42 protein-coding genes and 1 CRISPR repeat array (1 of these 43 running past the window's edge) are annotated in these 57,671 nt (G+C 60.1%); of the genes, 31 read left to right on the top strand and 11 right to left on the bottom strand.

Annotated features, from left to right (window positions below; genetic code table 11):
- The 5 genes from I1M21_RS08245 to I1M21_RS08225 all read left to right on the top strand — a co-directional run.
- Positions 1 to 191, top strand: partial view of a [FeFe] hydrogenase, group A gene (locus tag I1M21_RS08245; RefSeq protein ID WP_229025704.1) — the final stretch only. The gene continues 1,621 nt to the left of window position 1, outside the view; only the last 191 of its 1,812 coding nucleotides appear in the window; its start codon lies off the left edge, out of view; the stop codon is at positions 189 to 191.
- Between the two features lie 2 nt (positions 192 to 193).
- Positions 194 to 1,249 carry an ABC transporter substrate-binding protein gene (locus tag I1M21_RS08240; protein WP_195193205.1) on the top strand — a complete coding sequence of 352 codons (1,056 nt, stop codon included), beginning with the start codon at positions 194 to 196 and terminating at the stop codon, positions 1,247 to 1,249.
- A gap of 3 nt (positions 1,250 to 1,252) precedes the next feature.
- Entirely contained in the window at positions 1,253 to 2,629 is a 1,377-nt protein-coding gene (locus tag I1M21_RS08235) for an ATP-binding cassette domain-containing protein (protein ID WP_271763266.1), read from the top strand.
- 214 nt (positions 2,630 to 2,843) lie between these two features.
- Entirely contained in the window at positions 2,844 to 3,065 is a 222-nt protein-coding gene (locus I1M21_RS08230) for a type II toxin-antitoxin system RelB/DinJ family antitoxin (protein WP_195193203.1), read from the top strand.
- Positions 3,066 to 3,088: 23 nt separating this feature from the next.
- Entirely contained in the window at positions 3,089 to 4,000 is a 912-nt protein-coding gene (locus tag I1M21_RS08225; protein WP_195193202.1) for a CPBP family intramembrane glutamic endopeptidase, read from the top strand.
- On the opposite strand, the gene I1M21_RS08220 is transcribed toward I1M21_RS08225, so the two are convergent.
- Positions 3,997 to 6,132: a YgiQ family radical SAM protein gene (locus I1M21_RS08220; RefSeq protein ID WP_271763263.1), complete on the bottom strand. Its 2,136-nt coding sequence runs from the start codon at positions 6,130 to 6,132 to the stop codon at positions 3,997 to 3,999. The genes I1M21_RS08225 and I1M21_RS08220 overlap by 4 nt on opposite strands.
- A gap of 253 nt (positions 6,133 to 6,385) precedes the next feature.
- On the opposite strand from I1M21_RS08220, the gene I1M21_RS08215 reads away from it, so the two are divergent.
- The 3 genes from I1M21_RS08215 to I1M21_RS08205 all read left to right on the top strand — a co-directional run bounded on the left by I1M21_RS08215 (position 6,386) and on the right by I1M21_RS08205 (position 10,146).
- Complete coding sequence (locus I1M21_RS08215) at positions 6,386 to 7,102, top strand: YoaK family protein (protein WP_195193201.1); 717 nt, start codon at positions 6,386 to 6,388, stop codon at positions 7,100 to 7,102.
- Positions 7,103 to 7,331: 229 nt separating this feature from the next.
- Positions 7,332 to 8,498: a lactaldehyde reductase gene (fucO, locus tag I1M21_RS08210; protein WP_195193200.1), complete on the top strand. Its 1,167-nt coding sequence runs from the start codon at positions 7,332 to 7,334 to the stop codon at positions 8,496 to 8,498.
- A gap of 604 nt (positions 8,499 to 9,102) precedes the next feature.
- Entirely contained in the window at positions 9,103 to 10,146 is a 1,044-nt protein-coding gene (locus I1M21_RS08205) for a M42 family metallopeptidase (protein ID WP_195193199.1), read from the top strand.
- A 136-nt stretch (positions 10,147 to 10,282) separates the two neighbouring features.
- Here the strand turns inward: I1M21_RS08205 and mnmA are convergent, their stop codons facing one another.
- On the bottom strand, positions 10,283 to 11,614 hold the full coding sequence (gene mnmA / locus I1M21_RS08200) for a tRNA 2-thiouridine(34) synthase MnmA (protein WP_267471401.1): 1,332 nt from the start codon (positions 11,612 to 11,614) through the stop codon (positions 10,283 to 10,285).
- Positions 11,565 to 12,503 (bottom strand): cysteine synthase A, encoded by a 939-nt coding sequence (gene cysK, locus I1M21_RS08195; protein WP_195193197.1) that lies wholly within the window; start codon positions 12,501 to 12,503, stop codon positions 11,565 to 11,567. Before cysK ends, mnmA begins: the two co-directional genes overlap by 50 nt.
- Before the next feature lie 253 nt (positions 12,504 to 12,756).
- On the opposite strand from cysK, the gene I1M21_RS08190 reads away from it, so the two are divergent.
- Positions 12,757 to 13,185 (top strand): RrF2 family transcriptional regulator, encoded by a 429-nt coding sequence (locus I1M21_RS08190; RefSeq protein WP_022094857.1) that lies wholly within the window; start codon positions 12,757 to 12,759, stop codon positions 13,183 to 13,185.
- A gap of 142 nt (positions 13,186 to 13,327) precedes the next feature.
- Here I1M21_RS08190 and I1M21_RS08185 read toward each other — a convergent pair whose 3' ends face one another.
- Complete coding sequence (locus tag I1M21_RS08185; RefSeq protein ID WP_195193196.1) at positions 13,328 to 13,693, bottom strand: phage holin family protein; 366 nt, start codon at positions 13,691 to 13,693, stop codon at positions 13,328 to 13,330.
- A 271-nt stretch (positions 13,694 to 13,964) separates the two neighbouring features.
- Between I1M21_RS08185 and I1M21_RS08180 the strand changes: the two genes are divergently transcribed.
- The 12 genes from I1M21_RS08180 (at position 13,965) to I1M21_RS08125 (ending at position 36,873) form a co-directional block, all read left to right on the top strand.
- Positions 13,965 to 14,264 carry a YerC/YecD family TrpR-related protein gene (locus I1M21_RS08180; protein ID WP_022094855.1) on the top strand — a complete coding sequence of 100 codons (300 nt, stop codon included), beginning with the start codon at positions 13,965 to 13,967 and terminating at the stop codon, positions 14,262 to 14,264.
- A 202-nt stretch (positions 14,265 to 14,466) separates the two neighbouring features.
- Positions 14,467 to 17,619: a PD-(D/E)XK nuclease family protein gene (locus tag I1M21_RS08175; protein WP_195193195.1), complete on the top strand. Its 3,153-nt coding sequence runs from the start codon at positions 14,467 to 14,469 to the stop codon at positions 17,617 to 17,619.
- Positions 17,620 to 17,622: 3 nt separating this feature from the next.
- Positions 17,623 to 21,294, top strand: a complete 3,672-nt coding sequence (locus I1M21_RS08170) for a UvrD-helicase domain-containing protein (protein ID WP_195193194.1) — start codon at positions 17,623 to 17,625, stop codon at positions 21,292 to 21,294.
- A 175-nt stretch (positions 21,295 to 21,469) separates the two neighbouring features.
- Positions 21,470 to 25,273 carry a DNA polymerase III subunit alpha gene (dnaE, locus tag I1M21_RS08165; protein ID WP_195193193.1) on the top strand — a complete coding sequence of 1,268 codons (3,804 nt, stop codon included), beginning with the start codon at positions 21,470 to 21,472 and terminating at the stop codon, positions 25,271 to 25,273.
- A gap of 164 nt (positions 25,274 to 25,437) precedes the next feature.
- Positions 25,438 to 28,902, top strand: a complete 3,465-nt coding sequence (locus tag I1M21_RS08160; RefSeq protein WP_195193192.1) for a DEAD/DEAH box helicase — start codon at positions 25,438 to 25,440, stop codon at positions 28,900 to 28,902.
- A gap of 165 nt (positions 28,903 to 29,067) precedes the next feature.
- Positions 29,068 to 29,430 (top strand): desulfoferrodoxin family protein, encoded by a 363-nt coding sequence (locus tag I1M21_RS08155; protein WP_055285739.1) that lies wholly within the window; start codon positions 29,068 to 29,070, stop codon positions 29,428 to 29,430.
- A 117-nt stretch (positions 29,431 to 29,547) separates the two neighbouring features.
- Positions 29,548 to 31,533 carry an NAD(+) synthetase gene (locus I1M21_RS08150; protein ID WP_195193191.1) on the top strand — a complete coding sequence of 662 codons (1,986 nt, stop codon included), beginning with the start codon at positions 29,548 to 29,550 and terminating at the stop codon, positions 31,531 to 31,533.
- 137 nt (positions 31,534 to 31,670) lie between these two features.
- Positions 31,671 to 32,192 carry a crossover junction endodeoxyribonuclease RuvC gene (gene ruvC / locus I1M21_RS08145; protein WP_118405685.1) on the top strand — a complete coding sequence of 174 codons (522 nt, stop codon included), beginning with the start codon at positions 31,671 to 31,673 and terminating at the stop codon, positions 32,190 to 32,192.
- Complete coding sequence (gene ruvA / locus I1M21_RS08140) at positions 32,192 to 32,812, top strand: Holliday junction branch migration protein RuvA (RefSeq protein ID WP_055310211.1); 621 nt, start codon at positions 32,192 to 32,194, stop codon at positions 32,810 to 32,812. Before ruvC ends, ruvA begins: the two co-directional genes overlap by 1 nt.
- Entirely contained in the window at positions 32,812 to 33,879 is a 1,068-nt protein-coding gene (ruvB, locus tag I1M21_RS08135) for a Holliday junction branch migration DNA helicase RuvB (protein WP_022095140.1), read from the top strand. The genes ruvA and ruvB overlap by 1 nt, the downstream gene beginning before the upstream one ends.
- A gap of 144 nt (positions 33,880 to 34,023) precedes the next feature.
- Positions 34,024 to 35,691 (top strand): formate--tetrahydrofolate ligase, encoded by a 1,668-nt coding sequence (locus I1M21_RS08130; RefSeq protein WP_195193190.1) that lies wholly within the window; start codon positions 34,024 to 34,026, stop codon positions 35,689 to 35,691.
- 177 nt (positions 35,692 to 35,868) lie between these two features.
- Positions 35,869 to 36,873, top strand: a complete 1,005-nt coding sequence (locus tag I1M21_RS08125; protein WP_195193189.1) for a hypothetical protein — start codon at positions 35,869 to 35,871, stop codon at positions 36,871 to 36,873.
- Positions 36,874 to 36,983: 110 nt separating this feature from the next.
- Here the strand turns inward: I1M21_RS08125 and I1M21_RS08120 are convergent, their stop codons facing one another.
- Positions 36,984 to 38,165 (bottom strand): cation diffusion facilitator family transporter, encoded by a 1,182-nt coding sequence (locus I1M21_RS08120; RefSeq protein ID WP_195193188.1) that lies wholly within the window; start codon positions 38,163 to 38,165, stop codon positions 36,984 to 36,986.
- Positions 38,166 to 38,427: 262 nt separating this feature from the next.
- Here I1M21_RS08120 and I1M21_RS08115 point away from each other — a divergent pair, with 262 nt between their 5' ends.
- The 7 genes from I1M21_RS08115 (at position 38,428) to I1M21_RS08085 (ending at position 49,023) form a co-directional block, all read left to right on the top strand.
- On the top strand, positions 38,428 to 39,765 hold the full coding sequence (locus I1M21_RS08115; RefSeq protein ID WP_195193187.1) for a TFIIB-type zinc ribbon-containing protein: 1,338 nt from the start codon (positions 38,428 to 38,430) through the stop codon (positions 39,763 to 39,765).
- 361 nt (positions 39,766 to 40,126) lie between these two features.
- The gene (gene cas9, locus I1M21_RS08110) at positions 40,127 to 44,317 is read left to right on the top strand and encodes a type II CRISPR RNA-guided endonuclease Cas9 (protein ID WP_195193186.1); all 4,191 of its coding nucleotides are present in this window, start codon (positions 40,127 to 40,129) and stop codon (positions 44,315 to 44,317) included.
- Complete coding sequence (gene cas1, locus I1M21_RS08105; protein WP_195193185.1) at positions 44,304 to 45,185, top strand: type II CRISPR-associated endonuclease Cas1; 882 nt, start codon at positions 44,304 to 44,306, stop codon at positions 45,183 to 45,185. The genes cas9 and cas1 overlap by 14 nt, the downstream gene beginning before the upstream one ends.
- Positions 45,186 to 45,208: 23 nt before the next feature.
- Positions 45,209 to 45,517 carry a CRISPR-associated endonuclease Cas2 gene (gene cas2 / locus I1M21_RS08100; protein WP_229025702.1) on the top strand — a complete coding sequence of 103 codons (309 nt, stop codon included), beginning with the start codon at positions 45,209 to 45,211 and terminating at the stop codon, positions 45,515 to 45,517.
- Positions 45,514 to 46,194: a type II-A CRISPR-associated protein Csn2 gene (gene csn2, locus I1M21_RS08095; protein ID WP_195193183.1), complete on the top strand. Its 681-nt coding sequence runs from the start codon at positions 45,514 to 45,516 to the stop codon at positions 46,192 to 46,194. The genes cas2 and csn2 overlap by 4 nt, the downstream gene beginning before the upstream one ends.
- A gap of 56 nt (positions 46,195 to 46,250) precedes the next feature.
- Positions 46,251 to 48,322: direct repeats of the CRISPR family, unit length 36 nt; unit sequence GTTTTGGAGCAGTGTCGATCTAACTGGTAATCAAAC.
- Between the two features lie 7 nt (positions 48,323 to 48,329).
- Positions 48,330 to 48,752: a hypothetical protein gene (locus I1M21_RS08090; RefSeq protein ID WP_195193182.1), complete on the top strand. Its 423-nt coding sequence runs from the start codon at positions 48,330 to 48,332 to the stop codon at positions 48,750 to 48,752.
- A 130-nt stretch (positions 48,753 to 48,882) separates the two neighbouring features.
- On the top strand, positions 48,883 to 49,023 hold the full coding sequence (locus tag I1M21_RS08085) for a hypothetical protein (protein ID WP_195193181.1): 141 nt from the start codon (positions 48,883 to 48,885) through the stop codon (positions 49,021 to 49,023).
- A gap of 584 nt (positions 49,024 to 49,607) precedes the next feature.
- Here the strand turns inward: I1M21_RS08085 and I1M21_RS08080 are convergent.
- From I1M21_RS08080 to I1M21_RS10025, 4 genes are all read right to left on the bottom strand, one after another.
- Complete coding sequence (locus tag I1M21_RS08080) at positions 49,608 to 49,829, bottom strand: hypothetical protein (protein WP_195193180.1); 222 nt, start codon at positions 49,827 to 49,829, stop codon at positions 49,608 to 49,610.
- 35 nt (positions 49,830 to 49,864) lie between these two features.
- A complete protein-coding gene (locus tag I1M21_RS08075; RefSeq protein ID WP_195193179.1) occupies positions 49,865 to 50,653 on the bottom strand; it encodes an ADP-ribosylglycohydrolase family protein in 789 nt (262 codons plus the stop codon).
- A gap of 254 nt (positions 50,654 to 50,907) precedes the next feature.
- Positions 50,908 to 51,360 carry a helix-turn-helix domain-containing protein gene (locus I1M21_RS08070; RefSeq protein WP_195193178.1) on the bottom strand — a complete coding sequence of 151 codons (453 nt, stop codon included), beginning with the start codon at positions 51,358 to 51,360 and terminating at the stop codon, positions 50,908 to 50,910.
- Positions 51,361 to 51,405: 45 nt separating this feature from the next.
- Positions 51,406 to 51,576, bottom strand: coding sequence for a type II toxin-antitoxin system HicA family toxin (locus I1M21_RS10025; RefSeq protein WP_084591772.1), 171 nt, complete (start codon positions 51,574 to 51,576; stop codon positions 51,406 to 51,408).
- Between the two features lie 243 nt (positions 51,577 to 51,819).
- On the opposite strand from I1M21_RS10025, the gene I1M21_RS08060 reads away from it, so the two are divergent.
- Positions 51,820 to 52,089 carry a hypothetical protein gene (locus I1M21_RS08060; protein WP_195193177.1) on the top strand — a complete coding sequence of 90 codons (270 nt, stop codon included), beginning with the start codon at positions 51,820 to 51,822 and terminating at the stop codon, positions 52,087 to 52,089.
- 170 nt (positions 52,090 to 52,259) lie between these two features.
- Here I1M21_RS08060 and I1M21_RS08055 read toward each other — a convergent pair whose 3' ends face one another.
- Complete coding sequence (locus I1M21_RS08055; protein ID WP_195193176.1) at positions 52,260 to 54,752, bottom strand: phosphatidylinositol-specific phospholipase C; 2,493 nt, start codon at positions 54,750 to 54,752, stop codon at positions 52,260 to 52,262.
- 305 nt (positions 54,753 to 55,057) lie between these two features.
- Positions 55,058 to 55,657 (bottom strand): hypothetical protein, encoded by a 600-nt coding sequence (locus tag I1M21_RS08050; protein WP_195193175.1) that lies wholly within the window; start codon positions 55,655 to 55,657, stop codon positions 55,058 to 55,060.
- A 459-nt stretch (positions 55,658 to 56,116) separates the two neighbouring features.
- On the opposite strand from I1M21_RS08050, the gene I1M21_RS08045 reads away from it, so the two are divergent.
- Positions 56,117 to 56,749: a cyclodeaminase/cyclohydrolase family protein gene (locus tag I1M21_RS08045; protein WP_195193174.1), complete on the top strand. Its 633-nt coding sequence runs from the start codon at positions 56,117 to 56,119 to the stop codon at positions 56,747 to 56,749.
- A 2-nt stretch (positions 56,750 to 56,751) separates the two neighbouring features.
- Positions 56,752 to 57,654, top strand: a complete 903-nt coding sequence (locus I1M21_RS08040; RefSeq protein ID WP_195193173.1) for a bifunctional 5,10-methylenetetrahydrofolate dehydrogenase/5,10-methenyltetrahydrofolate cyclohydrolase — start codon at positions 56,752 to 56,754, stop codon at positions 57,652 to 57,654.
- Positions 57,655 to 57,671: the final 17 nt, after the last annotated feature.

Raw genomic sequence — 57,671 nt, 5'->3', positions numbered from 1 at the left:
AGCTGGCAGCCGAGCGTGGTCAGGTGCTGTGGGGCCTGGATGCGAACGCCGAGATTCGCTTCTCGCACGAGAATCCCGATGTCCAGGCGTGCTATAGCGAGTTCTTGGGCGAGCCGCTCTCGCCGCTGGCCGAGGAGCTGCTGCATACCGACCATCACGCATGGACGATGCCTAACGAGGGGACGTGCTAGCGATGCGCGCGTTTGATGTTGAGATGTCGCGCCGGGGGTTTGCCTCGGCGCTTGCCGCGGGCGCGCTGTCGCTTGCGCTCGCGGGCTGTGGCGGCGGGGCTGCCGGTGCCGGGTCCGCCGCGGGCTCGGCTGCCACGGACGGCGCCGGTGCTGCTGCAGAGCCGGTCGAGGTGCACGTCGCCTCGCTCAAGGGGCCGACCTCGATTGGTCTGGTGCAGTTTATGGACCGGGCGGCCGATGGCGAGACGGACAATGAGTTCGACTTTGCGATGAATACTGCCGCCGATGAGATTGTGCCCAAGGTCATTCAGGGCGATATCGACATTGTCCTGGTACCCGCCAACGTGGCGAGCGTACTCTACAACAAGACCGAGGGCGCGGTGCAGGTCATCGACATCAACACGCTGGGTGTGCTGAACGTTGTGACGGGCGACGCGAATGTGGCCTCGTTTGGCGATCTGGCGGGTCGCACCGTCTACATGACGGGCAAGGGCACCACGCCAGAGTACGTCATGAACTTCCTGCTGGAGCGCGCGGGCCTGACCGGCCAGGTGACGCTCGAGTTTAAGAGCGAGCCCACCGAGGTGCTCTCGGCCCTGCTTGCCGACCCGACTGCCGTGGGCGTGCTACCCGAGCCGTTCAAGACGGCGGCCATCGCCAAGAGCGAGGGCAAGCTGTCGGCACCGGTGAGCCTGACCGATGTGTGGGACGAGCTGGCGGGAGACACGGGCTCGCGCCTGCTGACGGGCGTGACCGTGGTGCGCCGCGCGTTTGCCGAGGAACATCCCGAGGCCGTGGCGGAGTTCTTGAGCTGCCATGCGGCGAGCGTGAAGGCCGTCAATGCGGCGCCGGCGGACTGGGCTCAGGCCGTGGTCGATGCAGGCATCGTGGATAACGCCACGATTGCCGAAAAGGCGATTCCCGGGTGCATGCTCGTGTGTCAGACGGGGAAGGATATGAAGGCCGCGCTCGGTGGGTACCTGCAGGTGCTGGCCGATGCGGACCCGAGCGCCGTGGGCGGCAAGCTCCCGGCTAACGATTTCTACTACATGGAGTAGCCCGTGCGTGCGTTTGCTCGACAAATGACAGAGCGTATGAAGGCGGTGACGGCAGCAGGTGCCGTTGCCGCCTTTTGGCTTGCCGTGTGGGTCTTTGCAGCGGCACTGGTGGCGCAGCCGTTGATTTTGCCGGGGCCAGGCACTGTTGCGGTGGCGTTGCTGCGGCTAGTATGCGATGCCGGTACATGGGCGATTCTGGTGGGCTCAGGCGCGCGAATCTTGGGTGGGCTGGCGCTTGCCGCGGCGTGCGGCGGCGTGATGGCGGGAGCCTCGGTGCGGTCGCTGACGTTTGCCCGCTTGGTGGCACCGGCGCTTTCGTTTGTTAAGGCGACGCCGGTCGCCTGCGTGGTGGTCCTGCTGCTCATTTGGCTGGGGTCGGCGCGCGTGAGTATCGCCGCAGTCTTTTTGATGGCACTGCCGGGCGTGTATTTCTCACTGGTCGAGGGCTTGACGCAAGCGGATAAGCCGCTGGAGCAGATGTTTCGTCTGCATGGCGTGCGGGGTTGGCGTCTGTTTTGCGCCCATACCTGGCGCGAGGTCCTGCCGTTTGTGCTTTCGTGTGCCCGCGCCGTGATTGGCATGAGCTGGAAGGCCGGCGTGGCGGCGGAGTTGATCGGCATGGCGGCGGGCACCGTGGGCGAGCGCATCTATCAGGCGAAACTGCTCATCGAGACGGCTGACCTGCTGGCGTGGACCGTGCTGGTCGTGGCAGCATCGTGGGCATGCGAGCGCGTGCTGGTGTGGTTGCTGCGGGCTTCGGGGCCCGTGGCGTGGCGTACTGCCGTGCGGGCGTATGGGCGCGGTGGCCGCGGGCGTGCGGGGGCTGCGAGCGATGGCGCTGCAGCGGAGCTTGCGCTTGCCGTGGGCGATCGCGCGCCCTGGGCGCCGGCGCTCGACGGACTGGTGCTCTGTGTACCCGCCGGTGGGCGCACCTGCGTGATGGGCGCCTCGGGTGTGGGCAAGTCGACGTTGCTTGCGCTGGCTGCGGGGGAATGCGCGCCGTGTTCCATGGTGTTTCAGGATGTGCGCCTAGTCGAGGATGCTTCTGCCCTGGATAACGTGCTGGTGTGCGCCGATGCACGCGTGGACGCCTCGAGCGCTGCGGCCCTGCTGCGCCTGCTGGTGCCGGGGGTCGATGTTCATGCTCGTGTGGCTGAGCTTTCGGGCGGGCAGCGCCGTCGCGTCGAGATCGCTCGAGCCCTGCTGTGTGGTGGCTGTGCCGTCATTCTGGATGAGCCCTTTACCGGCCTGGACGCCTCCGCGCGCGATGCGACGGCCGAGGCTGTGCTCGACCTGCTCGACAGCCGCACGCTCTTGCTTGCCACGCACGATGTCGCCGACGCTCAGGCCCTCGATATCTCGGACATCATCACGCTCTAAATACTAACTCAGCAACAAAATGATTCGTTTTCCTCCGTCCCCATGGGGTCGGGTATGGTATTCTATCTGCGGGGTAATACTTAGGAATACCAAGTAATACCAACGCCGTAGAACAAACTCCAGATGCGGGCCAATCGGGTTGCCTTCACAGCCCGTCGCCCAGCCGCGCGGCCCGCATCTATCCGCACCACCGTCGTTTCAAAAAGGAAGCGCCATGGCAGAACACATGACCCCGGTTGTCGCGAAGGTCTTGCCCGAGGAAAAGGCGGCCTTCGCGGCGGCAACTCAGCTCGTGGGCACCACGCCGTCCAACGCCATCCGCATGTTCATCGCCGCCTTCAATCGCTGCGGCACCTTCCCGTTCGACATCTCGCCCAACGGGGCCTTTGGTAAAGACTGTCCCCAACAACTAGTCGTTAAAGAACGTCCCCAATGACTAGTCGTCGGGATGGGGCCGGCATGCTCAATGCGATAGCGTGGGCGCTTGCCTGTTTTGGCGTTGTCGCTGCCGATATAGCCCTGAGCGTGGTTCTGTTTTCTGTTCTCGATGCCGTGTCGGCGCTGACGGGCTATCCGATCGACAATCTCGATATCCAATGGTTTCAGGCTGCCGCTCAGACGGCTTCATTTTTGATGGCGCTGCTGTGGTGGCGTTATCTGTGGTCCCGCTCCTTCATGGCGCGCCGGCAAGGCGAGCGCCCGCTCGGTGGGGGAGCAAGCGCGGCATGGAAGCGCATCGCCTGCGTTGTCGTGATCGGTCTATCCATGCAGGTGGTAATTAGCTACCTATGCGACGCCGTGCTGTCGCTGCTGCCCGAGGCGGCGGCCGACTACAGCGAGCTTGTCGAGGAAACAGGCATGGGCGACACCAGCTATCTGGCCGTTCTGACCACGGTGATTGGCGCGCCATTTTGCGAAGAGTTGCTGGTGCGCGGCATCATCTTCGAGTTTTCGCTCCGAGCGTTTAATCCACAGTGCCGTCCGCTCTGGAAGCGTCGGCGCCGCGCGAACGCGCAAGACGGCGCCATAGTGCCCTGGGCGGCCCCGAGCACCTGGGGCGTCGCCGCGGCAATCGTGCTGCAGGCGGCGGTCTTCGGCTTTATGCACATGAACTGGGTGCAGGGCTGCTATGCGGGCGCTGCCGGCCTCATTTTTGGCTGGGTGCTCGTGACGACCGGAAAGCTTCGCTACACGATACTGCTGCACTTTGCCTTTAACGCCGGGTCGTACCTCATGGGCCTGCTGTGGTTTGTGAACACGCCGCTCGACGTGGCAATTACGGTCGCTATCGCCGGCGTCATCCTCGTTGAGGCAATGCGCTCGCTGCGCCACGTGTGTGGGATGGACGCAGCGAGCGCACCGCTGCCCTAGTTGCGGCGTCCGCCGCCGTTGGCGCCCTGACGCCCCTGAGCTGCGCGGTTGCGGCCTGCGGTGTTCTGCGCACGCGACATGCCGCCGTGGCCCTTGCTACCCTTGGGTCCCTTGCCGGCGGCGCCACCGTGGGTCTTGCCGCCCTTCTTGCCGGTGCCGTGTCCGCCGCCAGCAGACGTCTCGCCCGGGCGCGGGGGCACGGGACGAATCAGGCAATGCTTGGTGTAGCCGATCAGATCGCGGCGGCCGGCCTTTTCCAGTGCCTCGCGCACCAGTTTGTAGTTCTCGGGCTTGCGATACTGGATGAGTGCGCGCTGCATGGCCTTCTCGTGCGGGTCGCGCGCCACGTAGATCGGCTCCATGGTGCGCGGGTCCACGCCGGTGTAGTACATGCACGTCGACATGGTGGACGGCGTGGGGTAGAAGTCCTGCACCTGCTCGGGCATATAGCCCATGTCGCGCACGGCCTCGGCAAGGTCCACGGCTTCCTTCATGGTCGAGCCGGGGTGGCTCGAGATCAGATACGGCACCACGTACTGCTTGAGTCCGTATTCGCGGTTCAAGCGTTCAAATTTACGGCAGAACGCATCGTAGACGGCGCGGCTCGGCTTGCCCATCACGGACAGCACTGCATCGCTCACGTGCTCGGGCGCTACGCGCAGCTGGCCCGAGACATGGTGTTCCAGCAGCTCGCGCAAAAACTCGTCCGAGGCATCGGCCATGGTGTAGTCAAAGCGGATGCCACTGCGGACAAAGACCTTCTTGACACCCGGCAGCTGGCGCAGGTCGCGCAACAGCTGCGTGTAGCCGCTCTCGTCGACCACCATGTTCTTGCATACGCTCGGCCACAGGCAGCGTTTGTTCTTGCATACGCCGTGCTTGAGCTGCTTGTCGCAGGCGGGACGGCTAAAGTTGGCCGTCGGTCCACCCACGTCGTTGATGTAGCCCTTAAACTCGGGGTCGTGCGTGAGCAGCTCGGCCTCGCGCATGATCGAGTCGTGGCTGCGCATCTGCAGCACGCGTCCCTGGTGGAAGGTGAGGGCGCAAAACGAGCACTCGCCAAAACAGCCGCGGTTGGAGCTAATGGAAAACTTGATCTCGGCAAAGGCCGGCACGCCGCCCGCCGCGTCGTAATCGGGATGCCAATCGCGTGCGTAGGGGAGTTCGGCCACCTCGTCCATCTCGTCGGTGGTGAGTGTCGCCGACGGCGGGTTCTGCACCACATAGACGCTGCTGGGGTAGGGCTCTACCAGGCGATGTCCGGTGATGGGGTCCATATTCTGCTGCTGCACGTTAAAGCTGCGCGCGTAGTTGAGCTTGTCGGCGGCAAGGTCGTCCCAGCTGGGCAGCAGGTCGTAGTCGTAGACCTCGTCGAGCGAGCTCGTGCGGTAAACGGTGCCGTTGATATAGGTAATCTGATTGATGGGCAGTCCGGCGTCGAGCGCGTCGGCGATCTCGACGATCGCGTGCTCGCCCATGCCGTAGATGAGGATGTCGGCGCCCGAGTCGAGCAGCACCGAGCGCTTGAGCTTGTCCTGCCAGTAGTCGTAGTGGGCCAGGCGACGCAGACTTGCCTCGATGCCGCCGATAATGATGGGGGCGTCCTTAAACGTCTGGCGGATGAGGTTGCCGTAGACCGTGACGGCACGATTGGGGCGGTGTCCCTCCTCGCCACCGGGAGTATAGGCGTCGGTGTGGCGGCGGTGCTTGGTCACCGAATAGTGGTTGACCATAGAGTCCATGTTACCGGCACTGACGAGAAAGCCCAGGCGTGGCTCGCCGAGCACCGTGATGCTGGCGGGGTCAGTCCAGTCGGGTTGGCAGATAATGCCCACTTTGTAGCCGTGCGCGTCGAGCACGCGGCTGACGATGGCCATACCAAAGCTAGGGTGGTCCACGTAGGCGTCGCCGCAGATGTAGACAAAGTCGCACTGGTCCCAACCGCGCGCATCCATGTCGGCACGACTGACGGGGAGGAACTTATCGCGGCCCGGGCGCCAGGGGCGTGTGAGCGCTGCTGGGGTATGCGTGGTGTGCCCACCCTGCGCCTTACCGCCGCGCTTTTGCTGCTGGCCCTGTTTGCCCTGCTGACTGCGCTGGTTGTTCTGAGCGTGCTGAGGCTTTTTTGCCACGATCCCTCCCGGTGTTTGTATGCTGCACGTAATTGTAACCAGTCTTTTTGGGACGGGGCTAAAAAGACTGGTGGAGTACATGAGCTAGCGGATCGGCGTGTCGATGCGGGTGTCGTTTGTTTCCAGACTGTGTATCCCTGTGTCGAAGGGGTCGTCTCGCGCGCACGCCATGTTGTCAATGGGTTACAGTATGAACGGCGGCTATGTTTCCGCCAACGCACGAGAGAGTCGTCAACAAGGAGGATGCACGACGATGCAGCGTGCCAAACAGATATCGGAGTCTATTGAGCTGGGCATCATCTTGGCGCTCGCCGGTGGCTTTATGGACGTGTATTCGTACATTGGGCGCGACCATGTTTTCGCTAACGCGCAGACGGGCAACATCTTGCTGGTGGGCGTGAGCATCTCGGAGGGCAATTGGGCACTTGCGGGGCGCTACTTCTTCCCTGTGGTGTCGTTTGCCGTGGGCATTATGCTTGCCGATCTGGTACACGAGCGGTTTGGCAGCGTGATCCACTGGCGTCAGGTGACGGTGTTCTTTGAAGCCGTCATCTTGCTGGGCGTGAGCTTTATCCCCGGTGGCGGTTACAACCTGCTCGCCAACTGCCTCACTTCGTTTGCCTGCGGCATGCAGGTCGAGAGCTTCCGCAAGATCCACGGTCACGGCATCGCTACGACCATGTGCATCGGCAACTTGCGCAACGCGCTGCAAAACGTGGACGATTACATCATCACCCACAGGCGCGGCTTTTTGGAAAACGGCCTGCTGTACTTTGGCGTGATCTTTACCTTTGTGTTTGGCGCCGTGTTGGGCAACTGGTGTATTGAGCGCATGGGGCTGCACTCCATTGCGGTGGCGAGCGTGCTGCTGTTTATCGCATTTGCCATCATGTTTATCGACCGCGAGCGTGACTTGCGCTCTCGCTGGAATCGTGCCTGCGAAGATTGGAAAGACGCCTGCCAAAAATAACGGCAGGATGTGACAGGGGGGCAGTCCCTCTGTCAGATAGATTGATAATGGGGAGGGGACGGCCATCTCGGCCGCCCCTTTTTGTTTAGTGGTCTGGTGGTGACGATACCAGTTGTTGAAACGCTTTAACACTTTTGATGTTCTCGCGTGTTTTTTGTTTCAAAAGCGTTAGGATGTGACTTATAGTGCGGGGCGTAACGGGTGTCCCGCGCACGATAGGAGGCTATCAATGGCTAATCGTTTCGTTCTCAACACCATTTCTTACCATGGTTCCGGCGCCATCAAGGAGATCCCCGGCGAGCTCCAGCGTCGTGGCTACAAGAAGATCTTCGTCTGCTCCGACCCCGATCTGGTCAAGTTTGGCGTTACCGCTAAGGTGACCGACGAGCTCGACGCCGCCGGCATCGCTTGGAGCCTCTACTCCGAGATTAAGCCCAACCCCACCATCCAGAACGTCAAGGACGGCGTCGAGGCCTTCAAGGCCGCCGAGGCTGACGCTATCGTGACCATCGGTGGCGGCTCCTCCATGGACACCGCCAAGGCTATCGGCATCATCATCAACAACCCCGAGTTTGCCGATGTCCGCAGCCTCGAGGGCGTTGCTCCGACTAAGAACCACGCCGTGTTCACCATCGCCGTGCCGACGACCGCCGGTACCGCTGCTGAGGTGACCATCAACTACGTCATCACCGACCCCGAGAAGGTCCGCAAGTTCGTGTGCGTCGATACCAACGACGCCCCCGAGGTCGCCGTCGTCGACCCCGACATGATGGCTTCTATGCCTGCCGGCCTGACCGCTTCCACCGGCATGGACGCTCTGACCCACGCCATCGAGGGCTACACCACCAAGGGCGCCTGGGAGCTCTCCGATATGTTCCACTTTGAGGCCATTAAGCTGATCAGCGAGAACCTGCGCGACTCCGTCGCCGAGGCCAAGTCCGGTCAGCCCGGCTCCGGCCGCGAGGGCATGGCTCTTGGCCAGTATGTCGCCGGCATGGGCTTCTCCAATGTTGGCCTGGGCATCGACCACGCCATGGCTCACACCCTGTCTGCTCACTACGACACCCCGCACGGCGTCGCCTGCGCCATGCTGCTGCCGATTGCCATGGAGTTCAACAAGCCGGTTTGCGCCGAGCGCCTGGCCAAGGTTGCCGTCGCCATGGGCGTTGACACCACGGGCATGAGCACCGACGGGGCCGCCGATGCTGCCATCGCCGCCGTCAAGCAGCTTTCCGCCGACGTGAACATCCCGCACGTCTGCGAGGCCATGAAGGCTGACGAGATCGAGGTCCTGGCCAAGGACGCCATGGCCGACGCCTGCTTCCCGGGCAACCCGCGCGAGGCGACGCTCGACGACGTCATCGAGCTCTTCAAGAAGATTTGCCCGGCTGCCTAGCCTCGTTTGGTGTTCTTTCGCCTGTAGGCGTATGGTCTTTTGACTTGCCACTGGCCCCGCCGCGCTACGCGCGGCGGGGCTTTTTGTGCCTCGTCGATGTCCCGAGATGGGCAAAACCAAGGCATGCTGCCCGCTGCGGATAGGTGGTGCACTTCCCAGCGTGCATTTTTGGGAGTATTCAGCAAGCTCTTAAAAATGCATAACGTTTTGAATGGCCCGTAGTGGCCCGCAGGTGCCCATCGACAGCCATTGTGGGCGGGCTATCGATGAGTGGAGGGGGTTGTTACTGAGTTGCTGCTTTGCGACGACCTGCAACACTGCTGTAACCGCGTCGTTTTGTCGTTCGCGATGGGGTCGTTGGGGCCCACGGTGTTGAATACTCCGTTTTTTGCACGGCCCAAGGTGGGGTACCCTGAGACGAAGCAAAAAGATTTCTCATTTCTATGCAGATACCGATAGGATTTATGCAAGATTGGGATTGTAAGCCGTGCGCGTGCGCAAAATCGGCGCGAGGACGCCTAGAGGTGGCTCGGCTCCCAGAGCCTTGCGCGTGCAGAACGGTTAAAATCGGGACTCGGTCTTAGTTTTACTTGGAAGGATGCATATGACTTCTAATATTGATGCTTCTCTAGAGGAGACGCTCTCCTATATCGCAGGACAGCTTAAGACGCTGACTTCTATCGCTTCGCCTACGGGGTTTACTCGTGCGGCTACTGATTATCTGATGGAGACGTTGCGCGATATGGGCTTTGGGCCCGAGCGCTCCAATAAGGGCAATGTGCTCGTTGAGCTTGGTGGTGAGGGTGAGCCGCTCGTGTTGGCGAGCCATGTCGATACCCTGGGCGCCATGGTACGCTCCATTAAGGACAATGGTCGCCTGCGCCCCACGACCCTCGGCGGGCACCAGTGGTCCACGGCCGATGGCGAGAACTGCACCGTTTATACGCGTGATGGCAATGTGTACACGGGCGTGGTCCTCAATACCGAGCCTTCGGCGCATGTGGCCGACGAGCCGGTCAAGACCATCGAGAAGAACATGGAAATCCTGCTCGACGAGAATGTCGACAGCAAGGACGACGTGCTTGAGCTGGGCATTCAGACTGGTGACATCATCGCCATGGATCCGCGTACCACGGTGACGGAGAGCGGCTACATCAAGAGTCGCTTCCTTGACGACAAACTGTCGGCATCGATTCTGCTGGGTTTGGCCCGCGCCGTTGCTGACGGCGAGGTGTCGCTCTCGCGCAAGGTATCGCTGCTCTTTACGGTGTACGAGGAGGTCGGCCACGGCGGTGCTTTTGTGCCGGCCGACACGCGCGAGATGATCAGCGTGGACATGGGCTGTGTGGGCGACGACCTGGGCTGCACCGAGCGCATGGTGTCGATTTGCGCCAAGGATTCGGGTGGCCCCTACAACTACGATCTGGTGACCACGCTGTCCAATATCGCGCGCGAGCTCGAGCTCGATTACGCCATCGACGTGTACCCGCATTACGGATCGGACGTCGAGGCCACGCTCTCTGCCGGCTACGATATCCGCCACGGCCTGATCGGCCCCGGCGTGTACGCGAGCCACAACTACGAGCGCAGCCACATGGACGGCGTGCGCAACACCTTTGAGCTGGTCCGCGCCTACGTCCAGCGCTAACGATGCAGCGGCCTCGGCTGGCACAGCAGTACCGACCGAGGCCGTCCTCTCTAAGTTGCGGTGAAATAGGGACTGTTTAGCGGCCTGAAACGCTTAAACAGTCCCTATTTCACCGCAACTTATGAAGGGGATGGGACTACTTGATAGCTGCCGTAACGGTGCCGCCGCCCAGGACGATGTCGCCGCGGTAGATAACGACTGCTTGGCCGGGGGCGATGGCTCGCTGCGGCTCGTCAAAAGTCAGCAGCATTTGTTCGTCTTCGCCGCGCGTAAGGGTCGCTGCCTGGTCTTTCTGACGGTAGCGGTACTTGGCACCTACGCGAATGCCGCCGGCGTCGAGCTCCGCCTCCATGCGCTCTGCCGGCGCGCTCCAGATCCACTCATCGGCCGTGAGAGCAGCGGCGGTCAGGTCCTCGGCCTCGCCCAGATGCACGGTGTTGTTGGCGGCGTCGACGCCCGTCACATACACGGGATGCGCCATCGCTACGCCCAAACCCTTGCGCTGGCCGATGGTATAGCGCAGTGCGCCGTTGTGGCGCCCGACCACGCTGCCGTCGCGCCATACGATGTCGCCCGGTGCAGCGGCATGTCCGCAGCGGCGCTCGATATAGCCCGCGTAGTCACCGTCTGGAATAAAGCAGATATCCTCGCTTTCGGCCTTCTGGGCGTTGGTAAATCCCTGCTCGGCGGCTATGCGGCGTACGTCGCGCTCTTTGTCTAGGCCTGCTAGCGGAAAGATCGTGTGCGCCAGGCGCTCCTGCGTAAGCGAATACAAAAAGTAGCTTTGGTCCTTCTTGGGGTCCTCGCCACGGTACAGCTGCCAAGTGCCATCGGACGCCTGACTCGTTTTGGCGTAGTGGCCTGTGGCGATGTAGTCGCAGCCCATATCGAGTGCCGCATCGAGCAGCGCGCCAAACTTAATATGACGGTTGCAGATGATGCACGGATTGGGCGTCAGCCCCTCCTGATAGGCGGTCACGAAGCGCTCGATAACATTGCGGTCGAAGGTCTGCTGCAGGTCGAGCACATGGTGGGGTATCCCTAGGCGCTCGGCGACGGCCTTTGCATCGGCGATGTCGCGGTCGACCTTACTCATGCCCGTTGCGGGATCGGGTGCGGGACAGGTGAGGCGCATGGTGGCGCCGACGCATTCGTAACCCTGACTTTTGAGCAGATACGCGGTCACGCTGGAATCGACGCCGCCGCTCATGGCGACGAGCACGCGCTTGTTGTGCATGGGGAGGTTCTCCTTGGTGGCATGTGGCCAAAAAAGAAAAGCGGCGCGGGAGGCTGGTTCCGCGCCGCAGACATTGTAGCAAGTTCGGACGTCTCGTGGGACACCCTGTTGGGATGAGCCCGGGCTGCCAGAAGAGAGGGGAGACCGGCGTGCCTTGGACTCGTTCTCAGAACGAGAAGCTCTAGTCCTGGAAGAGTGCCGTGGACAGGTAGCGCTCGCCGGTGTCGGCAAGCAGGGCCACGATGGTCTTACCCTCGTTCTCGGGGCGCTTGGCCAGCTGAAGCGCGGCCCACACGGCGGCGCCGGACGAAATGCCCACGAGCACGCCCTCCTTGTGGCCCACGGCGCGGCCGGTGGCAAAGGCGTCGTCGTTCTCGACGGGGATGATCTCGTCGTAGATCCGGGTGTCGAGGACGTCGGGCACAAAGCCGGCGCCGATACCCTGGATCTTGTGCGGGCCGGCTTGGCCCTTAGAGAGCACCGGGGAAGTGGCGGGCTCAACGGCGACGACCTGAATCTCGGGGTTCTGCTCCTTGAGGAACTCGCCCACGCCGGTCACGGTGCCGCCGGTGCCGACGCCGGCGACGAAGATGTCGACCTTGCCGTCGGTGTCATCCCAGATCTCGGGGCCGGTCGTGGCCTTGTGGATGGCGGGGTTGGCGGGGTTCACAAACTGGCCGGCGATGATGCTGTTGGGCGTCTCCTTCTGCAGCTCCTCGGCCTTGGCGATGGCGCCCTTCATGCCCTTGGAGCCGTCGGTGAGCACGAGCTGTGCGCCGTATGCCTGCATAAGCTTGCGGCGCTCGACGGACATGGTCTCGGGCATGGTGATGATCACCTTGTAGCCGCGGGCGGCCGCCACCGAGGCGATGCCGACGCCGGTGTTGCCGCTCGTGGGCTCGATGATGGTGTAGTCGCCGCCGCGTACGAGCTTGCCGACCTTCTCGGCCTCGTCGATCATGTTCTTGGCGACGCGGTCTTTAACGGACCCGGCGGGGTTGAAGTATTCCAGCTTGACGAGCACACGGGCCTTGAGGTCCTCATCGACCTCAAAGTGGGTGAGCTCCAGAAGCGGGGTGTGGCCGATAAGCTGATCGATGGACGTGTAAACATTGCTCATGATGAACCTCCAAAGTGTTCAAATGACTGGATACCGTGTGGTTTTACGGTGTGTGTAGCAGCGAAACCCACAAACCGTATAGGTTGTTCGTTTTGCTGTTGGCAAGCATAGTAGACACTAAAGCCTAGTAACGCAATAGGAAATAGAAGATTATTACGAGTCGATTAACCATCTTGACGGGAATGGGTATTTTCAAAACCAATTTTTCGGCTAGAATTTCTACGGACTAAATGACCGAAAGGCAGCACTATACATGTTGGTTTCTACTAAGGGCAGATATGCCCTGCGCGTTATGGTCGATCTGGCCGAGCACCAGGCGGCCGGTCGCATCCCGCTCAAAGAGATCGCGGCGCGACAGGGGATTTCCGAGAAATATCTCGAGAACATCTTGGCTACGCTCGTGCGCGCCAACATGCTTTCGGGCATGCGTGGCAAGGGCGGCGGCTACGTGCTCACGCGTCCACCCGAGCAGTACACGGTGGGCGAGATCCTGCGCCTGACCGAGGGTAGTCTGGCGCCGGTCGCCTGCCTGGATGGCGACTGCAAAGGCTGCTCGCGTTCGGATGAGTGCCCCACGCTCGACGTGTGGAAGAACCTTGACAAGCTCATCAACGACTACCTCGACGGCGTGACGCTCGATCAACTTGTCGCTCCCAACCATGGCTACGACTACGTCATCTAACCCACACCTGCATTTGGGGACGGGGTAGAAATGGTAGATTCTCTCGTCCTTTGAGACTTGACAAATAAGAAGGCCGCCCATTTTTTGCGATGGGCGGCCTTTGTTTTGGGCTGTTGAGACGGGCACGGCCGGAATGGCCGTTTTAGTCTTCGGCGACGCCGTCGAGGATGCTGCGCATGATGGACACCAGGATGCTGCCCATAAAGGCCGAGCCAAAGCTGGCGATAGAAATGCCGGCGCCTAGGAGATTAACCGACAGGTAGCTGGCGAGCTCGAGCATAAAGCTGTTGACCACAAGCTGGAAAATGCCGAGCGTAATAATGGTGAGCGGCAGCGAGATAACCGTGAGGAACGGCTTTACGAGCGAGTCGACGATGTTGAGGAACAGCCCCACAAAGGCAAAGCAGACCCAGGCTTCGGCAAAACCGAAGGGTTGGATGCCGGGGACGAGAAACGTGGCGATCGCAATGGCGATCGAGGTGAAGAGCCAGTTAAGCATAAAGCGCATGGTGTGATCCCTTTCTGCGCAGACAGTGTGTCGCTTTGTTTGGACGCCCATTGTCGCAAATATTCGTGGAGCTTACGTGCGCATTTAGTTTCAAAACGGCGTTCGTCCTGAAAAACGCGCCGCTGACAGAGAGTCTTATCGCTTTAGTTTAGTGGTGTGCTACACTGCTACGGGCAAATGCCCCATGCATTGTTTTATTGCATAGAACGGGCGAACGATGCCCGATGTCAGTATCAACTTCGATGCCTTTTGGCGGGTTTGGCGGTGATCGATGAATATCGAGAACATGTTTGACAAGCCTGATGTCAAGCAACTGGTCCACGCATTTAGTCTTTTGGACGACGAGAAGGATATTCAAGCGTTTTTGACCGATATCTGCACGCCGCGCGAGATCTGCGATCTTTCGCAGCGCCTGCAGGTCGCGCGTTATCTGGATGAGGGCGAGCCCTATGTTGAGGTTCAGGCCCGCACCGGCGCTTCGTCCACCACGGTGAGCCGCGTGTCCAAGGCGCTCAACGGCGAGTACGGCGGCTATCGCAAGATCCTCATCAAGTTGGAGGATGGCGAGTAGGCCAACGGCAAAAACGAATTGCACAGAACCGTCCCTTCGGGGGCGGTTTTTTTGGTGCATTGGGGTCAGGTTATCTTGCGCCAAGGTGGTGCAAACAAACCTGACCCCGATGCACCAAAAGATGTTGGTGTGGGGCCATGTTGTCCGCGTGGGCGGGTAGGATGGATACATTGAATATTGCGAACAGTTTGAGTGGAGGACCATGCCTGTTCGAATCTATACCACCAATGCGGGCGCGGACCTGAGCGATGCCGAGGCGGCAATTCTTGCCGACCTTGTTGCCCGCCATGGGCGCGCCGTATTGCTGGCGCCTACGTTTGCCGAGCTCGACCTGTGCCGCCACGATGCGGCGGTGGCCGGCGCCTCGCTGGGCGTTGATTACAAGACCCCCTCGTCGTGGCTCCGTTCGCTGTGGGAGCTGATGGGCGACGGCCGCAGCTTCGTCGACAACCTGCAGCGTCAGATGCTGTTCTCGGATATGGTTGTCCGTCGCGACGATGCCGACCTGCAGCCGCTTTCGCGCAGCCAGGGTACGGTGCGCATGCTCGCGCGCATGGCCCGTGATGTGCTGCCGGGTGTAGCGGGGACGGGTATTGAGCGCCGCTGCGACAGCGTTTGCCAGCCCAAGCCCAAAAGCGACGCCGAGGCTCGTGTGTTCGAGCTGCTGCGCGCCTACGCGAGCGGTTTGGACCGCCGAGATATGGTCGAACCCTGCGAGGCGGCCGACATGATGGCCGGTGCCTTAGCCGACAATCTGCCAACCTGCGTCCGCGCTGTGTTTGTGCGTGGCGTCACGTCGTTTGCGCACGGCCTGCTTGAGCTGCTGTCTGCCGTGGCGAATGGCGGGGGAGAGGTCGTCGTGCTGCTCGCCCGCGAACAGGCGGCAATGCGCGAGGAACTTGCTGCGGCCTTTGATGCCTGCGGCGTGCTGTTTGAGATTGCGCCGCTGGGGGAGGACACTGCTGCGTCTAAGACCGCCTCTAAGCCCGCCGCTCAGCCTGCCTTTATAGAGGTTGCCGGTCCTCATGCCCGCGCCTATGCCTATGCGAATGCTATTGATAAGTTGGTAAAGGCGCGCGAGGGTGCCGCACCGCGCGACGGCGCTGCGGCACCCGCCGATCCTGCGCGCGTGCTCGTGGTGTCCGCCCGGGCGCCCCAGTTGTTCGGCGAGCTTGCTGCCCGTTTGGCGGCGCGCCACATTGCGGCCGAGACGACCGAGTTCACGGCGTTTTCCCAATCCATCGCGGGCAGGCAGTTCACGGCACTTGCTAACCTGATCGAGCGCATGAAGGCCGCCGATGAGGGCAGCGCCTCCAAGACCGAGTGGTGGCCCGCCCCGGAGCTTACCGACTGGATCTACGGCCCGCTTTCGGGCGCCGATGCCGCCAGCGCGCGAACCTTCGATAAGAACATGCGCCTGTCGCGCAGCAAGACCACTGCGGGCGTCAAGAGTCTGCTGCAGAGCGTGCAGGGCCAGGTGAGGGGCGCGCGCAAGGCGGCCAGCGACCAGAACTGGTTTAAGAACGTGCCGTGCGTGGTCTCGGACGTGTTCCAGGCGCTATGGCGTGACAAGCCCGTGACGGCGCTCAAGGCCATGCTTGCCGTTGCCGAGGCGCTGCCCGATCGCGCGTTTGGCGGTCTCGACGGCCAGGCCCGTCGCCAGGCCGAGACTGCCCTGCTGCGCCATGCCATCGACATCCTTATGAACGACGCCCGCGCGCTCGACGTGTCGCAGGTCGCGACCGTGCCCGTGCTCGATGGCGTTCGCACCAGGGTGGACAAGCGTAGCACCGCCTACGATTGCGAGACCCACGAGGTTGACCGTGCGCCACGTGCTCAGGTTCGTTTTGCTTCGCTTGCCGACGCGGCGGCTCTGCGCCCCGGCAGCTACGATGCCGTGCTGTTTGCCGATGTCGATCTGGACAGCTATCCGCTCTCGCACGAGGAGGGACCGCTGGCTATGCTGACGGCGAGCCTTGGTCGCGAGGGCGTGACGCTTGAGCCTGCCGCCCTGCTGCGTGTGCGCTTTGGGCGTGCGATGCAGGCTGCGCGCGGCCCCGTTGTGCTTGCCCGCATGACCCACGATCGCCAGGCGCGTGAGTGCTATCCGGCGGCCGTGTGGACCGAGTTGCGGGCGCGCGCCAAGGCCACTGACGACGCCAAGGCCGCTGACGACGCCAAGGCCGCTGACGCCGACAAGGTCGCCGGCGCCGCCAAGGCGACGTGCGTGGGCGAGGGCGATATCGTAAGGGACTTCGACCCCGCCGCCGGCGAAGGGCTCGAGCGCAAACGGGTCGCATGCGAAGCCCCTCAGCATCTGAGCGCTGAGGCCGTGCCGTATCTGGTTTTGCGCCGCCGCGATGGTGAGGGCGAGGATGCGCCGCTCGTGCCGCGTTTAACGTCCGCCTCGCAGATCGAGGCCTATTCCACCTGTCCGCTGTGCTGGTTTGTGTCCTATCGCGTAAAACCCCAGTCTATCGATGCGGGCTTTGGCAACATGGAGAAGGGCAACTTTGTACACGACGTGTTGGAGCACCTGCATGCTCGCCTGCCGCAGGAAGGTATGGAGCGCGTGACGCCCATGAACCTGCCGCGCGCACAGGAGCTGCTGCGCGAGGTCTTCGACGAGACCCTGGCCGAGCACGCCGGCAAGCGCGGTACCGAGGGCCCGCTCGTGCCGCTCTCTCCGGTGGAGGAGCGCCAGGTGGCCGAGATCTTGCCGCAGCTGGAGGGCGTGCTCGCCTATGAGTCCGAGGCGCTTGCGCCCTTTGTCCCGCGCTACCTGGAATTTGCGTTTAACGAGCTTAAGGTCGAGTATGCAGGTTGGCCGCTCGGCGGGCGCATCGACCGCGTGGACGTGGATGCCGAGGACCGTGCCGTGGTGATCGACTACAAGCATCGTTCGGGCGTCGAGGAATATAAGCTCGCCGACCCCACGGTGTTCGACGAGAAGACGGGCGCGGTGCCCGCCGACGACCCGCGTTGGTTGCCGTCGCATACCCAGACGCTCATCTACGCGCAGGCCATGCGGCGGGCGCTGGACTTGAACACGCGCGCGGCGCTCTACTTTTCGACCAAGGGCGGCAAGCCGGCGCTGCGCGGCGCCGCGAGTGACGAGCTGCTCGAGGAGGAGCGCGGCGACGGTCGTATTCCGGGCCTTAAGAAGGGCTTCCCGGGCGAGGGCGGCAACATGGACTTCGATGCGCTGCTCGACCGCGTGGAGGCCGGAATTGCCGAGCGCCTGCGCGAGCTCGAGGCGGGCGTCGTGGCTGCCGTCGATCCGACGTCGGCTCAGGCCGCGCATGCGCGCTGCTCGTATAACCACGAAGGAACGTTTGTAAGGAGGGACGTGTAGACCATGGATCTTTCGACTTTGATGCCGCAACAGCTGCAAGTCGTCAAAACGCTCGACCGCCCGCTGTTTGTCTCGGCGGGCGCCGGTTCGGGCAAGACCTTCACCCTTACGCGCCGCATCGTCTACGCACTCTCGCCCGAATCCGGTCCGTTCGTTGAACATCTGGACCAGGTGCTCGCCATTACCTTTACCAAGGACGCCGCGGCCGAGATCCGCGACCGTGTGCGCCGTGCGCTTATCGAAGAGGGCATGGACGAGGAAGCCCTGACGGTTGACGACGCCTGGATTTCGACCATCCACGGCATGTGCTCGCGCATCCTGCGTGCGCATGCGCTGGAGCTGGGCATCGACCCCGAATTTACGGTGCTCACCGATACCGATGAGCTCATGGACCAGGCTGTCGAGCATGTGCTGGGCCGTGCGACGGCGCCCGATGCCGCCCCCGAGCTTGCCGCTTCGCTCAAAGCCCTCTATGCCTGGTATCCCATGGCGGGCGAGGGCGGTCCCTTTGGCGGCGGCACCACCATCAAGGGCTTGGTGCGCGACCTGCTGGAGTTGTCGAGCCAGCTGCCAGGCGGCATGGACGACGTGTGTGTGCTTCGCGGCTGCTCCGATACCTCGGCGCTTGCCGATGCCTATCGTGCGGCGCTCGGCGCGAGCAAGGCCGCGACCGAGAAGGCGCAGGTGGCACTCGAGGCCATCGACGCGTTCGAGGCGAGCGACAAGACCATGGCGGATGTGGCGCGGCTCATGATGTCGTGCGGCATGCCGCGCGCGAGCAAGATGTTCCCTAAGGAGAATGTCGAGCTGCTCAAGGCAGAGGCTGCCGACACGTTTGTCAACATTGTACTGGCTTGTGGCGACCCGGCGCTCGATGCGCTGACGGGGCTCGCCCGTGCCGTAGAGGCGGAGTATCGCGCGCTCAAGGCCGACCAGTCCGCGCTCGATAATAACGATCTGCTGCGCATGGCATACGAGGCACTGCGCGATTATCCCGCCATTCGAGCCGCCTACGAGGGCCGCTTTAAGATGGTCATGATCGATGAGTTCCAGGACACCGACCAGATGCAGGTCGATCTGATTCGCTACCTGACGGGTGCGGGCGAGCGTGCGCTGTGCACGGTGGGCGACGCGCAGCAGTCGATCTATCGCTTCCGTGGTGCCGAGGTCGAGGTCTTTCGCCGCCAGGAGCGCAAGGTGGGCGCTTTGGGCGCGGCGGTGGCTGCCGGAACTCCGGGCTCCGTTCTCGCTGCGTCCGGGGCTCCGGCTTCGTCCGGAGCGCCCGCCGGCGAGCTCGTTAAACTCGTGCGCAACTTTCGCAGCCACGATGAGGTCCTGCGCTACGTGGCGCGTGTCTTTGACGGCGATACCGGTGGCCTTATGCAGGGCTTTTTGGATCTTGAGCCGAGCGATAAGCGCGAAGACAAGCTCAGGGCAAAGGCTTCGCGCCGCCAGGCGCTGCTCGTTGCCGGCGGCAGCACGCAAGAGCGCACGTTGGCAAAAGCCCGCGCGATCGCGGAGCGGTTCCGTGCGCTTGCCGATAAAAAACAGCCTCAGGGCGATATGGTGTTGCTGCTGGGCCGCATGACCAATGCCGACGTCTACGCCCAAGCGTTCCGCGACCAGGGACTCGACTGCGTCATCGCGGGCGGCTCGGTCTTTGCGCAGGCTGCCGAGGTGCAGACGATTCGCGCCCTGGTGTGCACGCTTGCCAACCCGGCGGACACGGCGCAGGGCCTTATGCCCCTGCTGGCCTCGCCGATGTTTGCGCTCGGTGCCCAGGAGTTCTTGGCGCTGGCGACCAAGCTCGACGACCAGACGGGGGAGACCTCGCGCCGCAATATCGATGCGGGCATCATGAGCGATTGCGACGTGCCCGGCCTGCGGGATCTGCCGCTGCTGACGCGCGCCCGCGAGGTGCTGCGCTATGCGTTCCGTCGCGTGGGGCGCGATTCGTTTGCCGCTATCGCTCGCGATGTGGTCAACGCCTCGGGCTGGTTTGTGCGCCTGGCGCAGCGTGGCCCCGAGGGCAAGGCCATCGCCGCTAACGTGCTCAAGGCGCTCGATGCCGCGGCCGAGGCAGAGGCCGAGGTCGGCAACTCGCCGCGCTCCATTGCACTCGCCTTCGATCGCTTCCTGGCGGGCAAGGAGGCGCCGGGTGCGCTCAACGAGGAGGGCAATGGCGCGGTACGCATCATGACGGTGCATGCGTCCAAGGGTCTGGAATATCCGGTCGTGGCGGTTTCCGAGTGCTTTGGCGTACGTAAGTCGACCGGAGCTGCCCAGATGGGGCGTGTCGAGGGCGGCGCGCAGGTTGTGGCGCTGCCGGCACGCTTTGATGGCGTCAAGCTCGTCGACGGGACCTTCGTCAAGGGCGACGACGTCAAAAAGCAGTTTGAGCACGCATTTAAAGGCAAGGGCACGTCGCTGTGGCTTTCGCCGGAACTTATGGACGACGTCTGTGCGACGGGTTCTCCCGCCGAGGCATTTGTGCGCCTGCGCAACGATGACCTGCAGCTCTCGCTCGAGGAGCGGGCCCGCTTGCTCTACGTCGCCATGACGCGTGCGCGCGAGCTCGTGATTCTGGCGATGGACGTCGCCGTGAGCCGCGGTAAGGTGCCGGCGCCGTCTTTCGACGTCGAATCCGACCTGACCTATGACGTGCTGCACCGCATTTTGCCTGGCCGGGGCCTGGGTATGCCGCAGCTCGATGCCGACCACTTGGTGTTCGACAATTCCCAGCCGGGCGACTACGAGCTTATTTCGCTGGCAAACTTTACCTTTGGCGAGCAGACGTTTGAGGCTAACGCTTCGCTGGATGCCGAGGGCAGGCTTGTCCGCGGTGATACGGACGCGGAGGTTGTTGATGCTGGTACTCGCGCAGCCGCGCCCGGTCCTGCCGACCCCGAGCCCGATGCGTTTGAGCTTGTGTATCCCCAGGCCGTGGGCGTGCGTATGGGTACCTGCCCGTATCCGGCGCGCGATTCGTACAGTTATTCGTCGATTGCCGCGGCGCTGCATGCCGAGGCCGAGGACCATGCGGCCGAGGCCCGCGTGCCCATGGACGAGGCCGGCGATGATGCGGAGTCGGATGGCTCCGAGATGACGGATGCGGATGTGGCCACCGTTGAGCCTGTCGGCAATCCCGTGGCGCTGGGTTCGGCGTTCCATGCCGCCTGCCAGTGGCTGATCGAGATGGGCGCCGACGAACTGCCTGCCGAGCGCGCCGATGCGCTGACGCGCCTGTGGCACCTGACGCCGGATCAGCGCGAGCGTTTTGACGTTGCCCTGAATCGCTGGCTCAAGTCGGCAGTCCGTGCCGACCTGCTCGCGTGGCCGTGCGTTCGCGCCGAAGTGCCGTTCTTCTCGCTGGGTTGCGAGGACGAGGACATCGCTCGCTACGGTGCGTATGCCGAAGGCGCCATCGATGCCTTGGCAACGAATCCGGCAGATCCGTCGCGCGCGCTGGTCATCGACTACAAGACGGGTGGCACGCCGGACGAGACGCCGGATCAGCTGCTGGAGAAGCATGCCCTGCAGGCGCGCGTCTATTCGGACGTTCTGCACAAGGCGGGTTTTGAGACGGTAACGGTCAAGTTCGTCCGCGTGGAGCAGCCAGACCCGACCCTCTTCGTCGAACCCGCCGAGCCTCAGGCAGTCACCTACAACCTCTAGCCCTCAATAACTTGCGGTGGAATACGGACTGTTTTGGCCAGAAAAGCCGCCAATCAGTCCGTATTTCACCGCAACTGCAGTAGGAGCCGTGTGGGTTTGGCTAGGTTCGGGTGCCGTCCGCGCCGTGCGGTAAAATCGTTCAGTCAGAACACGAACCCGCATCGGAGCTCATCACATGGCATTCGTCCATCTGCACAATCACACTGTTTTCTCCATGCTCGACGGCGCAACCCGTATCCAGGATATGGTCAACCGTGCCGTTGAGCTGGGCATGCCCGCCGTGGCCATTACCGACCACGGCTACATGTACGGCGTGCCCGACCTGGCGCTGGCCTGCGACGCCGTCAACCACAACACGCCCGAGTACAAGACGTGGAGCCACGACAAAGCCTTCTTGGAAAAGGACCGCCGCGACGAGCTGGTGGAGCCCAATCCCGAGGCAAACCCGCGCGAGCATGCCCAGTACGTCAAGGACATGGCCATGTGGGACGAGAAGGGCAACATCGACGAGCTCAAGCCGCCGCTGGTCATCAAGCCCATCTTTGGCTGCGAGGTCTACTTTACGCCGGACGAGACCCTTGCCCGCGACCACAAGCCCGAGCTCTACCACATGATCCTTCTGGCCAAGGACCAGGAGGGCTACGTCAACCTGATGCAGACGGTCTCCGAGGCCGCCGTGCAGGGCTTTTATTACAAGCCGCGCGTGACGCTCGACAACCTGCGCCGCCACGCCAAGGGCATGATCTGCACCAGCGCCTGCATCGCGGGCATCATTCCCAAGTACATCGACCGCGGTGACATGGAGGGCGCCATCAAGTGGGCCGAGACCTTCCGCGACACCTTCGAGCCCGGCGACTTCTACATCGAGATCCAGGAACACGGCATCACCACCGACAACGGCCTGACCGACGAGCAGATGGACCGCACGCTCATCGATATCGCCAAGCAGGTGGGGGTCAAGGTCATCGCCACAAACGACTTCCACTACCTGCGCCGCGAGGACGCGCCCGTGCAGGACGTCATCATGTGTATCGGCATGAACGCCAAGGTCGACGACCCCAACCGCATGCGCATGACCGGCTCGGAGTTTTACATGAAGACCGAGGAGGAGATGCGGGCGATGTTCCCGTATTGCCCCGAGGCCTGCGACAACACGCTCGAGATCGCCGACAAGTGCTACGTGGAGCTGGACTGGGACTCCATCATCCTGCCGCGCTTCCCGTTGCTCGATCCGGGCGAGACGCACGAGAGCCAGTTCCGCCGCGAGTGCGAGAAGGGCCTGCGCCAGCACTACGGTGACGACTGGGCCACGCGCGAGATCGGTGGCGTCAACATCAAAGAGCGCTTTGAGTACGAATACAAGGTCATCTGCGACAAAGGCTTTGCCGCCTACTTTTTGATCGTCGCCGAGTACGTGCAATGGGCCAAGGACAACGGCATCGGCGTCGGCCCCGGCCGTGGCTCGGCCGCCGGCGCTATCGTCGCCTACGCCATGAACATCACCGCGTTCGACCCGCTCGAGAACGGCCTGATGTTCGAGAGGTTCCTGTCCCCGCAGCGTACCGAGATGCCCGATATCGATATGGACTTCGACGATGAGCGGCGCCTCGAGGTCGTGGAGCACGTTCGCCAGCTCTATGGCCCCGAGAAAGTCACCCACGTCATCACCTACTCGACCATTAAGGCCAAGCAGGCCATCAACGACGCCGCGCGCGTCCTGGACTACCCGGTCTACATGGGCCAGCGCCTGTCCAAGATGGTCTCGAGCGACCCCAAGGTCAAGCTCAAGCAGGTGCTCGACAAGCAACCTGGCAAAGAGGATCTGTTTAACCCCGATTTTGCCGAGGCATATAAAAAGGACGACGACGCCCGCCGCATCATCGACACGGCGCTCTCGATCGAGGGCCTCACCCGTGGCGAAGGCGTGCACGCGTGCGCCGTTCTGATCTGCCGTGACCCCGTCAACGAGCACGTGCCCACCAAGCTCGACACTAAGGGCGGCGTCGAGATTACTCAGTACGAGGGCCATACCGTTGCCGACATGGGCCTGCTCAAGATGGACTTCTTGGGCCTGCGTACGCTGACGGTTATCTCCAAGGCCAAGGCAAACATCAAAAAGAACTTCGGCATCGACATCAAAGAGGAAGAGATTCCCTTTGACGATCCCGAGATCTTTAAGCTCATGGGCTCCGGCCACACCGCCGGCGTCTTCCAGGTCGAGTCCGCTGGCATGACGGCCACGATCAAGAACATGAAGCCCACCGAGTACAAGCACGTCGTAGCATTGATCGCCCTGTACCGCCCGGGCCCGCTGGGCGCCGGCATGGTTTCGTCCTACATCAACCGTATGAACGGCAAGGAGCCGGCCGTCTCCTACGACGACCGCCTGGACGACATTCTGGGCGAAACCTACGGCACCATGGTCTACCAGGAGCAGGTTATGCTCATCTCCGTCGAGATGTGCGGCTTCTCCAAGGGCGAATCGGACTCGCGCATCCGTAAGCCCGTGGCAAAAAAGAAGATCAAGCTGCTCACGTCGACGGTGCTGCACTGGGAGGATGGCTCGGACGAGACCACCTACGACCACTGGATGAACGGCGCCCTCAAGAACAACTACACGCGCGAGGTCGCCCAGAAGATTTGGGACGATGTTCTTGAGTTCGCCTCCTACGCCTTTAACAAGTCGCACTCTGCCGGCTACGCCATCCTGGTTATGCAGACGGCGTGGCTCAAGGCGCATTACCCGCACGAGTACATGGCGGCCGTTCTGACGTCCTATACGGGCAAGACCGACAAGATCGTTCACTACGTCTCGGCGTGCCGTCACGACGGCATTCCCGTGCTGTCGCCAGACGTCAACGAGTCCGGCACCGAGTTCACGGCTACCAAGGAAGGCGTGCGCTTTGGTCTGGCCGGCATTCGCGGCGTGGGTACCGGCGTGGCGCAGGCCATTATCGCCGAGCGCGAGGCGGGCGGTCCGTTTAAGACGCTGCACGACTTTGTCGAGCGCGTGGACTCCAGCCAGGCAAACCGCCGCGTGATTGAGTCGCTTATCAAGGCAGGCGCCTTTGACTCCACGGGCTATCCGCGTCGCCAGATGATGCGCTTTGTGGACAAGAACAACCCCGAGAACATCATCGATGCCGCGGTGAAGCGCCAGAAGGACCGTGCGAGCGGCCAGACGTCGTTCTTTGACATGTTTGGCGATGTTGAGGGCTCGGGCTTTGAGGTGAGTGTGCCCGATCCAGATGGCCAGGAGGGGGACCGCCACCTTAAACTGAGCCAGGAGAAGGAGGTTCTGGGCATCTATGTCTCGGACCACCCGCTGCGCCCGTTTGAGTATGCGCTCAGCAAAGCGCGCGACTTCTCGTTCTCGCAGATCGACACCGGCTACGAAGTTCAGAACCCCACGGGCGGCACCATCAACCAGGAGATTCCCGAGGGCAAGGCTCTGTGGTGGGCCGGTATGGTCTCGAGCGTATCCAAGCGCGTGACCAAAAACGGCGACCCCATGGGCATCGTGCAGCTCGAGGACATGGAAGGCGAGGCCACGGTCGTCGTGTTCCCCAAGACCTACAAGGAGGCCGAGGGGTATCTGTACGGCGAGGTCGATCCCGAGACCGGCGCGCAGCTGTCCGACGCCTTTGTGCGCATTAAGGGCAAGCTCGAGCGCTCGGACCGCGGCGACCAGATCATCGCGCAGGAAATCGTGCCGCTGGAGCTCAACGAAGAGAACAACAAGCCCAAGGTGTTTGAGGTCATGGTGCCCAACAGTCGCTTTAGCCAGGGCAACATGGCGCGCCTGGCCACGGTGCTCACCACCAACCCGGGTGGCGACCGCGTGGAGATCTTTATCGAGCAGGTGGACGGGCGCGTGCTGCGCGCTGAGGTGCCGGCCAAGGTCAACGCGCGCTCGATTCCGCTACTGGCCGAGGCCAAGGCCATTGTGGGTAACCAAGGCCGCGTGACGGTGATCTAGGGACGGCGTTGCTGAGGGGTAGCTAATTTGGGACGGGGCTATTTTAGCTACCCTTTGACTGACAGTGAATTGGCTGGGATCAGAGTAAATCTCGGCCGATATATGGGGGTAGCTAAAATAGCCCCGTCCCAAATTAGCTACCCTGGGTGCGATTGGAGGAAGTGATGGCGCAGGGGACGTTTGTGCAGGCGCTTCGCAAAGAGGCGGCGCTGAGCGGCACCTTTATGAAGGGCCGCTCGCTCATGCTCAACGGCGCCGTGCTGTCGATCGAGGACAGCGGCTCGCGCTTCTCCAAAAACGTGACGGTTGAGGGCTCGGTGCGCGGTTCGCGCGGCGACCTGTACAAGACGCACGTGGCGCTCGACATGGACGAGCACGAGGTGATCGACTACGATTGCGATTGCCCCGCCGCCTATCGTTACCCCGGTATGTGCAAGCACGCCATCGCCACAGCGCTGGCATACCTGGACGCCAGCGGCATTGAGCCTGTTGAGGGGCTGCGCACGCCGGTTCGCACGTTTACGGCGCAGCCGAAACAGCCCGCGCGCACCGCGCCCAAAGCGCCGGCCGTCAACCCCAATTTTCCCTTTCCGGCGCCCGTCCCCACGAGTCCCAGCCTCATGGCGGCGCTCTCCGATCTTTCGGACGCGCGCATGGATGAGCTGGCGAGCATACGCCGCAAGCTCGCCGGCAGTGTGGATCCCGATGCCCCCAAGGCGGTGTTGGAGCCCTCGCTGGTGCCGTACTACAATCCGCTGTTCGCCGACCGCTTTAGCTGGGCGCTCGAGCTTCGCATTCGCTGTGGATCGGTCTCCTACGTGGTCAAGGATATCGACGGCATGGTCGACGCCTATGTCCGAGGCGGCACCTTCTCGTACGGCAAGAAGCTCACGTTTGTCCATACGCCTGAAGCCTTCGAAGACGTGTCGACAAAGCTGCTCAACCTTGTTGTGACGACAGTTGCCTATCTCGATGACATCACAAGCTCGCATTCGGCGTCGTACGACTTTGTCCGCAGCGGTTTTGTCGCCGAGCGTCAGTTGCCGCTGTCCGAGCATAGCATCGTATATGTGCTGGACCTGCTGCGCGGCCAGACCATCTCCTTTGAGCCCGCTTGGTCGCGGGGGACGACGACGCATCGCACCTATGACGTGGCGGTTGAGATGCCTCCGGAAGGGGAGGACGAGGCTCTGTCTAAGCGCCCACCGCTCCTTGCCGCCAAAATCGCGCCGGCGGCTGGTGGCAGCTACGATCTGCGCCTGCCGGCCGATGCATACTGCTTTGCTTCGGGCGACGTTGCCTATCTGGTCGACACCCGCCGTGCGCGCCGCGCCGATGTGGCGTTTGCCCAGCATGCGGCGCCGTTTCTATCGCGTTTGCTGCCCTGTCGCACGCCGGTCCATATCGCTGCCGACCAGGTGGGGGAGTTCTGTCGTATGGCGCTGCCCATTTTGCGCGACTACACCGACCTCACCGCGCCCGCTGCGCTCGATACCGTGGCGCCCGAGCCGAGCTTTGCCATGGCGATCGGCGTCGACGATGGGCTCGTGACCTGCAAAGTTACGGTTACCTACGGCGACTGGTCGGCAGATCTCTTTAGCCTGGGCGCTCCGGGCAGCCCCTTCGAAGAGCAGCGCCCGGGCGTGCCGCCGCGCGATACGGTGGCGGAGTTTCGCGTTATGGACACGGCGGCCCTGTACTTCGATTTCTACGAGGGCGGCCTGGCGTTTGAGGAACGCGATGACGCCCGCTTGTTCTGCCTGCTGACCGAGGGCCTGTCCGTCCTGTCCGAGCTCGGCGAGGTCATGCTCAGCGACCGCCTGCGCCAGATTTCAGTACGTCCTGCGCCCAAGCTCTCGGTGCGCGCGACCGTCAAGAGCAACCTGCTCGACGTCGAGCTGGGCGCGAGTGGGCTTTCGGCCGCAGACCTTGCCATCTATCTGGACTCGTACAAGCGTCACCAGACGTTTGCGCGCCTGACCTCGGGCGACATTGTGCGCCTGGACGAGGGCGCTCGCGCCGCGTTTGGCCTTGCCGAGGACCTGGGTGTCGATGCCGTCGACCTGCTCGACGGCGTGTCGCTTCCCGCGTCGAGCACCCTGTTTGTCGACAGTATGCTCGCGCGCACGCCCGCGCTCGAGGCCGATCGCGATGCCGCGTTCCGTCGCACCGTCGAGCGTCTGGACACGCTCGGCAAGATGGACTTTACGGTGCCGGCTTCGCTCAAGGCCACGCTTCGTGGCTATCAGGTCGATGGCTACCAGTGGCTCGGCTCGCTCGAGCACCTGGGCCTTGGCGGTATTTTGGCCGACGATATGGGCCTGGGCAAAACGCTGCAGATGATTGCACATATCCTGGCGCGCGTGGAGGCGGGGGATACCAAGCCCACGCTCGTGGTGTGCCCCGCGTCGCTCGTGTACAACTGGACTGCCGAGCTGGAGCGCTTTGCGCCTTCGCTCGACGTGTGCGCCGTCGTGGGCGCCAAGGCTCAACGCCGCGTGCAGATCGCCGGCGTGGCCGAGCATAACGTGGTCGTGACGTCGTATGACCTTATGCGGCGCGATATCGACGAGTACGTCGAGCAGGACTTTGCCCGTGTGGTACTCGACGAGGCCCAGTACATTAAAAACCCGCTCACCCAGGTGGCGCGCGCCGCCAAGCGCCTACCGGCCGGCGTGCGCTTTGCCCTGACGGGCACGCCCATCGAAAACCGCCTGTCCGAGCTCTGGAGCATCTTCGACTATTTGATGCCGGGCCTTTTGGGCACGCGCGAGTCGTTTGCCAAGCGTTTTGAGAGTCCGGTCGAGCACGCCGAGGGCGACAGCGCCGCTCGCCTGCAGGCGCTCGTGTCGCCGTTTGTGCTGCGTCGTGTTAAGGAAGACGTGGTGGCCGACCTGCCCGAGAAGATCGAGGACACGGTTATGGCACAGCTCACCGGCGAGCAGCGCAAGCTCTACCTGGCCAATCAGGACCGCATCGCCCAGCAGGTACAGCATCGCGAGGCCAATGAGTTTAAGAAGGACAAGCTCAAGGTGCTCGCCGAGCTCACCAAGCTGCGCCAGATCTGCTGCGACCCGCATCTGCACTACGAGGACTACAAGGCCGGGAGCGCCAAGCTCGACGCTTGCATGGAGCTCGTGCATGGCGCGCTCGACGGCGGGCACCACATTCTGCTGTTCAGCCAGTTCACGGGCATGCTCGATATCATCGGCAAGCGCTTGGCCAAGGAGGATATCGCCTTCCTTAAGCTCACGGGCGCATCGTCTAAAGAGAGCCGCGCCAAGATGGTCGCACAGTTCCAGGCGGGCGAGGTGCCGGTCTTTTTGATTTCGCTCAAGGCGGGCGGCGTGGGCCTTAACCTGACGGCGGCCGACGTGGTCATCCACTACGACCCGTGGTGGAACGTGGCGGCGCAGGACCAAGCGACTGACCGCGCGCATCGTATTGGCCAGCAACATACCGTGACCGTGTACAAGCTCATCGCCAAGGACACGATCGAGGAGCGCATTATGCAGATGCAGGAGTCCAAGCGCGATCTGGTCAACAGCGTGCTCGGCGGCGACGGCATCTCGTCGGCACTGTTCACGCGCGAGGATGTTCTGGCACTGCTCGGCGGTGACGGTCGCTAGCCGCGCGCGGGGTGGGACTGCTGGAGCGGGCAGGACGGTCGACGCATTTTGGCCCGACCGCTTGCCTGATTCGTTATGTGTTCATTTGCAATGCCGTGGATGGTTTGTCTGCCTTTGGGCATAAGAACCATCAAGAACATTGGCACATCAGCAAAGGAGAACATCATGGCGAAATTCTTTAAGGACCCCGACGGCAAGCTCATCGCTGCCCTTGGCGACGACGTTGCAACCCCCGCCGGCTGCACGGAACTGACCGCAAACACTGAGGACGCGGCGCACGAGAAGCACGTGCCTGTTGTCGAGACCGAGCGCGACGGTCACGTGATTCGCGCACGCGTTGGCTCGGTCGAGCACCCCAGCCTGCCCGAGCACTACATTGAGTGGATCGCCCTTGAGGCTGAGGGCCGCTTAGAGGTCCATTACCTTGAGCCCGGCATGAAGCCCGCGACGTTTTTCGCGGGCGGTTCCAAGACCGGTACCGTCTATGCCTACTGCAACCTGCACGGGCTGTGGTCCGCGACATTCTAGGAGTGCGCCCCCGCTCGGGGTATCATAGCTAGCATATGCACATGCAAGCGCCGACTGCATTATGCGGCCGGCGCTTTTACTACGATTTCGATGGTTTACGACGGAAAGGGCTGAGCCATGAAGCTCGCGCTTGCACAGATCGATATGCGCCTGGGTGATATTGAGGGCATTTGCGGCCGCATTGAGGACCAGGCTCGTCTGGCCCACGAGCGCGGGGCGCGCGTGCTGTGCGTTCCGGCTCCGCTCTTTATGGGCGCCATGCCCGGTGGCCTGGTGGGCGCTGCCGACTTTGAGCACGACATGCTTGCCGGCTTGACTGGTGTCGCCGAGCGTATCCAGGAGCTTGACATGATCTGCATCGTGCCCGCGGCGGTTTCGTTTGAGGGCCAGCCGCTGCTCGACTACATGATGCTCAAGGACGGTCATGTGGTGCCGGCGCGTTCGAGCATTGCCCTGCAGCGTGGCGAGAACAGCGACACGCGTTGGGCGCCGCCGGTGTTCGACGTGGACGGCGTGCGCATCGCCGTGATTTTTGACTTGGACCGCGAACTCGAGATGTTGCCGACCGGTGTTGACCTCATTTCGTATTTCCAATTCAACGCGTTTGACATGACCGACCGCGAGACTGCCGCCATTGCCGCCGTTCGCAGCGGAGCCTACCGCAAGATCGCATCCAAGCGCAGCGTGTGGTTTGCCTGCATGGCGCCGGTCGGTGCCTATGACGAGTCGGTGTATACCGGCGGTTCGTTTGTGCTCGACGACTGCGGTCGCGTGGTGGCCCAGGCGCCGTGTTTTGAGGAGAGCCTGCTGGTCCAGGAGATTCAGCGCGGCGTGATGCTTGATGCCCTGGAAGATCACGAACTGCCCGAGTTCCGTTCCGAGGAGTGGCTGTGGCAGGCGCTGGTGCTCGCCGTGCGCGACAACGCCCGAGCCCACGGTGCGTCGCGTGCTGTTGTGGCACTCGAGGGCGACTTGCCGTCGTCTTTGCTGGCGGCGCTGGCCGTCGACGCTCTGGGCCCGCGTAATGTGATTGGCCTGGTGCTGGGGCGCAACCGTATCTTTACGCCGGCGCAGGAAGAGGCCGAGGCTGCCCGCTGTGCCGCCGTCCGCGCCATCGCCGAGCGTTTGCACATTCGCACCGTCGAGCGCGATGCACCGGATGCGGCGCGTGTGCTCGATCGCGACGTGTCGGCGGGCGATGCCGAGCGTCTGCGCTCGCGCACGTTGGGCCTCATGCTGGAGGACACGGCGCTCGAGCTGGGTGCGATGGCGCTGAGCCCGCTGTCCAAAACCGAGTACGCGCTGGCGGCGCCGGCGCTTTGCGGCGGCTATCAGGGCGATTATGCGCCTTTTGGCGATGTGTACCTGTCGACGCTTGAGTTTGTGGCGCGTGTGCGCAACCGCACGTCTTCCGTGGTGCCCCAAGAGCTCGTGACGCTCAACGCGGTGGAGGATTGCATGGAGCGTGTGCTGGCGCAGGCGCTCTCGACGCTCGACGGCCCGGTCGATATGCTCGACCGCGCGGCACAGCTGCTCGGCGGGCTTGAGCCGGGTGAGGTCGATGGCGCGCTCGAGGCGCACGTGGACCGCAACCGTCCCTTCGACGATATCCCGATGGCCGCTGGCAAGCCTGAGGCCTGCTCGCTGCTGCTGATGCTTGTGCGCCAGGGTGAGGCTGCTCGTCGCATGCTGCCGACGGCGCCGATCGTCTCGGCCCGTTCGTTTGTCGAGCGCGCCTGGCCGTACATGCTCGCGTGGTCCGACCTGGGGCTTAACGGCAAGGAGCGTATGACGGTCGATTCTCTGGCGCGCGCCGAGGTGCGCCGTTTTGCTGACGAGGATACGAGCGAGCGCGTGCGAAACGAGATGATGGGCGTGCTGGGCGAGCTACTGGGTATTTCGCCCGAGCAAATGGAGGAGCTGCGCTCTGAGGACGGTCAGCGTCGTTTGCACGAGGGAATGAAAAAGTTCGAGGGCGAGGTTCAGGACGCCATCGATAAGATGATGGGCGGTCAGGGCGGCTCGCAAGGTAGTCCCCAGGGTGGCCCGATGCCGCATCCGCCAGTAGATCCGAGGCAGTTTCCCTTTTTCTCGCAGAATTAAGCTGGGGACGGGATTTGCTCCCAACGCCGACACTTCAACTAAGTATCTTGGCCCCGTTGTGTTATTCTAGAACAGATGTTCGTGAATGATGCGCGGGGCCTTGTCTTGCGCTGTGCTTGTGGCGAGGGGAGGTCGGCTTGGTTATCTTGGGCATTGACCCCGGTTTGGCTCATACGGGTTGGGGGATTATCGAGGAGCGGCGTGGCGAGGTTCGCTGCCGTGCCTACGGTTGCATCGAGACCAGCGCGGGCAGCCCGCTCGCGGTGCGCCTGTCGCATATCGCCCGTGACCTTAAGGATGTCGTCGAGCGTTATCGACCCGACACAGCTGCTGTCGAGAGCATCTACTTTGGCGCCAACGTTCGTTCGGCCATCCCCACGGCGCATGCCCGCGGTGCTGCGCTTGTGGCGCTGTCGGAGTGCGCGCTCGAGATTGGCGAGTACACGCCCATGCAGATCAAACAGGCTGTGGTGGGCACCGGCGCCGCGGACAAGCGACAGGTCGCCTACATGGTACGCACGCTCACGCAGCTCGACCACGACCCGCATCCCGACCATGCCGCCGATGCCCTGGCCTGCGCCATCTGCCACGTAAACCTCAGCCGCACCCGCGCCCTCACCGGTGGCGAGTTCTATCAACAGAGAGGAACCGGATACTGATGATTTCCCAGCTCCACGGAACGCTTGTCGAGGCCACGATGAGCTCTGCCGTCGTCGATGTGTCGGGCGTTGGCTTTGAGCTCGGCATTTCGGGCAGCACTGCGGCCACGTTGCCGACGCCCGGTGGCGAGGTCCGCCTCTACACGCGTATGCAGGTGCGCGAGGACGCCATGACACTTTTCGGGTTTTCCTCAAAGGATGAGCGCACGATGTTCGATCGGCTCGTGTCTGTCTCGGGCGTTGGTCCGCGCTTGGCGCTCGCCGTGCTTTCCACCTATACCGTGGGGCAATTGTATTCGCTGGTGATGGCCGAGGACGACAAGGGCATGGCCAAGGTGCCCGGTGTGGGCAAAAAGACAGCTCAGCGTCTGATCCTGGAGCTCAAGAGCACCTTTGCCAAGGACAAGGGCTTTGTGCCGGTCGACGTGATTCCCGGCCAGGTTGCGATGCCCGTGCCCGCTGCCGCTCCCTCGGCCATCGATGACGCCCGTGCGGCGCTCCTTTCCATGGGCTTTAGCCCGCAGGAGACCGATGTTGCCCTGAGCGGGTATGATGGGCAGAATATGCGTGTCGAGGATCTGCTCGGTGCGGCGCTTAAGCGACTCGGAATGGATGCGTGATGTGGGAAGCCGATGACTCTCAGGACCTGTGGGCGACGCCCGGCAACTCGCCGGCGGCATCCATGGCGCACGGCGAGCGCATGGTGGGCTCGGAGCTGACGGCCGAGGACCTCGATGTCGACCGCACTTTGCGCCCCCAGCGCCTGGACGACTACTGTGGCCAGGAGCACATCAAGCAGAGCCTGCGCGTGTTGATCGAAGCGGCACAGAGCCGTGGCGAGACGCTCGACCACGTGATCTTCTCGGGTCCTCCGGGTCTGGGCAAGACCACGCTGGCCACCGTTATCGCCAACGAGTTGGGCGCTCAGATCAAGACCACGAGTGGCCCTGCCATCGCGCGCACGGGCGACCTGGCGGCCATCCTTACTAACTTGCAGCCGGGTGATGTGCTGTTTATCGACGAGATCCACCGCCTCAACCGTTCGGTCGAGGAGGTCCTGTACCCCGCGATGGAGGACTTTGCCCTCGATATCGTGATTGGCAAGGGTCCGGCGGCGCGCTCGATTCGCCTGGATATTCCCAAGTTTACGTTGGTAGCGGCAACGACCCGCTCAGGCATGTTGACAGGCCCGTTGCGCGACCGCTTTGGCATTTCATATCGCCTGGATTACTACACGGTCGAGGAGCTCGCGCAGATTGTGACGCGCTCGGCGACTATCCTGGGCGTGACGATCGACCACCCCAGTGCACTCGAGATCGGCTCGCGTTCGCGCGGCACGCCACGTCTTGCCAACCGCCTGCTCAAGCGCGTGCGCGACTATGCGCAGGTGCGCGGCAACGGTCCCATTGAGCTCGATATCTGCCGTCAGGCACTCGAGTTCTTCGAGATCGACGAGCTCGGTCTGGACTGGATGGATATTCGCATTTTGGAGACGCTCGCCAAGACGTTCTCCGGTCGTGCCGTGGGACTTACGACCCTTGCCAGCGCGGTGGGCGAGGACCCGGGCACGCTCGAGGATGTCTATGAGCCCTATTTGCTGCAATGCGGGTTGATGATTCGTACGCCGCAGGGCCGTCAGGCAACCCTTCGCACCTTTGAGCACCTGGGGATTGAACCTACCGTTTAGGGCGCTTTGTTTTGGCGGGCTGTTGGGCTATCGCTGGGCATCGGGTAAACATATCGCCGTTCATCGGTTATGGGCGTTTTACTATTGCGCGCCCGTGCTATGCTGAATTGGTCTTTTTCTCATTCGGTAACGAAAGGACCGCCCATGCCTACTGACATCGAAATCGCACGTTCCGTCACGCCGCTGCCCATTACCGAGGTGGCTAAGAACGTCGGCGTCGACGTAAAGCACCTGATTCCGTACGGCTTCGACAAGGCTAAGGTTGACTATTCACTGCTCAACGAGCCGACCGATCACCAGGCCAAGCTCGTCCTCGTGACCGCTATCAACCCAACGCCTGCGGGCGAGGGCAAGACCACCACGACCATCGGTCTGGCCGATGGCCTGCGTCGTCGCGGCGTCAAGAGTGCCGTGGCCCTGCGCGAGCCTTCGCTCGGCCCCGTCTTTGGCGTTAAGGGCGGTGCTGCCGGCGGCGGCTGGGCTCAGGTCATCCCCATGGAGGATATCAACTTGCACTTTACCGGCGACTTTCACGCTATCGGTGCCGCCAATAACCTGCTGGCCGCCATGCTCGACAACCATATTCAGCAGGGCAACAAGCTCGGTATCGATGTTAAGCGCATCACTTGGAAGCGCGTCGTCGATATGAACGACCGTCAGCTGCGCCACGTCATCGACGGCATTGGCGGTAAGGCTCAGGGCGTGCCGCGCGAGGACGGCTTCGATATCACCGTCGCCTCCGAGGTCATGGCAATCCTGTGCCTGTCTACGAGCACCAGCGACCTTAAGGAGCGCCTGGGCGAGATCGTCGTCGGCTACAGCTTTGCCGGCGAGCCCGTCCGCGCCCGTGACCTCAAGGCCCAGGGCGCCATGGCGGCCCTCCTCAAGGACGCGCTCAAGCCCAACCTGGTTCAGACGCTCGAGGGCACGCCTGCGTTTGTCCACGGCGGCCCCTTCGCCAATATCGCCCACGGCTGCAACTCCATCATGGCCACGCGTATGGCCATGCGCTTTGGCGATGTCGCCATTACCGAGGCCGGCTTCGGTGCCGATCTGGGTGCCGAGAAGTTCCTCGATATCAAGTGCCGCATGACGGGCGTTCGCCCCAGTGCTGTCGTGGTCGTTGCCACTGCCCGCGCGCTTAAGTACAACGGCGGTGTCGCCAAGGCCGACCTCAACGAGGAGAACCTCGAGGCCCTCAAGGCCGGCATGCCCAACCTGCTGCGTCACGTCGACAACATCCAGAACGTTTATGGTCTGCCCTGCGTGGTCGCCATCAACCGCTTCCCGACAGACACCGAGGCCGAGCTTGCACTCATCGAGTCCGAGTGCCAGAAGCTCGGCGTCAACGTTAAGCTGTCCGAGGTCTGGGCCAAGGGCGGCGAGGGCGCACTCGAGCTGGCCGATGAGGTCATGCGTCTGATCGAGCAGCCGAGCGAGCTCAAGTTTGCCTACGAGGACGGCGCCGATGTGGCCGACGCCCTTGAGGCCGTTGCCACCAAGGTCTACCGCGCCGATGGCGTCGACTTTACGCCGGCTGCCAAGCGCCAGCTTGCCGAACTGCGTGAGAACGGCTTTGGCAACCTGCCGGTATGCGTGGCCAAGACCCAGTACAGCTTTAGCGACAACGCCAAGGTCCTCGGTGCTCCCGAGAACTTCCGCATCACGGTGCGCGAGCTCAAGGTTTCCGCCGGCGCCCACTTTGTGGTCGCACTGACCGGTAGCGTTCTGACTATGCCGGGCCTGCCCAAGGTTCCCGCGGCCGAGAACATCGACGTCGACAACGACGGCAACATCACCGGTCTGTTCTAAGCCTGCTGCCCATAGCCGCCTGCCCGCCCCGCCGCGCTCTGCAGCACGGCGGGGCTTTTTATTCCGAGGACCGCGCATGTCTTGTAGATACCGACGGGCACTGCCAATCATAGGCTTTTGCGCGGGTAGAATGCATGGATAACTTGATGCTTACGGGCGACGGAAAGGAATCGTTGCATGGACCAGGATAAGACGACCGTGATGGGCGGCTACAGCTCCGCGCAGGCTGGCGACAGCGCCGACGCGACTCGCGTTGTGCCCGGCCCCGGTTATGCCGACCCTGCCGCGACGCAGCCTTCTGCCGAGCCTACGCGGGTTATGGGCTATGGCGACACGGCGCAGGATCCTTACGCTGCATCTTCGCAAAGCCCCTATGGCAACGCGGCGCCGGACCCGTTTGATTACGCGCCGCAGGATCCCTATGCCAGTTCTGCGCCGAATCCCTATGATGACCTGTCGCAGAATCCCATTCCACAGCCTCAGCAGACGACGTATATGCCGCGCACGGCGCAGCCTCGCTATGAGTCGCGCGATCCCTACGCGCGCCAGCCGTATCGCGAGTACCCCAAGTCGATTCCGCAGTATGGCGAGGATGAGGAAAAGAAACCGTCGCGTTCGTCGAGCGTGATCAAGAAGATCCTGATTGTGCTGGCGATCTTCTTTGCCCTGTCGGTTGTGTTTGCCATCGTGTCGGGCATGCTCAACAAGCGGGGCGCCACGACTGATACCACGGCCGAGCAGACCGAGACTACCCAGTCCGGCACTGTCGACCTGAGCGATATCCCGGGGCAGTACTGGTCCAACGCCAAGAAGCTCCTCAAGTCGCGTGGGGCCGATCTTTCGAACGCCGTGATCCTGACCGATGACGGCTCAACGCCTGTCGTCGATGCCAACTGGGTTGTTATGTCTGCCTACTACAACGACAATGGCAACCTGGAGGTTCAGCTCACGCGCAAGGACAGCTCGTCGGGCAATGTGTCCGGCGATCAGAGCGGTGCGGACAGCTCGAGCTCCAATACGTTGGAGGACCTGAGCAACAAGGCCCAGGAGCTGGGAGATAAGGCCCAGCAACTGGGTGACACGGCTCAGAATCTCGGCGACACCGCGCAGAACCTGGGTGACATGGCAACGAACGCCTGGGATACCCTGCAAAACGGCATTTCGGGCGCACAGGGAAACTAGCGGCCGAGCGGCTAGAGCCTTGGCAGTGCAAATAAAAACGGGACGCAGGATCGCGTGACCGGGCGCACATGCGCGTTGGTCGGCGGTCCTGCGTCCCGTTTTGCTGCCGATTACAGCCGCTCGGCCGGGCGGTCGGGCGAGCTAAAGCCCGAGTCAAACGTGACGACGCACGAGACATCGGGCCGGCGCTCGTGCACGATGCGCGTGACGAGTTCCAGCAGCTCCTCGTCGGATATGTCAAAACCGTCGGGGCGCACCAGGTCAAACGAGACGAAGCCGTCGTGCTCGTGCAGGTCGTGGATGGAAAGTGCGGGGTCGATCTGCATGATGCCGCGCTTGACCCAGCCGCGCAGGTCGTCGCCGGTTGTCGCGATGGGGTCGCAATGCAGCGTAATGTCGATACCCATCTGATGCTTGATATCGTGCTCGATGGTGTCCAGAATCTCGTGGTGCTCAAACGCATCGCCCTCGCCGGGCATCTCCACGTGTGCGCTGGCAAACTGGCGACCGGGGCCGTAGTCGTGCACCATCAGATCGTGCGTGCCCAGAACCTGCGGATAGGACATAATCCTGTCGCGAATCTCCTGCACCAGCTTGGGGTCGGGTGCCTGTCCCAACAGCGGGCTGATGGCGTCGCGCACCAGACCCATGCCGCTGATGCAGATGAAGATGCCAACGCCCAGGCCCGCCCAACCGTCGAGGTCAATGCCGGTTGTCTGTGAGATAAGCGCTGCCACCAGGACCGATCCCGAGGTGATGACGTCGTTTTTGGAGTCCTGCGCTGTGGCGATGAGCGTCTCGGAATCGATGCGGTTGCCCAGTGTGCGGTTGAACGCCGCCATCCAGAATTTGACGAGCATGGATGCGATGAGCGCGGCCATGGAGACTAGTGTGTAGGCGGTGGGGGAAGGCTTGATGATCTTGGTGATCGACTCCAGGATCAGGTTGATGCCGACGGCGCAAACGAGGACGGCGACAAACAGTCCTGCCAGGTACTCGTAGCGGCCATGGCCGTAAGGGTGCCCCTCGTCGGCCGGGCGGCTGGCAAGGCGGAATCCGAGCAGGCTCACGATGTTGCTCGAGGCATCGGAGAGGTTGTTGAAGGCGTCGGCGACAAGCGAGACGGAACCCGCGAGCAGGCCCGCGATGCCCTTGGCCAGGCACAGCGTGATATTGAGGCCGATGCAGATGAGGCTTGCGGCAAACCCCGCGTTGGTGCGGCAGGAGGTATCGACCGGCTCGCTCTCGCTGCCGGGAACAAGCGTATGTACCAGCCGATTTACAAATAGCATAACGGTCGTCCTCACAATCATGTTTAAGGGGATAGTGTAGCTCGCACGGACGCGTCGTGCGACGATGCTCAGAAAATGCAGCAATGGTCTGCCGATGCTAACGGGCACGGGGCGGAGGGGGGCGGTTGCCCGCATGGCTTTGAGCCCGCTGCGCCTTCTCGTCCGTGCGAGTGCTCCATTTTGGGCCACATGGGTATGGGCACGCGCCGATTTGCTCGACATACTTAATATCGACAGCCCCTGTGCAAAGGAGGACGTTTCCATGGACGAGATGTTTGCCATTAAATGTCAAAACTGCGGCGGCCCTATGTACTCGCACCAGGCTAAGCGCAGCTTTGAGTGCGCCTATTGCGGCACGGTGGTTCCGTGGCAGGCGGACGCCGGAGAGCCCAAGAGCGCTTTGGGTATTCGCCATACGCCGTTGACGGTGATGGATGGACTGCTCAAACTCACGCATGTGTCGCAACTCGAGCGCCCGGAGGACCCGGACTGGTATTTCTTCAATGCGCACTGGCGCAATCAGTCGGTCCTGGAACATCTGCTGTGGGAGGATCGCGGCACGGCGCAGGAGTTCCAAGAGGCCACGCATGTGAGCATTCCTTGCCCCTTCTGCGGAGCGTCCTTTGAGGGCGAGTCAACGCAGCGTGTGTTTGAGTGCCCGTCCTGCGGCAATAAGATCGGCATTGCGGACCTGCTCAAGCCGGGGACGTTTAGCAAGCGCCTGACCATGGGCGTTGGTGCGGAGTATGTGCCCGAGCAGGGTATTCCCTGCGAAATCTCGCCGCAGCAGGCACGTGCCAACGCGCTGCAGCTGGTGCGCCAGTATCCGGATGCCTTTGCCGGGCACGACGTGGAAGACGCGATCCAAAACGACATGATGCTCTTCTATTTCCCCATGGCGCTGGCGGACTTGCGCATGATGGCGAGCTTCCCGGGCAAGGGCCTGAGCAAGGAGACCTTGGTGTACTACGAGGTGCTCGACTGGGCATACCCCAGGGCAAACTACCTGGACGTTCGCCTCATGGGCATTTTGGAGCCGTGGGACTTTGCCAAGGTCGGTCCGTTCGATCCCGCCATGCAGGAAGGCGACTTCCGCGTCGTCTCCGTCGATGCGTCTACCAAGGACCAGGTGGTCATTGATAAGTTGGCGCTCGACGTTGCGGGCAACGACGCCGAGGCGGTACTGGGGCTCAATAAAAAGAGCATTCGCATGTGGGCGCGCAAGGCCCGCAAACATAAGGACGGCCTGGTGATGGTGCCGGTCTACTTTGTCGATCGTCCGGCGGCGGACAGCCGCGATGGCGAGCAGGTGCGCATTGCCGTAAACGGACAGACGGGCCGCGCGGCCGCGGTGGTGTTTAGTGACAAGCGCGAAACGCACGTCGTGGCGCCGCTCAATCCGAGCCTGCATCTGTCCGGTGAGAGCACCGTGCATGCCATGCCCATCGAGGTCAAATACGTTAAGTCGCCGTTTCTGTACCAGATCGTGCGCCGTGGAGGCGGCGAGCAACCGCGCCAGGTTGCAGCTGCCGTCGAGGGTTCCTACCGAGAGGAGAAGCCCAAACGCAAGGGCTTGCTCGCTGCGATCTTTGGGAAGTAGGGGAGTAGTGCTGGTTAGTCTTATGACGCGATAGTCAGGGGCACGGGGCAGCTCGCAGGGGTGCGGGCCGCCCCGTTTTTGTATTGCGGGGAAGTGCCGGGCACTTCATTAAATGCCCCTGCTCGGAGCGTTGGCACTGAACAACATTACGCTTGCCGATAGCTATTAAAAAGTGTCCGCTCGCGGTAGTAGTATCAAAAAAGAGGGGTTCCAAACGGAACCCCTCTGGCAAGTCAAATTGTCCCCTACGGGACGCCCTCCGAAGAAGGCATTTTTGGCATAGCCGTATTTTGACTCGCAGTGTCGATGTAACTGGTAATCGACAAGGCAACTGTAGCACAGCGCGAAAGGGCTGGTCTATATGAATCTAAGAAACTACTCGGGTGAGTACAGCATCGGTCTAGACATGGGCACCAACTCCGTGGGTTGGGCGGTTGCGGACGAGCATGGCAAGCTCCTGCATTTTAAGAAGCAGCCTACCTGGGGCAGTCGTCTGTTCGATGCCGCACAGCCGGCTTCTGAGGCTCGTGTCCATCGCGGTCAGCGTCGTCGCTATGTGCGGCGTCGTTGGCGCTTGGATCTATTGCAAAAACTGTTTGAGCCCGCAATGAACGAAGTTGATCCGGGCTTTTTCATGCGGCTCAACCAGTCGCGAACCATCGAAGGCGACCCGATCTTTACCAAGGACTTTACGAAAGCCGATTACTACGATCGTTTCCCAACCATCTACCATCTTCGCGCCTACCTTATAGAAAGCGATGAGCAGGCAGATCTCCGCTTGGTGTACCTTGCGATTCATAACATCGTTAAGCATCGCGGTAACTTCTTGCGCCAAGGAGAGAAACTGACGGCAAAGACAGCAAAGACATCTGATGTCCTTAAGAATCTCAATGGTGCTTTGAAGGCATGGTGCGAATCGAGGGAATATGAGTTCGTGAAACTTGATGAACTCTCTGTAGCGAAGATCTTGGCTGACGAGCGATCTTCTCGCTCGCAAAAGGCAAAAGACATTCAGGCACTCGTAAAAGTTGACACCGGAGATGCAACCGCGAATAAAAAGCTGGCGAAGGCTTTGTCGAACGCTGTCGTCGGTCTCCAGTGCGAGTTCAAAGATGTGTTTGGCGAGTTTGAGTGCGAGGCAACTAAGCTCGCGCTTTCTGACGACGAGAAACTCGAGACACTGCAAGCTGCATGCCCCGACGATTGCGTCGAGCTTCTTGAGTCTGTCTGCGGGGTATATTCTGCTTATGTTTTGCAGGGGCTTTTGTCATATGCAGAAGGCCAAACTATTTCGATCAACATGATCAAGAAATACGAGCAATACGCAGAAGACCTTGCTCTGCTTAAGCTCTTGGTCCGCAAATATGCTCTTAACTCATATGAGTCTTTCTTCCGCGGGGCAACCTATCATGATTCGAATGGTGATGATCCTTCGCGCGACTACGATGCCTCAAAGGCCCAAGGCTATACCGCATATGACCTGCATAAACTGTCCTATGATGACTTCGCTAAATCCGTAAAGAAGCTCTTTGCGGGAACGGGCGCGGAGACGGATGAACGCTATATCGCCATGATGGACGCATTCGACAAACAGCGCTTTTTGCGTCGCCTTAAGACGAGTGATAACGGTGCCATCTACTATCAGCTGCATCTTGAGGAGCTGCAGGCTATTCTCAAAAACCAGGGCCGCTTCTATCTGTTCCTCAAGGACGAGGCTTCGAAGATCGAGAGCCTGGTCACGTTCCGTATCCCGTACTATGTTGGACCGCTGACGCCTAAAAATGCGGCCAAGGACAAACACGGCAACCACCGATTCCAATGGTCCGAGCGCAAGCCCGGCATGGAAGAAGCGACAATCACGCCTTGGAACTGGGATACCGTAATCGATAAGAACAAGAGCGCCGAGAACTTTATCCTGCGCATGACGGGTGATTGCACTTATCTTGCTGGTGAAAAGGTGCTTCCCAAGCAGTCTCTGCTCTACGAGGAGTTCTGCGTTCTGAATGAACTCAATGGCGTTCGCTGGTCTGAAGATGGTGACGATTGGCAACGCTTGGATGCCGCGCAGCGCGAGGGCATTGTCCATGAGCTATTCCATAAAAAGCGTTGCATTACTTACAAGATGATTGCCGACTGGCTTGTAAAAGAGGGCGACGCGACAAATCCGGTTGTCCGCGGCGGCCAGGGTGAGAGCGGTCTTGAATCGAAGATGGGCTCGTACATCTTCTTTGCCAAAGACATCTTTGGCGTGGACGAGTTGAGCCGCGCCGAGTATCCAGTTATCGAGAAGATCATTCTTTGGAACACGTTGTTCGAGGACCGCTCGATCCTTAAGGAAAAACTGCAGGATGAGTTCGGTCCCAGTGGCAACGGAATGCTCGATGCCGAGCAGATTAAGAAGATTTGCAAAAAGCGACTGACTGGCTGGGGACGTCTGTCGGAGAAATTCCTGACGGGTATTAGGATTGATACGCAAGCCGGTCGCTCTATGAGCATCATGGACGTGCTGCGAGAGGGAAACCCCAGTTCTGAGCGTCGCTTGGGCGAGACCATGGTGATGATGGAGATTCTCCACGACAACACGCTGGGCTTCCAGGAAAAAGTGGATGAACACAATCGCAAATACTATGCCGAACATGAGAAATCTCTAGGCGTAAATGAGCTCCCCGGATCTCCGGCGATTCGTCGCAGCCTGAATCAAGCGATTCGCATTGTTGACGAAATCGTAAAGATTGCGGGGCATGCGCCGGCTAACGTTTTTGTTGAGGTGACTCGCGACGAGGACGAAAAGAAGAAAGGCAAGCGGACTACGAAGCGCTGGGACACCATCGAGGACGCTCTCAAGGCGTTTAAGGCCGAGGGCGGCGACCTGGCAGTTATGGACGATTTCAAGGAACTCAAGGCAACCAATGCAGATCTTGACGAGCGCCTGACCCTCTATTTGATGCAGAACGGAAAGTGCCTGTATTCCGGTCGCGCCATCGACCTCAATAAGCTTATGGCGGGCTCGGGCGAGTACGAGGTCGACCATATCATTCCGCGCGCCTACATTAAGGACGACAGCCTGGAGAATAAGGCGCTGGTGTACCGCGAGGAGAATCAGCACAAGACCGACCAGCTTTTGATCGATAAGGGCATTCGCTGGAAGATGGGCGAAACGTGGAAGCAGCTGCACCGAGCGAAGCTCATTGGCGATAAAAAGTACCGCAACTTGCTGCGCTCTTCCATAAATGAGAACGCCATGAAGGGATTCGTCGCGCGTCAGCTCGTTGAGACGAGCCAGATGGTTAAGATGGCGCAGGCGTTGCTTGAGGCGCGTTATGCCGATGAGGGAACTAAGATCGTTCCTGTAAAGGCGAGCGTATCGCACAACCTTCGTGAGGCAGCAGGCCTTGTTAAATGCCGCGAAGCCAACGATTTCCATCATGCGCACGATGCCTATCTGGCATGCCGTTTGGGGCTGTTTATTCAGATGCGCCATCCCGGTATGTACGAGAACCCCATCGGCTACTCGCATGTGATTAAGAAATACGTGCGCGAGCAGTCCGAGCTGTTTAAGAAAACCCATCGCATGCCTGGATCTGCCGGATTTGTCGTTAATAGCTTTATGACTGCGGGTTTTGACCCCGAGACGGGTGAGGTCTTTGACGATGCCTGGGCCGAGGACGACGAGGTCAAACGTTATAGGGGAAAGTATCTTCCGGACGGCTGGAATGCAGCGGCAGAGGTCGAGGGCATTCGCCGTGCGCTCAACTATCGCCAGTGCTACATCTCGAGGATGCCGTATGTGGATACGGGGGCGTACTGGAACGCCAATCCTATCTCTAAAAGGAAAGCGCCGAAGATTGAGATTAAAAAAGGACTCGACCCCTTGCTTTACGGCGGGTACGACAGCAAGAGCGCAGCGTATTTCTTTATTTACGAAGTTAGGGATAAGAAGACGAAGCCTGTTTTGAAGATGGCAATGATGCCAGTCTACAAGATGAAAGAACTGGAGAGCGATCCAGTAGCTTTTGAAGACTATTGTCGAGAGCTGGCGTCCGGTACTTCGTGCGTATGTACAAGGATTGTTGTTCCGAGGCTGTTGAAATGGCAGCTTGTGGAAATAGCTGGAAGTCGACTGTGCGTAAATGCTGAAGAGGAAATGAAGTCGGCGTCTCAGCTGGCCTTCTCACAGGAAGAACTCCTGAAGATCTCCCGCGTCTGCCGAGAAGGTTTTTTTGATGCGGATACGAACCTGTTCGTTTATCGGGCTGTCGCTCGTTCGCTGGAGAAATCTGAATGCCCTATGCTGGCGAGTGATTTGGGTCTTGAAGATAAGTATGAGACGTTTAGCGCGCTCGGCGTGGCACAGCAAAAAGACCTATTGATTAAGTTGATCAGGCTGTGTGTGGGCAATAAAAAGTCTGTGCCGATTGACATCAAGGCGCTTGGAGGAGGAAAGGCAGCCGGAAGGCTCCGCCCTGCACGCAATAAAGTCCCTGAGGGCCTTGTAATCATTGACCAATCAGTAACAGGCATGTTCGAGAGAAGGACCCGTGTCGGGCTTTAGGAATATCGTCATTTCTAGTCCTTGCAAACTGCAGTACAAGGGTGGATACATGGTTGTCCGCCGGGAGGACGATACGGCGAAAGTGCACCTTTCCGAGATTTCGTCGGTCGTCCTTCAGACCAACCAGGTGTTCATAAGCGCTTATCTGCTCTCGGAGCTTGCCAAGGCAAAGGTCGCGTTTGTCGTCTCTGACGAGAAGCGCGACCCCATTGGGCAATATTTACCGCTATACGGGGCTCATAACACCAGTAAACGTATTGCAGAACAGCTTGAGTGGGGCGAACCGATCAAAAAGCGCGTATGGCAACGAATCGTGCGCGACAAAATCAAGCATCAATCTGATGTGCTCCACGCCCGTGCGCGTGAGGAGCAGGGTGAGACGCTCAAGAGTATTGTTGCCGAGGTGCGCTCAGGAGATACAACAAATCGCGAGGGCCATGCCGCCCGATTATATTTCAGTTCCCTGTTTGGTCCGTCCTTTTCGAGGGATGACGATACGCCTCTGAATGCTGCTCTCAATTACGGCTATGCGATCCTGCTGTCGAGCGTCAATCGCGAGATCGCGGCGCGCGGATACCTTACGCAGGCGGGAATCTGCCACAAAAATGAGTTTAACCAGTTCAACTTGAGCTGTGATTTTATGGAGCCATTTAGGCCTCTTGTAGACCGTATTGTGTTCGATAACTTCGACGGCGAATTCTCTAAGGAGATAAAGCTACTTTTGGTCGACATGCTCAATCAAGGAATCGCGTATCGAGGCGGCACGTATCGCGTGGGCTCCGTAATATCCCTGTATGTTGCTGACTGCTTCAAGGCCCTTGACCGGAAGCTGTCAGTAGATGAGATCGAGTCGTTCGAGGTCGTATGAGTATCGGGGAAAGGATCAGATATATGAGGCTTGTCGTCTTCTTTGATTTGCCCGTCGATACTCCTGCGCAAAGAAAAGACTACCGCGTGTTTCGCAAGTTTCTTCTTAAAGATGGCTATCTTATGCTCCAGGAGTCCGTGTATGCAAAGCTTGTTGTTAATGATGGGGCGGCGGGAAGCGCGATACAAAGACTTAGGAAGCATCGTCCGCCGTCCGGCCTCGTGCAGGTCCTTCGCGTGACTGAGTCTCAGTTTTCGACCATGGAGTACATTACGGGCAACCGTGAGACCCATGAGGAGATAGACACGATGGAGGAGCTTCTGGTTTTATGAGGCTCGTGTTTTCGGGACTTGAACACCCGGTGGAGCTAACAGCAGGGGAGACATCGGTTTTGCAAGTCGAAAACTCTGCTCTGTTCGCGCGGATCGTAACTTCTTTGCAAAACGGATTGGGGCGCCAGGCGATGGAACCTTACTCCCTTTGGAAAGACGATGAGGAGATTAAGCCCGACAGTGCCCTGATGGTAGTGCCTGATGCGCTGAATCTTCCATGGGATGACCGTGCATTTATGACCGCAATCACCAAGAAGGTTGAGCGTGAGTTTCTAGAAGACGAAGATCTGCGTATGCAGGTGGAAGAGGCTGAACGTGCAATAAAGCTGCGTTTAGGCGGATTGAACCTTGGCTTTAATGCCGATTTGGGGTTTGGGTTAGAATGGGATTTGAAGCGCTACCTCAAGTTTTTAGGATTTGGCGCAGCGCCTCAAGAAGATAAATCGTTCCTTGATAATCTGCTTAATTTCCTTTCATTTGCTCTTGACGCTGGCTGCAGAAAGACAATCGTATTCGTAAATCTCAAAACGTTTTTGACGGAAAATGAGCTGCAAACGCTCTATGACCACGTGTTTTTTCTTAAGTTGAGCTTGTTGCTCCTGGAGAATAAAAAAGATACCATGGCTTACGGACATGAACATAAACTAACGGTTGACCTGCAGTTTTTAGAGCATTGAAAGAACAGACCGGGTTAGATTGAACGTCCCGTCGCAGTAGGGAATTTGCTCCAATGGTTTTGGAGCAGTGTCGATCTAACTGGTAATCAAACACGGGCATTGACCGGGCAACGTCTTGTATAGTTTTGGAGCAGTGTCGATCTAACTGGTAATCAAACTGACGACCGCGCGGGCAAGGTCCTCGTTGCGTTTTGGAGCAGTGTCGATCTAACTGGTAATCAAACTGCCATCGAGTCATAACGATGATCACAGCAGTTTTGGAGCAGTGTCGATCTAACTGGTAATCAAACATATGTCGTAGTTGCTGGACAGGTTGTCTCGTTTTGGAGCAGTGTCGATCTAACTGGTAATCAAACCACGGCTATCGCCACTCTACCGACCTCCATGTTTTGGAGCAGTGTCGATCTAACTGGTAATCAAACTCGTCCTCGCCACCGAACAGACTTCCGTTAGTTTTGGAGCAGTGTCGATCTAACTGGTAATCAAACACGATTCGGGACAGTCACACCGTTCGGTCGGTTTTGGAGCAGTGTCGATCTAACTGGTAATCAAACCAGAAGGATCATGTCCCTCCTGCTCATCTTGTTTTGGAGCAGTGTCGATCTAACTGGTAATCAAACTACCGCACCGTCATCGTGCCCGACATCCCCGTTTTGGAGCAGTGTCGATCTAACTGGTAATCAAACGCTCAGCGCTGGGGCGGTTCCGACCATACGTTTTGGAGCAGTGTCGATCTAACTGGTAATCAAACACACGTTCATATAGGCCATGGAGACGTTGAGTTTTGGAGCAGTGTCGATCTAACTGGTAATCAAACCTCGGACCGCTTGCGCGTCGGGCTATGACTGTTTTGGAGCAGTGTCGATCTAACTGATAATCAAACTTGTTGCTCGCGGTGAAGTCCACGAGCTTGTTTTGGAGCAGTGTCGATCTAACTGGTAATCAAACCCCCAGCAGTCCTCGCACAGCGGCGCGTCTGTTTTGGAGCAGTGTCGATCTAACTGGTAATCAAACTCCTCGGAGGCCGTCCACGGGCGGCACCGCGTTTTGGAGCAGTGTCGATCTAACTGGTAATCAAACATGTCGTCGATCCAGTTCTCGATATGGTACGTTTTGGAGCAGTGTCGATCTAACTGGTAATCAAACTGGAAATCGTTGGTCGCGGACAGGTACACGGTTTTGGAGCAGTGTCGATCTAACTGGTAATCAAACATGTACGCCGTCGTTCAGGTTTACCATTCCGTTTTGGAGCAGTGTCGATCTAACTGGTAATCAAACTGTGGGGCGATAAGTTCGTAGGCGACATCAGTTTTGGAACAGTGTCGATCTAACTGGTAATCAAACTCGTCACCATTCGACATGACGCGGAACACGTTTTGGAGCAGTGTCGATCTAACTGGTAATCAAACGCGTAACGTTGATGGTAACGGTATCGTTTGGTTTTGGAGCAGTGTCGATCTAACTGGTAATCAAACCCTAGCCTATAATCGTTAGTGCAAGGCGCCGTTTTGGAACAGTGTCGATCTAACTGGTAATCAAACTGGTTGCAAGGTACTCGCGCTTTCCCTTCGTTTTGGAGCAGTGTCGATCTAACTGGTAATCAAACGTCTAGCAGGCATAATCTGCCCGACCTGCGTTTTGGAGCAGTGTCGATCCAACTGGTAATCAAACTCGTCACCATTCGACATGACGCGGAACACGTTTTGGAGCAGTGTCGATCTAACTGGTAATCAAACTTTCTTACAGCTATCCAGTGCAGCTGCTGGTTTTGGAGCAGTGTCGATCTAACTGGTAATCAAACCTGGACATCATCAACCGGTATATGTTCGAGGTTTTGGAGCAGTGTCGATCTAACTGGTAATCAAACCTTAAACGAGCGCTGGGATATGGAGGTGTGTTTTGGAGCAGTGTCGATCTAACTGGTAATCAAACCGACCTTGGTGCTCTTCCATTCGCTCCACGTTTTGGAGCAGTGTCGATCTAACTGTTAATCAAACTTTTTCAACTGAATCAGCAATGTTGCGGTGTTTTGGAGCAGTGTCGATCTAACTGGTAATCAAACTGGTGAGATTTTGCACTGGAAGTACCCCTCGTTTTGGAGCAGTGCCGATCTAACTTGTAATCAAACTGGGACAATGTGCAGGCTTTTCGATGGCGAGGAACTGCATGCGCGCTGCGCGATGATGTTCAAGCGCGAGCTGCTGGAATCGCATTACATGGATCAGGGACGGATTAGCCCGCAGCCTACGACGCTGCGAGTCTGCGGTACAGTTGCCAGGACACATTGGACGCATGGTTGGATGAGGTGGAGTGGCCAGAAGATGCTCGAGTTTAAGAAGATCGAAGACGACGGTAATGTCGCGACGTTCGAATACTATCCCGAGGGCAAGGGAGAGCCGGGTACCGTGGTCCTCGACCGCAGTGTCGGTATCGTTTCCGTTCTGTCCGTATCGCCGAACGATAGGCATGGGCGCTATGCGGAGCACATGTTCGCAGAGGCTCGCCGCATGCTGCGCGATGGTAGCGTACGGGATGGCGGCACCGTTTTCTGGTACTAGCTAAGCACACAACCGCATAGTCTTGGAGCAGTGTCGATCTGACTGGTAGGCAGACAACAATATAATCTGTTTATTGCTGCTAGCCGGCGGCTGGAACGAGTGGTCGCCCTCGTCTGGAGTTGATGCCACCATGTCCGATGCAAACGCCGAGTTTATCGATGCGCTAATCCGGCTGTTGCTCGAGCCGGTAATTTTCCCCTTTACGCTATTTCTGATTATCGCTGCGATAGCAATTATTATCGCAATCCTTAATATCCTACTGGGCGGCTAGCGACTCCCGCATCGATAAAGCAGACGTAACGCCCGATGCCGGTTTTTGGGGCGGTTTCAATACTCATAATGGGGCGTGCGCTATGCCTCCGACCGCGCCATGGACCTGTTGAAAGTTGGTCTACGTGCGCACGCCGTCTTCCGTCGGCGGTCGTCTGTGGTGATAGTGGCTGTAGATGTAAATTAACGGTGGAGCGGCTGCAAAAGACCCGCCTCACTGGGTAAAATGAGCTTGTGCCGCGGAACCCGCTCCTCAGCTAGTCACACTTCGGAAGCGCGGGCAACGCAGGTATTATCGTCTAAAGGGCCGGCTGCAACCGGCCCTTTTCATGACTCCCTTCGCTATCCGTTACTGCTTATATTCCCGCCAGATCGCGTAGAGGTTCCGGGCAATGCCGGTCACATACATCGAGAGGCGCAGGATTTCAAGAAACAAGTTCATAGGCTTCACCCCAATCGGAGATCGGAGCGTTGCCCGCAGGCGGATTCCGCGGCAGTCAAGATTTTACCTCACAGGCCGCGGTGGGAGACATCCTACCCATCCCATGGTTCGGAGCAGTGTCGATCTAGCGGGCAATCAAACCTCTAGCACTCTTTGAATTGAGCAAGCATCTGCCCGAAGAAGCTTAGTTCGGATGGCTCATAAATGAGCGAACCGCCGTCCGCGGTCCTGTAGACCCCGCAGGGGAGGTAACGCCCGTCGGGGAGGACATAGAGGTTGGCTTCTTCCTTCAGTCCTGCTGGAAATAGCGGAGTCCCGTTTTCGTCCACTTGGAACTCGTCTATATTTGCGATCTCTCTTTCCATGGTGCCTCCTGGTCAGTTTCTATTGTAAGTGCGCCCTAAAACAAACACTGCTCAATCAGCTCTTTACCGCGTAGGGTGTCGATCCATTCCTGCGGGATGGCTCTGAGACCGTAGGCCGTGCCGGCGAGGGCGCCGGCAACGGCTGCGGTGGTGTCGGTGTCGTCGCCCAGGTTGACGGCGGCAAGCGCGCAATCTTCGTAGCTGTTAGTGTTGACGAAGCACCATGTGGCTGCCTTAAGAGTGTCGCGCACGAAGCCACCGGACCTGATTTCGTACTCGGGTGCGCTTTTCAGCTGCAACGCCCACGAGGGGAGCGCGCCGTTCATCACATCCCTCATCAGTTCGACAAATATGATGCACGCGTCGGTCGACGTTCTGTGGGCGTGCGTAATCGCTGAGACCTTGCTGACCTCTTCGTCTGTCGCATCGGTGAACGCTAGGGGAGCGATGCGCATGAGCGAACCGTTGCCGTTGTCGCGCTCGCCGGAGCCTCCTTTGCCGGTGTGCAAGGCACGGGCGGTCGTACCACCGTAATCGAAAACGCCGTCGATCGTATACTCGCCACGGGCAATCCAGCTTACGAACTTGTCGCGCATGTCTGTGGTGTCGATATGCCCGAGCTCCCTAATCGAGTCACAGGTAGCAAGCGTCATAGATGTGTCGTCGCTCCAGGTGCCGGCGGGCTGCCCATGCGTGCCGTAGCCGATCATGTCGGTGCATTCGAACGTGCCACGAGACCTGAACTCGTAGGGAACGCCCAACGCGTCGCCGACGGCGAGCCCATAGATGCAGTCGCGCAGTGTTGTTTTCGGTCTGTCTGTCAAGGAAAGCTCCTTTTATGCTCTGTCGGGAATTCGTGATAACCTGCGGCAGCGTGTCAGGTTCAATTCGGAACGCAGTGCGATCCGAATTGGGGGGCCCGGCGGCAAACATGCTTTGCTTGTTCATTGCGCAAGCGTGTGACGACCTAATCGAATCATTGGGGCTGAGACGGTTTCTCTCGATTCGCGACGCAGTGCGTCGCGAATCGAGAGAACTCAATGGCCGATATGTCAAAACGATATGCCCTGGCGTTCCTTTACACGGCAATAGGGACCTCTTTTGGGCGCCCTGCCTTTGGAGCGTCGGCGAGTCGTGCCTCGATGGAAGCTTTGGACACCATGCGCTTGGTGCCATCCTTCCATGAATCCAACAGTCCTGCGTTTATCAGTTGCGATACCCGTGCTGAGCTAACACCAAGCATACGCGCGGCATCCGCTGCGGTGACGGCGGGGATATCGTTGAGATCGCGGCTGACGGCTACGGCGATAATCTTGCCGCCGTGTCGCGGCTCATGCCCGAAGTCTGGCGCGGGTAGTTCAATGCCGCCCATAAGGTGATCGTCGACCATACATGCGAGAAAATCGGCGGCGCTTTCGACGGCGTCGTTTAGGTCGGAGCCAAACGTTCCTCCTCCGCCCAGCGAGCCACATGGCACGGCGTCGACCATGCCGTCCGAATCAAAGAACTCAAATTCCCATACGTAAACCATGTAAGACCTCCTCTAAAAAGCGATGCGAAATGTGATGAGGATGAGTTATCGAAGCCCTGCCTGCCTTAGGATTCTTTTGGCAATTTGATCCTCGATCTCTCGGTGGCGTTTCACGAGCACGAGTTTATCTCCTTTGACGAACTTCTCGTGATTAGTGCCTCCTTTCGAGATGAAGCCGGCTTCTTCGAGGATACGGATCAATTCGCGTCTCTGCATCTTAGTCTCTTTCAATAACTATATATTAGCACTTCCTAAGGGTTTTAGACTTAAATCTTAGCTATTGCTAAGCCTTTGTTTTGCGGTGCCATCCTTGGATAACGGCTTATATTCCTTGCGGTATTAGTTTATTTGCTCGTACGGACACGATTTGGTGCTCTGTGCGCGACCGCGAAAAGGGTTTGCGGTGGCTAAAATGTGGTCATAGAGATGGTTTTATCGAACTCCATGGGGGTGGCGTGCGTGGATAACAACACGTTGCTGTTTCACGATAAGGGTGCCGGCGTTTTCAAGGGAATAAGCATCTATCCCAATCGTATCGAGGCGGTCGTGAAGAACAACTTCTTCGGTACCCATACCAAGATCGTCTACCTCAAGGACATTACGGGTGTCAACGGGGTCAAGGGTAAGCGCGTGCTCCTCCGTAATAGGTTGCTGACCGTCTGTTCCTACAGGCTGAGCAGTCACTCCCAGGCTCAGGAATTTGTGAACGCGCTGAACATGGTGATGTAGCCGATAGCGGCGTTCGGGCCAGATTCGCGCCCACACATGGGTGATGCGGCGTCTAGTTGCTTGGCCTACGAGTTTTCTGGACGCACCGCCTCTTCATCTGCAAAAGCTAGGGGCACAGAACGGTGTTCTGCGCCCCCGATTGAGTCGATGTGTTTAAAAGGCCGGCTTGCCTATTCGCTACTGTCCCCAGCGTTTTCGTGGTCACTGGCAAGCATTGCTGCGCCGGCGACCGTTGTCGCCACGGCGGCAGCGGCGAGCCCGGCGGCAATGCCGGAGCCGTCGCCCGTGTCGGCGAGTTTTCCGCCCGAGCCCTTGCCCTTGTTGCCCTTACCATTCTTATCAGCGCTGCCTGCGTTGGAACCCGTGCCGCTGCCGGTGCCGGCGCCGCCTGCACTGTCCGAGGCCGCTACGGTAAAGCTTGCGGCTCCGTCGCTGGCGAGCGTGTAGTTCTGCGCCGCGTCGCCCAAGAGACCGTTCACGCGCACCCAGTATGTTCCTGCGGCAAATGTTTCGCCCTCGGCCATTGCTGTGCCCGGAGCGCCGGTCGCGTCGTGCACAAACTCGAGCTGGGCCGTGCAGGCATCGGTTTCAAGCTTGCCCTCGAGTGATGCCGCAATCTTGGCGCGCACGTCTTCGCCGGCCTTAAGGCCTTCGAGTCCCTCAAAATGGGGCGTCAGCGCGCGTGGATCGATATCGATGGGCACAAAACCCTGCAGCCCCGTAACGGTCTCGTTGCCCAGGGCGTCGACATCCACGTATTCAATGGCAAACGCATGGCCCGAAGCTGTCGCGTTGAGCGCGTTGCTGCTGTCGGCAAGGCGGAAATGACCCTCGCCAACGGTCTTGCCATCCTGGAATGAGGCATCGCTCAGCGAGTCGCCGTACGTCATGCGCATGCGGGTCGGGAGATAGTACGGGAGATAGTACGAAGCTGTCTGCTTGTGCTCCGTATCGTAATTGCGCTGGTAGATGCTCCGGGCCAGCGCCGCATCAACAAAGTCGGATGCGATGATGCCAATGTGCTTGAGGTAATCTGACTTTGTATCCTCGATGCCGCTGGGATTGATGTACGGGCTCTTATACAGATGCTCGTTGACTACTCGTGCCGAGGTAAAAGGATTGCCTCCGTGCGACAAGCCCGTGCAGCTGGTGTAGTTGATAGACCAGCAACGCTCCAGGACTTTCTCCTTGGCCCCGTTATCGTCCTCGACATCTACCTCGTTGCGCGTGCGCCCGGTCGTTTCCTTCAGCGCATTATCGACCCAGCTGAGCTTGTCGGTTCCCGTGAGTTTGTACTTGTCCTGGGCGTATACCTTGGTGCAATAGGGCTCTTTGTCGCCTGTTTCCCCCGCGGCTTCAAAGCCTCGCGCGTCTTGGACGAGGCACATGGACTTTCCGGAATGCGCCTTGATTTTGTCGTCCCATTCGGTGAGGTCGAGGCCCCACGTGTGGCCGCTTACACTGTTGCCGGCGAGCCTAAATCGGCGCAACAAGACGATCTTTCCGCGCGCCTCTTTCAGTGTGGGGACATGGCTCGACGTATAGAACAGATTGGGGTTGTCGTCCAAAACCTTGGCGAAAGCCGTCGTAACACTTTCGTCGGTAGCCTCGTCGTTGCCTCGTGATACAAGCATGATGAGCGCTTCTGTCGGGTTTTCGTTCAAAAACGTTTTGAAGTAGCCTATGACATCGGAAAGATGCAAAAAGTACGCGTCTTTTTTGAGCAGGTAGTACATCCCATGGTCGATGCCAGGGTTGTCGCCCTTTCCGAGACGAATATCAAAATAGCGAATGCCTTCGAGCAGCTGCGTGGGAATGTAATCCTGCTGGCATTTTACTTGCGAGGATTGGGGCTCAGTGTCGTTGTCCACGCTGCAGGTGCCCGAATCGTGCGTACCCGGGATGCTCAGCTCGTCGAGGAACTTGTTGTCGTCGACGTATTTCATCCAACATGGTCCGTCGACGTAGCTGCTATACGTGATCCAGTCGAGGCTGCTAACCGTGGCATCGTTCTTTTTCATGTCGTAACCGATAAGTTCGAGCTCCCACGGAATGCTCTTACTCTTATGGCAGATCTTATTGTTGTCCTGGTCTTCGCCGTTCGATTCTATTGCCAGGTACTTAATGTCTTTTTTCTCGGTTTCTTTCTCGACCGTGCGGTCTCGGATGATATAGGTTCCGTTTGATTGCCGCTCGAACGCAAAAGCGCGGCTGGGCTTGTTGTCATACTCGCCGCCCCATACGTGGATGACCTTTCCATCTTTGTCCGAGTCGTCGTCGACCGACCAAATGCTGTAGCCCGTCTTTTTATGCTCTTCGAAATTGAGCAAGGTGCGGATGGCGTACCAGTTTGTATCGTCATTCTTGGTCGTTACGTTCTCAAGGATGAGCTTGCTGGACGTGCCGTCGTTAAACAGGTGACAGACGTTGCCGCGAACGTTGCCGTCTTGGTTGACGCTCGCGGTGCGAAAATAGCCCGCGGGGCGAAGGCGAATGACGAAATTGCGGAGGCTGTCCGACGCTGTGGCAGCGTCGTCTGCAAATGCCGCGCGCACGGGAAGGCCCAGTCCCGCGGTTTCGGGCAGGCTTACAAAAGGCGACAATGCTGCGAGTCCTAGGCCCAGCGTAAATGCTCGGCGGCTGATGGCATGGTGTTCGGTCATAACTCCTCCATTCTCAGGGTGCGGTTATGCGCTCGTTTTGGATACTATACTGCCCAGATGTTTAAAGGCGTCGGCTTAAATTGTCTGCATGGCGCTATTAATCGGCGGGCGGACGTGCTGAGGCGCTTGTCTATTGGTGCTACTGGCGCGCTTGGGATAGTTTTGGAGCCCGGCATCCTCGCGTTCGCCAGCTACCGGCATAAGAAAGGGAGGGTCGGTTTACCGGCCCTCCCTGGGTACGAAGCGCTGGGGTACCGTCGCTTGTTTGCACTGCGCCCGTGTTTCCCGCTGCGCTCGCCAGTCGCTTAACGCTTGATCTCGATATCGTCGAGCTTGACGTCCATGGCCTCGGTCTTGGCCTCGGCGATGTCATCGGCAAATTCCAGGGACTTCATCATGGTCTCGACGGCGTCCTTGTGCTCCTCGACGTTGTCGATGCGCACATACACGCTGCCACCGTCAACGTCGGTGAAGTACTCGGTCGTCACGCCGCCCGAGTGCGTAAAGTAGGCGCTGCGCCAGGTCTTGCCGTTGTACTTAACGGGATCGCTCTCGGTCCATCCAGAGCTGGCCTTCCACTTTGCCTCGTAGTCGAACAGTTCATCGGCGTTCTTGTCAGGATCGAAGACGGGGATGAAGCGGTCACTGGCATGCTCGCTCTCGGTGAACTTAAACTGGGCCCTGTCGGCGGTATCGCCTGCAACGTCCGTGATTTCGACGCCCTCGGGCACCTCGACTTTAAACCAAATGAAGTCAGTCCTCATATCCACGGCTGGCTTTTCCGCTCCACCGCCACCGCCACCGCCGCTGCCGGTAGCGCCGCTGCTGCCACCGCAACCCACCAAGGCAACCGCGGCAAAGAGACTGATGCAGAGGATGAGAATCGCAAAGGCCTTCTTTTTCATGGTCGTGTCCTCCTCGATCTGTAATCGTCCATGGATTACCTGTCTTTACTGTACGCGTGGACGGCTCCTTCGGGTGGGCCATGTGTCCCATTCTGAGGGCCGGATTTGCACCGTTAAGTGGCAATATGCACGGGTCCAAAAGAGGGGAGGGCCGGTGCTGTCGGCTCTCCCCGGGGTGAGGTGTCCGTTGTTTTAAAGGGGCGCGTGTACGCGGGCGTTGCCCCAACAGGTTCCTTGTTTATAGATATGCCCCAGTTTGTGACGTCCGGAAGTCCCGAAAGGTGGGCCATGTGTCCCATGCTTGCGTTGTCGACGCCTATCGCGTGCCATAGAAATCTGCGATGGTCAGGTGCGCTGACGCTCATGTACTTATGGGCTAGACTTAGCACCATTACGTGATCGATGCGGTTGGTCGGCGATTCCGCCCGACCGATGTATATGACTTGAAGGTGCATGCGTATGAGCCAAGAGATGATGGACAAGACCTGCCGCGGGTTTGCCGAGGCGCTGGCCGCGCGCGAGCCGGTTCCCGGCGGCGGCAGCGCGAGCGCCTTTGTGGGCGCGCTGGGTGCCTCGCTTTGTGGGATGGTTGCTCGTTATGGGGCGACTAATCCCGCGCTTGCCGATCGCGCGGACGACCTGACGCGTGCATTTGCCCAGGCAGACGAGTTGGCGCAGGAACTTGTGGACCTGGTCGCCGAGGACGTTCGTGCGTACGGCCAGGTGTCCGCTGCGTACGGTATTCCGCGCGAGGACCCAGCTCGACCTGCGGCGATTCAGGACGCGTTGCACGTGGCGGCCATGCCACCGTATCGGATCATGGATGCCTGCGGCCGCGCGCTGGCGCTGCTCGAGGACATGGCCGATAAGGGCTCGCGCCAGCTGTTGTCCGACGTGGCCTGCGGCGCCGTGTTCTGCCGCGCTGCCATGCAGGGTGCGAGCCTGACGCTCTTTGCCAACACCACATCTATGAAAGACCGGGCGCGTGCCGAGGAGCTCGAGACGGCGTGCGATGAGCTGCTGGATACGTGGCTGCCGCGCGCCGATGCGCTGGCGCGCCGCGCCGCCGACGCCGCAAGGAAGAGGGGATAGCCATGGCCGAGCTATTGAAGGGTGCTCCCGTCGCCCGCGCGTTGACTGAGGAGCTCGCTGCTCGCTGCGCGGCTTTGCGTGAGCGCGGCGTTGTGCCGACGCTGGCCATCGTTCGCGTGGGCGAGCGCGAGGACGACCTGTCCTACGAGCGCGGTGCACTCAAACGCTGCGAAAAGGTGGGCATCGAAGCTCGTCGCGTGTTGCTGCCTGCCGATGTTTCGCAGGATGAGCTGCTGGCGGCTATCGAGGGCATCAATGCCGACCCCGCTGTTCACGGATGCCTGATGTTTCGTCCGTTGCCCGCTGGGCTTGAGGAGGATACAGTTGCCGCGGCACTCGATCCCGCCAAGGACGTCGACTCCATGACGCCGGCCTCGCTGCTCACCACGCTTTCGGGGCGAGGCGAGGGCTTTGCTCCCTGCACGGCAGAAGCCGTGTTGGCGTTGCTGGACCATTACGGCGTTGAACTGGATGGAGCTAAAGTTGCCGTTGTTGGTCGCTCGCTGGTAATTGGCCGTCCCGTTGCCGCCATGCTTACGGCTCGCAATGCCACGGCGACGACGTGCCATACGCATACGCGTGACCTAGCTGCCGAGTGCTGTTCTGCCGACATTGTTGTTGCCGCGGTTGGACGCGCGCGCACGATTGGCGCGGATGCGGTTCGCGAGGGCCAGACGATCATCGATGTTGGCATTAATTGGGACGAGGCTGCCGGAAAACTGGTCGGCGACGTGGATTTTGATGCTGCGGAACCGATCGTTGGCGCCATCACACCCGTGCCGGGCGGCGTGGGGGCTGTGACCACCGCAATTCTCGCCAAACACGTGATTGAGGCGGCGGAGCGCGGTAGCGCGCAGAGATGTGGTGTAAGAGGCGGGGCATGCCCCGCCTCTTCTCTTTCTTGAAAGGGAGGGGACACCGC

The sequence above is a fragment of the Collinsella aerofaciens genome, from assembly GCF_015546965.1.
In the GTDB taxonomy this organism is placed as follows: domain Bacteria; phylum Actinomycetota; class Coriobacteriia; order Coriobacteriales; family Coriobacteriaceae; genus Collinsella; species Collinsella aerofaciens_X.
Note: the sequence above shows the minus strand (reverse complement) of the source record. Positions and strands in the feature narration are given on the sequence as shown.

Excerpts from the sequence above, each read along its gene's own strand:
- I1M21_RS08225 (WP_195193202.1), top strand. The coding sequence starts at position 3,089 with ATGCTCAATGCGATAGCGTGGGCGCTTGCCTGTTTTGGCGTTGTCGCT.
- I1M21_RS08185 (WP_195193196.1), bottom strand. The coding sequence starts at position 13,693 with ATGCGCTTTATGCTTAACTGGCTCTTCACCTCGATCGCCATTGCGATC.
- I1M21_RS08215 (WP_195193201.1), top strand. The coding sequence starts at position 6,386 with ATGCAGCGTGCCAAACAGATATCGGAGTCTATTGAGCTGGGCATCATC.
- ruvA (WP_055310211.1), top strand. The coding sequence starts at position 32,192 with ATGATTTCCCAGCTCCACGGAACGCTTGTCGAGGCCACGATGAGCTCT.
- I1M21_RS08070 (WP_195193178.1), bottom strand. The coding sequence starts at position 51,360 with ATGGTTTACGTATGGGAATTTGAGTTCTTTGATTCGGACGGCATGGTC.
- I1M21_RS08055 (WP_195193176.1), bottom strand. The coding sequence starts at position 54,752 with ATGACCGAACACCATGCCATCAGCCGCCGAGCATTTACGCTGGGCCTA.
- I1M21_RS08150 (WP_195193191.1), top strand. The coding sequence starts at position 29,548 with ATGAAGCTCGCGCTTGCACAGATCGATATGCGCCTGGGTGATATTGAG.
- cas9 (WP_195193186.1), top strand. The coding sequence starts at position 40,127 with ATGAATCTAAGAAACTACTCGGGTGAGTACAGCATCGGTCTAGACATG.
- I1M21_RS08175 (WP_195193195.1), top strand. The coding sequence starts at position 14,467 with ATGCCTGTTCGAATCTATACCACCAATGCGGGCGCGGACCTGAGCGAT.
- I1M21_RS08080 (WP_195193180.1), bottom strand. The coding sequence starts at position 49,829 with ATGGAAAGAGAGATCGCAAATATAGACGAGTTCCAAGTGGACGAAAAC.
- ruvB (WP_022095140.1), top strand. The coding sequence starts at position 32,812 with ATGTGGGAAGCCGATGACTCTCAGGACCTGTGGGCGACGCCCGGCAAC.
- I1M21_RS08240 (WP_195193205.1), top strand. The coding sequence starts at position 194 with ATGCGCGCGTTTGATGTTGAGATGTCGCGCCGGGGGTTTGCCTCGGCG.
- I1M21_RS08115 (WP_195193187.1), top strand. The coding sequence starts at position 38,428 with ATGGACGAGATGTTTGCCATTAAATGTCAAAACTGCGGCGGCCCTATG.
- I1M21_RS08040 (WP_195193173.1), top strand. The coding sequence starts at position 56,752 with ATGGCCGAGCTATTGAAGGGTGCTCCCGTCGCCCGCGCGTTGACTGAG.
- csn2 (WP_195193183.1), top strand. The coding sequence starts at position 45,514 with ATGAGGCTCGTGTTTTCGGGACTTGAACACCCGGTGGAGCTAACAGCA.
- I1M21_RS08205 (WP_195193199.1), top strand. The coding sequence starts at position 9,103 with ATGACTTCTAATATTGATGCTTCTCTAGAGGAGACGCTCTCCTATATC.
- I1M21_RS08180 (WP_022094855.1), top strand. The coding sequence starts at position 13,965 with ATGAATATCGAGAACATGTTTGACAAGCCTGATGTCAAGCAACTGGTC.
- I1M21_RS08190 (WP_022094857.1), top strand. The coding sequence starts at position 12,757 with ATGTTGGTTTCTACTAAGGGCAGATATGCCCTGCGCGTTATGGTCGAT.
- I1M21_RS10025 (WP_084591772.1), bottom strand. The coding sequence starts at position 51,576 with ATGCAGAGACGCGAATTGATCCGTATCCTCGAAGAAGCCGGCTTCATC.
- cas2 (WP_229025702.1), top strand. The coding sequence starts at position 45,209 with ATGAGGCTTGTCGTCTTCTTTGATTTGCCCGTCGATACTCCTGCGCAA.
- I1M21_RS08125 (WP_195193189.1), top strand. The coding sequence starts at position 35,869 with ATGGACCAGGATAAGACGACCGTGATGGGCGGCTACAGCTCCGCGCAG.
- I1M21_RS08050 (WP_195193175.1), bottom strand. The coding sequence starts at position 55,657 with ATGAAAAAGAAGGCCTTTGCGATTCTCATCCTCTGCATCAGTCTCTTT.
- I1M21_RS08085 (WP_195193181.1), top strand. The coding sequence starts at position 48,883 with ATGTCCGATGCAAACGCCGAGTTTATCGATGCGCTAATCCGGCTGTTG.
- I1M21_RS08130 (WP_195193190.1), top strand. The coding sequence starts at position 34,024 with ATGCCTACTGACATCGAAATCGCACGTTCCGTCACGCCGCTGCCCATT.
- I1M21_RS08045 (WP_195193174.1), top strand. The coding sequence starts at position 56,117 with ATGAGCCAAGAGATGATGGACAAGACCTGCCGCGGGTTTGCCGAGGCG.
- I1M21_RS08155 (WP_055285739.1), top strand. The coding sequence starts at position 29,068 with ATGGCGAAATTCTTTAAGGACCCCGACGGCAAGCTCATCGCTGCCCTT.
- I1M21_RS08160 (WP_195193192.1), top strand. The coding sequence starts at position 25,438 with ATGGCGCAGGGGACGTTTGTGCAGGCGCTTCGCAAAGAGGCGGCGCTG.
- I1M21_RS08090 (WP_195193182.1), top strand. The coding sequence starts at position 48,330 with ATGTGCAGGCTTTTCGATGGCGAGGAACTGCATGCGCGCTGCGCGATG.
- I1M21_RS08120 (WP_195193188.1), bottom strand. The coding sequence starts at position 38,165 with ATGCTATTTGTAAATCGGCTGGTACATACGCTTGTTCCCGGCAGCGAG.
- fucO (WP_195193200.1), top strand. The coding sequence starts at position 7,332 with ATGGCTAATCGTTTCGTTCTCAACACCATTTCTTACCATGGTTCCGGC.
- cysK (WP_195193197.1), bottom strand. The coding sequence starts at position 12,503 with ATGAGCAATGTTTACACGTCCATCGATCAGCTTATCGGCCACACCCCG.
- I1M21_RS08170 (WP_195193194.1), top strand. The coding sequence starts at position 17,623 with ATGGATCTTTCGACTTTGATGCCGCAACAGCTGCAAGTCGTCAAAACG.
- I1M21_RS08230 (WP_195193203.1), top strand. The coding sequence starts at position 2,844 with ATGGCAGAACACATGACCCCGGTTGTCGCGAAGGTCTTGCCCGAGGAA.
- dnaE (WP_195193193.1), top strand. The coding sequence starts at position 21,470 with ATGGCATTCGTCCATCTGCACAATCACACTGTTTTCTCCATGCTCGAC.